At 44.6% G+C, this 55,561-nt stretch carries 65 protein-coding genes, 1 tRNA gene, 2 rRNA genes and 2 pseudogenes (2 of these 70 cut by a window edge); 66 read left to right on the top strand and 4 right to left on the bottom strand.

The features are described 5' to 3' along the window. The 14 genes and pseudogenes from adhE to FOC72_RS09790 form a co-directional block, all read left to right on the top strand. Positions 1-688: the final stretch of a bifunctional acetaldehyde-CoA/alcohol dehydrogenase gene (adhE, locus tag FOC72_RS09850; protein WP_002894424.1), read on the top strand. It extends 1,967 nt beyond the left edge of the window; the window shows 688 of its 2,655 coding nt (coding positions 1,968-2,655); the start codon falls outside the window, past its left edge; the stop codon is at positions 686-688. 81 nt (positions 689-769) lie between these two features. Further along, positions 770-874, top strand: a pseudogene (locus tag FOC72_RS11685) (shikimate dehydrogenase); the annotation flags it as partial. Between the two features lie 82 nt (positions 875-956). Further along, positions 957-1,615 (top strand): annotated as a pseudogene (locus FOC72_RS09845) (beta-carotene 15,15'-monooxygenase). Between the two features lie 115 nt (positions 1,616-1,730). Beyond that, on the top strand, positions 1,731-2,732 hold the full coding sequence (locus FOC72_RS09840; RefSeq protein WP_002894427.1) for an acetylxylan esterase: 1,002 nt from the start codon (positions 1,731-1,733) through the stop codon (positions 2,730-2,732). A gap of 377 nt (positions 2,733-3,109) precedes the next feature. Further along, positions 3,110-3,808, top strand: a complete 699-nt coding sequence (locus tag FOC72_RS09835; RefSeq protein WP_002894429.1) for an N-acetylmannosamine-6-phosphate 2-epimerase — start codon at positions 3,110-3,112, stop codon at positions 3,806-3,808. Positions 3,809-3,821: 13 nt separating this feature from the next. Next, positions 3,822-4,955 (top strand): ABC transporter ATP-binding protein, encoded by a 1,134-nt coding sequence (locus tag FOC72_RS09830; protein ID WP_002894430.1) that lies wholly within the window; start codon positions 3,822-3,824, stop codon positions 4,953-4,955. 23 nt (positions 4,956-4,978) lie between these two features. Then, positions 4,979-5,431, top strand: coding sequence for a YhcH/YjgK/YiaL family protein (locus tag FOC72_RS09825; protein WP_002894431.1), 453 nt, complete (start codon positions 4,979-4,981; stop codon positions 5,429-5,431). Positions 5,432-5,448: 17 nt separating this feature from the next. Next, on the top strand, positions 5,449-6,795 hold the full coding sequence (locus FOC72_RS09820) for an ABC transporter substrate-binding protein (protein WP_002894432.1): 1,347 nt from the start codon (positions 5,449-5,451) through the stop codon (positions 6,793-6,795). A gap of 67 nt (positions 6,796-6,862) precedes the next feature. Beyond that, on the top strand, positions 6,863-7,747 hold the full coding sequence (locus FOC72_RS09815) for a carbohydrate ABC transporter permease (RefSeq protein WP_002894433.1): 885 nt from the start codon (positions 6,863-6,865) through the stop codon (positions 7,745-7,747). Then, positions 7,747-8,580 (top strand): carbohydrate ABC transporter permease, encoded by an 834-nt coding sequence (locus tag FOC72_RS09810; RefSeq protein WP_002894434.1) that lies wholly within the window; start codon positions 7,747-7,749, stop codon positions 8,578-8,580. Before FOC72_RS09815 ends, FOC72_RS09810 begins: the two co-directional genes overlap by 1 nt. Positions 8,581-8,637: 57 nt before the next feature. Beyond that, the gene (locus FOC72_RS09805; RefSeq protein ID WP_002894435.1) at positions 8,638-9,741 is read left to right on the top strand and encodes a Gfo/Idh/MocA family protein; all 1,104 of its coding nucleotides are present in this window, start codon (positions 8,638-8,640) and stop codon (positions 9,739-9,741) included. A gap of 62 nt (positions 9,742-9,803) precedes the next feature. Continuing rightward, the gene (locus FOC72_RS09800; protein ID WP_002894436.1) at positions 9,804-10,721 is read left to right on the top strand and encodes an N-acetylneuraminate lyase; all 918 of its coding nucleotides are present in this window, start codon (positions 9,804-9,806) and stop codon (positions 10,719-10,721) included. A 33-nt stretch (positions 10,722-10,754) separates the two neighbouring features. Beyond that, a complete protein-coding gene (locus FOC72_RS09795) occupies positions 10,755-11,639 on the top strand; it encodes an ROK family protein (RefSeq protein ID WP_002894437.1) in 885 nt (294 codons plus the stop codon). A 45-nt stretch (positions 11,640-11,684) separates the two neighbouring features. After that, positions 11,685-12,014, top strand: coding sequence for a hypothetical protein (locus tag FOC72_RS09790; protein WP_002894438.1), 330 nt, complete (start codon positions 11,685-11,687; stop codon positions 12,012-12,014). 61 nt (positions 12,015-12,075) lie between these two features. Here FOC72_RS09790 and FOC72_RS09785 read toward each other — a convergent pair whose 3' ends face one another. Beyond that, positions 12,076-12,927, bottom strand: coding sequence for a MurR/RpiR family transcriptional regulator (locus FOC72_RS09785; protein ID WP_002894439.1), 852 nt, complete (start codon positions 12,925-12,927; stop codon positions 12,076-12,078). 413 nt (positions 12,928-13,340) lie between these two features. On the opposite strand from FOC72_RS09785, the gene FOC72_RS09780 reads away from it, so the two are divergent. The 14 genes from FOC72_RS09780 (at position 13,341) to FOC72_RS09715 (ending at position 27,959) form a co-directional block, all read left to right on the top strand. After that, positions 13,341-13,664 carry a hypothetical protein gene (locus FOC72_RS09780; RefSeq protein WP_002894440.1) on the top strand — a complete coding sequence of 108 codons (324 nt, stop codon included), beginning with the start codon at positions 13,341-13,343 and terminating at the stop codon, positions 13,662-13,664. Further along, positions 13,654-15,609: a V-type ATP synthase subunit I gene (locus FOC72_RS09775; protein WP_002894442.1), complete on the top strand. Its 1,956-nt coding sequence runs from the start codon at positions 13,654-13,656 to the stop codon at positions 15,607-15,609. Before FOC72_RS09780 ends, FOC72_RS09775 begins: the two co-directional genes overlap by 11 nt. 133 nt (positions 15,610-15,742) lie before the next feature. Next, a complete protein-coding gene (locus tag FOC72_RS09770) occupies positions 15,743-16,222 on the top strand; it encodes a V-type ATP synthase subunit K (RefSeq protein ID WP_002898768.1) in 480 nt (159 codons plus the stop codon). A gap of 10 nt (positions 16,223-16,232) precedes the next feature. Beyond that, positions 16,233-16,823: a hypothetical protein gene (locus FOC72_RS09765; RefSeq protein ID WP_002894445.1), complete on the top strand. Its 591-nt coding sequence runs from the start codon at positions 16,233-16,235 to the stop codon at positions 16,821-16,823. A gap of 10 nt (positions 16,824-16,833) precedes the next feature. After that, the gene (locus tag FOC72_RS09760; RefSeq protein WP_002894446.1) at positions 16,834-17,847 is read left to right on the top strand and encodes a V-type ATPase subunit; all 1,014 of its coding nucleotides are present in this window, start codon (positions 16,834-16,836) and stop codon (positions 17,845-17,847) included. After that, on the top strand, positions 17,834-18,154 hold the full coding sequence (locus FOC72_RS09755) for a V-type ATP synthase subunit F (protein WP_002894448.1): 321 nt from the start codon (positions 17,834-17,836) through the stop codon (positions 18,152-18,154). The genes FOC72_RS09760 and FOC72_RS09755 overlap by 14 nt, the downstream gene beginning before the upstream one ends. 7 nt (positions 18,155-18,161) lie before the next feature. Next, positions 18,162-18,857, top strand: a complete 696-nt coding sequence (locus FOC72_RS09750) for a GNAT family N-acetyltransferase (protein ID WP_002894450.1) — start codon at positions 18,162-18,164, stop codon at positions 18,855-18,857. A gap of 174 nt (positions 18,858-19,031) precedes the next feature. Beyond that, positions 19,032-20,822, top strand: a complete 1,791-nt coding sequence (locus FOC72_RS09745) for a V-type ATP synthase subunit A (RefSeq protein ID WP_002894452.1) — start codon at positions 19,032-19,034, stop codon at positions 20,820-20,822. Then, the gene (locus FOC72_RS09740; RefSeq protein WP_002894454.1) at positions 20,809-22,203 is read left to right on the top strand and encodes a V-type ATP synthase subunit B; all 1,395 of its coding nucleotides are present in this window, start codon (positions 20,809-20,811) and stop codon (positions 22,201-22,203) included. The genes FOC72_RS09745 and FOC72_RS09740 overlap by 14 nt, the downstream gene beginning before the upstream one ends. Continuing rightward, positions 22,200-22,823, top strand: a complete 624-nt coding sequence (locus tag FOC72_RS09735; protein WP_002894455.1) for a V-type ATP synthase subunit D — start codon at positions 22,200-22,202, stop codon at positions 22,821-22,823. The genes FOC72_RS09740 and FOC72_RS09735 overlap by 4 nt, the downstream gene beginning before the upstream one ends. A gap of 444 nt (positions 22,824-23,267) precedes the next feature. Further along, complete coding sequence (locus FOC72_RS09730; RefSeq protein WP_002894457.1) at positions 23,268-24,365, top strand: LysM peptidoglycan-binding domain-containing protein; 1,098 nt, start codon at positions 23,268-23,270, stop codon at positions 24,363-24,365. A 112-nt stretch (positions 24,366-24,477) separates the two neighbouring features. Beyond that, complete coding sequence (thrC, locus tag FOC72_RS09725; protein ID WP_002894458.1) at positions 24,478-25,962, top strand: threonine synthase; 1,485 nt, start codon at positions 24,478-24,480, stop codon at positions 25,960-25,962. A gap of 108 nt (positions 25,963-26,070) precedes the next feature. Further along, complete coding sequence (locus FOC72_RS09720; RefSeq protein ID WP_002894460.1) at positions 26,071-27,348, top strand: MATE family efflux transporter; 1,278 nt, start codon at positions 26,071-26,073, stop codon at positions 27,346-27,348. Then, the gene (locus tag FOC72_RS09715; protein ID WP_002894462.1) at positions 27,345-27,959 is read left to right on the top strand and encodes an HAD-IA family hydrolase; all 615 of its coding nucleotides are present in this window, start codon (positions 27,345-27,347) and stop codon (positions 27,957-27,959) included. Before FOC72_RS09720 ends, FOC72_RS09715 begins: the two co-directional genes overlap by 4 nt. 47 nt (positions 27,960-28,006) lie before the next feature. Here the strand turns inward: FOC72_RS09715 and FOC72_RS09710 are convergent, their stop codons facing one another. Continuing rightward, positions 28,007-28,483: a YcxB family protein gene (locus FOC72_RS09710; RefSeq protein ID WP_002894463.1), complete on the bottom strand. Its 477-nt coding sequence runs from the start codon at positions 28,481-28,483 to the stop codon at positions 28,007-28,009. A 99-nt stretch (positions 28,484-28,582) separates the two neighbouring features. Beyond that, entirely contained in the window at positions 28,583-29,125 is a 543-nt protein-coding gene (locus FOC72_RS09705) for a histidine phosphatase family protein (RefSeq protein ID WP_002894465.1), read from the bottom strand. A 98-nt stretch (positions 29,126-29,223) separates the two neighbouring features. On the opposite strand from FOC72_RS09705, the gene polA reads away from it, so the two are divergent. The 3 genes from polA to FOC72_RS09690 all read left to right on the top strand — a co-directional run bounded on the left by polA (position 29,224) and on the right by FOC72_RS09690 (position 32,973). Then, a complete protein-coding gene (gene polA / locus FOC72_RS09700) occupies positions 29,224-31,866 on the top strand; it encodes a DNA polymerase I (protein WP_002894466.1) in 2,643 nt (880 codons plus the stop codon). A gap of 164 nt (positions 31,867-32,030) precedes the next feature. After that, positions 32,031-32,468 (top strand): CoA-binding protein, encoded by a 438-nt coding sequence (locus tag FOC72_RS09695; protein WP_032914047.1) that lies wholly within the window; start codon positions 32,031-32,033, stop codon positions 32,466-32,468. Between the two features lies 1 nt (position 32,469). Then, on the top strand, positions 32,470-32,973 hold the full coding sequence (locus tag FOC72_RS09690) for a kinase (protein WP_002894470.1): 504 nt from the start codon (positions 32,470-32,472) through the stop codon (positions 32,971-32,973). 27 nt (positions 32,974-33,000) lie between these two features. Here the strand turns inward: FOC72_RS09690 and FOC72_RS09685 are convergent, their stop codons facing one another. Continuing rightward, on the bottom strand, positions 33,001-33,876 hold the full coding sequence (locus FOC72_RS09685) for a DUF975 family protein (RefSeq protein WP_002894473.1): 876 nt from the start codon (positions 33,874-33,876) through the stop codon (positions 33,001-33,003). Between the two features lie 152 nt (positions 33,877-34,028). On the opposite strand from FOC72_RS09685, the gene tgt reads away from it, so the two are divergent. The 35 genes from tgt to FOC72_RS09510 all read left to right on the top strand — a co-directional run. Beyond that, positions 34,029-35,171 (top strand): tRNA guanosine(34) transglycosylase Tgt, encoded by a 1,143-nt coding sequence (gene tgt / locus FOC72_RS09680; RefSeq protein ID WP_002894475.1) that lies wholly within the window; start codon positions 34,029-34,031, stop codon positions 35,169-35,171. A 25-nt stretch (positions 35,172-35,196) separates the two neighbouring features. Continuing rightward, positions 35,197-35,835: a uridine kinase family protein gene (locus FOC72_RS09675; RefSeq protein WP_032914049.1), complete on the top strand. Its 639-nt coding sequence runs from the start codon at positions 35,197-35,199 to the stop codon at positions 35,833-35,835. Positions 35,836-36,207: 372 nt separating this feature from the next. Next, a complete protein-coding gene (rpsJ, locus tag FOC72_RS09670; RefSeq protein ID WP_002894478.1) occupies positions 36,208-36,516 on the top strand; it encodes a 30S ribosomal protein S10 in 309 nt (102 codons plus the stop codon). A gap of 84 nt (positions 36,517-36,600) precedes the next feature. Beyond that, on the top strand, positions 36,601-37,227 hold the full coding sequence (rplC, locus tag FOC72_RS09665; protein ID WP_002894479.1) for a 50S ribosomal protein L3: 627 nt from the start codon (positions 36,601-36,603) through the stop codon (positions 37,225-37,227). A 24-nt stretch (positions 37,228-37,251) separates the two neighbouring features. Then, positions 37,252-37,875 (top strand): 50S ribosomal protein L4, encoded by a 624-nt coding sequence (gene rplD, locus FOC72_RS09660; protein WP_002894480.1) that lies wholly within the window; start codon positions 37,252-37,254, stop codon positions 37,873-37,875. Next, the gene (locus tag FOC72_RS09655) at positions 37,875-38,171 is read left to right on the top strand and encodes a 50S ribosomal protein L23 (RefSeq protein WP_002894481.1); all 297 of its coding nucleotides are present in this window, start codon (positions 37,875-37,877) and stop codon (positions 38,169-38,171) included. Before rplD ends, FOC72_RS09655 begins: the two co-directional genes overlap by 1 nt. Positions 38,172-38,188: 17 nt before the next feature. Next, entirely contained in the window at positions 38,189-39,022 is an 834-nt protein-coding gene (rplB, locus tag FOC72_RS09650; RefSeq protein ID WP_002894482.1) for a 50S ribosomal protein L2, read from the top strand. Between the two features lie 85 nt (positions 39,023-39,107). Further along, positions 39,108-39,389: a 30S ribosomal protein S19 gene (rpsS, locus tag FOC72_RS09645; protein ID WP_000533766.1), complete on the top strand. Its 282-nt coding sequence runs from the start codon at positions 39,108-39,110 to the stop codon at positions 39,387-39,389. Between the two features lie 11 nt (positions 39,390-39,400). After that, complete coding sequence (gene rplV / locus FOC72_RS09640) at positions 39,401-39,745, top strand: 50S ribosomal protein L22 (RefSeq protein WP_002894484.1); 345 nt, start codon at positions 39,401-39,403, stop codon at positions 39,743-39,745. Positions 39,746-39,757: 12 nt separating this feature from the next. Further along, positions 39,758-40,411 carry a 30S ribosomal protein S3 gene (gene rpsC / locus FOC72_RS09635; RefSeq protein WP_002894486.1) on the top strand — a complete coding sequence of 218 codons (654 nt, stop codon included), beginning with the start codon at positions 39,758-39,760 and terminating at the stop codon, positions 40,409-40,411. Positions 40,412-40,414: 3 nt separating this feature from the next. Further along, positions 40,415-40,828: a 50S ribosomal protein L16 gene (rplP, locus tag FOC72_RS09630; RefSeq protein ID WP_000960948.1), complete on the top strand. Its 414-nt coding sequence runs from the start codon at positions 40,415-40,417 to the stop codon at positions 40,826-40,828. 9 nt (positions 40,829-40,837) lie between these two features. Continuing rightward, on the top strand, positions 40,838-41,044 hold the full coding sequence (gene rpmC, locus FOC72_RS09625; RefSeq protein WP_002894488.1) for a 50S ribosomal protein L29: 207 nt from the start codon (positions 40,838-40,840) through the stop codon (positions 41,042-41,044). Between the two features lie 23 nt (positions 41,045-41,067). Next, complete coding sequence (rpsQ, locus tag FOC72_RS09620; RefSeq protein ID WP_000440801.1) at positions 41,068-41,328, top strand: 30S ribosomal protein S17; 261 nt, start codon at positions 41,068-41,070, stop codon at positions 41,326-41,328. 25 nt (positions 41,329-41,353) lie between these two features. Then, positions 41,354-41,722, top strand: coding sequence for a 50S ribosomal protein L14 (gene rplN, locus FOC72_RS09615; protein WP_002894494.1), 369 nt, complete (start codon positions 41,354-41,356; stop codon positions 41,720-41,722). 75 nt (positions 41,723-41,797) lie between these two features. Next, positions 41,798-42,103 (top strand): 50S ribosomal protein L24, encoded by a 306-nt coding sequence (gene rplX, locus FOC72_RS09610; RefSeq protein WP_002894497.1) that lies wholly within the window; start codon positions 41,798-41,800, stop codon positions 42,101-42,103. A gap of 23 nt (positions 42,104-42,126) precedes the next feature. Next, entirely contained in the window at positions 42,127-42,669 is a 543-nt protein-coding gene (rplE, locus tag FOC72_RS09605) for a 50S ribosomal protein L5 (RefSeq protein ID WP_002894499.1), read from the top strand. Between the two features lie 17 nt (positions 42,670-42,686). Then, the gene (locus tag FOC72_RS09600) at positions 42,687-42,872 is read left to right on the top strand and encodes a type Z 30S ribosomal protein S14 (protein WP_001085697.1); all 186 of its coding nucleotides are present in this window, start codon (positions 42,687-42,689) and stop codon (positions 42,870-42,872) included. Positions 42,873-43,085: 213 nt separating this feature from the next. Then, a complete protein-coding gene (rpsH, locus tag FOC72_RS09595) occupies positions 43,086-43,484 on the top strand; it encodes a 30S ribosomal protein S8 (RefSeq protein WP_002894501.1) in 399 nt (132 codons plus the stop codon). A gap of 190 nt (positions 43,485-43,674) precedes the next feature. After that, entirely contained in the window at positions 43,675-44,211 is a 537-nt protein-coding gene (gene rplF, locus FOC72_RS09590) for a 50S ribosomal protein L6 (RefSeq protein WP_002894503.1), read from the top strand. Between the two features lie 85 nt (positions 44,212-44,296). Beyond that, on the top strand, positions 44,297-44,653 hold the full coding sequence (gene rplR, locus FOC72_RS09585) for a 50S ribosomal protein L18 (protein WP_009659213.1): 357 nt from the start codon (positions 44,297-44,299) through the stop codon (positions 44,651-44,653). A 17-nt stretch (positions 44,654-44,670) separates the two neighbouring features. Further along, a complete protein-coding gene (rpsE, locus tag FOC72_RS09580) occupies positions 44,671-45,165 on the top strand; it encodes a 30S ribosomal protein S5 (protein WP_002894506.1) in 495 nt (164 codons plus the stop codon). Between the two features lie 13 nt (positions 45,166-45,178). Next, on the top strand, positions 45,179-45,361 hold the full coding sequence (gene rpmD / locus FOC72_RS09575) for a 50S ribosomal protein L30 (protein ID WP_002894509.1): 183 nt from the start codon (positions 45,179-45,181) through the stop codon (positions 45,359-45,361). A gap of 154 nt (positions 45,362-45,515) precedes the next feature. After that, positions 45,516-45,956, top strand: a complete 441-nt coding sequence (gene rplO, locus FOC72_RS09570) for a 50S ribosomal protein L15 (protein ID WP_002901833.1) — start codon at positions 45,516-45,518, stop codon at positions 45,954-45,956. A 12-nt stretch (positions 45,957-45,968) separates the two neighbouring features. Next, on the top strand, positions 45,969-47,276 hold the full coding sequence (gene secY, locus FOC72_RS09565; RefSeq protein ID WP_002894513.1) for a preprotein translocase subunit SecY: 1,308 nt from the start codon (positions 45,969-45,971) through the stop codon (positions 47,274-47,276). Between the two features lie 173 nt (positions 47,277-47,449). Next, positions 47,450-48,088: an adenylate kinase gene (locus FOC72_RS09560; RefSeq protein WP_002894515.1), complete on the top strand. Its 639-nt coding sequence runs from the start codon at positions 47,450-47,452 to the stop codon at positions 48,086-48,088. Positions 48,089-48,205: 117 nt separating this feature from the next. Beyond that, entirely contained in the window at positions 48,206-48,424 is a 219-nt protein-coding gene (gene infA / locus FOC72_RS09555; RefSeq protein WP_001029883.1) for a translation initiation factor IF-1, read from the top strand. Between the two features lie 22 nt (positions 48,425-48,446). Next, positions 48,447-48,563: a 50S ribosomal protein L36 gene (gene rpmJ, locus FOC72_RS09550; RefSeq protein ID WP_001808836.1), complete on the top strand. Its 117-nt coding sequence runs from the start codon at positions 48,447-48,449 to the stop codon at positions 48,561-48,563. A 17-nt stretch (positions 48,564-48,580) separates the two neighbouring features. Beyond that, positions 48,581-48,946 (top strand): 30S ribosomal protein S13, encoded by a 366-nt coding sequence (gene rpsM, locus FOC72_RS09545; protein WP_002894516.1) that lies wholly within the window; start codon positions 48,581-48,583, stop codon positions 48,944-48,946. Positions 48,947-48,965: 19 nt separating this feature from the next. After that, positions 48,966-49,349, top strand: a complete 384-nt coding sequence (rpsK, locus tag FOC72_RS09540) for a 30S ribosomal protein S11 (protein WP_001118385.1) — start codon at positions 48,966-48,968, stop codon at positions 49,347-49,349. 45 nt (positions 49,350-49,394) lie between these two features. Next, positions 49,395-50,333, top strand: a complete 939-nt coding sequence (locus FOC72_RS09535; RefSeq protein ID WP_002894519.1) for a DNA-directed RNA polymerase subunit alpha — start codon at positions 49,395-49,397, stop codon at positions 50,331-50,333. A gap of 11 nt (positions 50,334-50,344) precedes the next feature. After that, positions 50,345-50,731: a 50S ribosomal protein L17 gene (gene rplQ / locus FOC72_RS09530; RefSeq protein WP_002894521.1), complete on the top strand. Its 387-nt coding sequence runs from the start codon at positions 50,345-50,347 to the stop codon at positions 50,729-50,731. A gap of 247 nt (positions 50,732-50,978) precedes the next feature. Next, positions 50,979-52,238 (top strand): glutamate-cysteine ligase family protein, encoded by a 1,260-nt coding sequence (locus tag FOC72_RS09525; RefSeq protein WP_002894522.1) that lies wholly within the window; start codon positions 50,979-50,981, stop codon positions 52,236-52,238. A gap of 232 nt (positions 52,239-52,470) precedes the next feature. Then, a 16S ribosomal RNA gene (locus tag FOC72_RS09520) occupies positions 52,471-54,018 on the top strand. Positions 54,019-54,082: 64 nt separating this feature from the next. Continuing rightward, positions 54,083-54,155, top strand: a tRNA-Ala gene (locus FOC72_RS09515). A 126-nt stretch (positions 54,156-54,281) separates the two neighbouring features. Then, positions 54,282-55,561: ribosomal RNA gene (locus tag FOC72_RS09510) — 23S ribosomal RNA — on the top strand (it continues 1,620 nt past the right edge of the window). Together the 16S and 23S rRNA genes with 1 tRNA gene alongside form the textbook arrangement of a ribosomal RNA operon.

Genomic DNA, 55,561 nt, shown 5'->3' with positions numbered 1-55,561 from the left:
GACTGTTCCAGGATTTGTTGCAGCAGACACTGGTATGGACGTTCTGACTCACGCCACAGAAGCTTATGTATCTCAGATGGCCAGCGACTTTACAGATGGTTTGGCTCTCCAAGCGATCAAACTCGTCTTTGAAAATCTGGAAAGCTCTGTTAAGAATGCTGACTTCCACTCTCGCGAAAAGATGCACAATGCCTCTACTATCGCTGGTATGGCCTTTGCCAATGCCTTCCTGGGAATTTCCCACTCTATGGCCCATAAGATTGGTGCTCAGTTCCATACGATCCACGGTCGTACCAATGCGATCTTGCTGCCATACGTAATCCGCTATAACGGTACACGTCCAGCTAAGACAGCGACATGGCCTAAGTACAACTACTACCGTGCGGATGAGAAATACCAAGACATCGCACGCATGCTTGGACTTCCAGCTTCTACTCCAGAAGAAGGTGTGGAATCATTTGCGAAAGCTGTTTATGAACTGGGAGAACGTGTCGGTATCGAAATGAACTTCAAGGCTCAAGGTATTGACGAAAAAGAATGGAAAGAACATTCACGTGAATTGGCCTTCCTTGCCTACGAAGACCAATGTTCTCCAGCCAACCCACGCCTTCCAATGGTTGACCACATGCAGGAAATCATCGAAGACGCTTACTATGGCTACAAGGAACGCCCAGGACGCCGCAAATAAGCGAGTAGCTTCCTCAATAAAAAATAAGACAGTCTGTCGGTCATCCCCTACCCTTTGGTAGGGGATTTTTCTATGTGTCTTAGCGAGGCAAGACCATTGGTCGAAGCCAAGCTTAGAGACATGGATGCTGAGGAGCGGAGCGACATGAGTTTTAGGTCTCTTAACGAAAGGAGCTTGTTATGGTAAAAACTCGTAAACCTTCTGACTACTTGTGATTGAGTGAGCTTTTGTGCTAAGATAGGGGGACAATAGAAAAAAGGAGAGCAATGTGATTTTTTTATCTTTATGGGCTGGGCTGTTGAGTGGTCTTTGCTGGTTGGCTTTGAGGTAGACAAGGAAAGCTATGCTTCCTTTACGGAGCAGAGTCGGATTAGCAATAAGAATCTGGCTATGCTGATGCTGTCTGGCTCTGTCGGTCGGCTGCGTCTGGGCGCTCTGGTGGCTAACTTCTCAATCCCTCTTATGTTAGTCTCGCTTTATGCTCTCTTTGGTTTGACAAATAAGGGCTTGTGGGCTTATCTGTCAATAGCACTGTTAGGAATTGGATTTGCCCTGTCGCCAGTGGCACATGTGGCCTTTTACTACGTTGGAATCATCAGCAAAAAGGCTTATAAACGAAGCGGTGGACAGGTCTGCTCAGACGAAGACAGCGAGCTTATCAATGAAGCAGTGCTCTTTCTAGATATAACCTGGCGGACAGCTATCGCTCTGACCGGACTAGGCTGGCTCATTTACTCACTGCTAATAGTTACCGGTCAGACAATATTGCCTGCTTATCTGGGGCTGCTGACCCCTTTACCTCTCAGTCTGTTGACTATCTTACTGGTAGAAAAGCTGAGAATCGGACGCCCCTATCTTAACGGAGCTGGCCTAAACATAGGATTTAGTTTGTTCTATTTACTGCTCCTGCTTCATATAGGTTCTTAGGTAGTGGGCCCGACAAATTTCAGAAAAACAGAAAATCTATATATTAACCTATTGAAAACTTCCTCTTTATATGGTATGATGAAAGAGGTCTCAAGAATCGTTGGGAGGATAAGACATGAAAAACCCTACTTTACTTAAAGAAATGTTACATTATCGCGGAAGAGATGAAATGCCCGACGATTTTGATACCTTTTGGGATAAACAAGTGGCAGAGGTGGAAGTGCCTCAGGACTACCAGTTGCTGGAAAAAGATTTTCAAATTGCATATGCGACTTGCTATGAGCTAACCTTCAAGTCTGGAAACGGTGGGCAAATCTATGCTAAGCTAGTTGTGCCTAAGTTATCAGAAAAAGTTCCGGTATTGTTTCATTTCCATGGTTATATGGGGCAGGGCTGGGATTGGGCTGATATGCTGGCCTATACGGCAGCGAGCTGGGGTGTGGTGTCGATGGATGTGCGTGGTCAGTCAGGATATTCACTGGATGGTAATAGAGAAGTCCGTGGCAATACTGTTAAAGGACATATTATCCGCGGGGCTCTGGATGGACCGGATCAGCTCTTTTTCAAGGATGTCTATCTGGATGTTTACACCTTGGTCGAGCTAGTGGCTGGTTTGGACTTCGTGGATGAAAACCGTTTGTCTAGTTTTGGCGGTTCACAGGGCGGAGCCTTGGCCCTAGTGGCAGCTGCTTTAAACTCTCGGATCAAGCAGACTGTAGCCATCTATCCCTTCCTTGCGGACTTTAGACGGGTTTTGGAGATTGGCAATACCAGTGAAGCCTATGATGAGCTCTTTCGTTATTTCAAATTCCATGATCCTTTTCATGAGACAGAAGAGCAGTTGTTGCAGACACTTGCTTATATTGACGTGAAAAATCTGGCCCATCGTATTAGCTGTCCAGTGCAGATGATTATTGGCCTGGAGGATGATGTTTGCTATCCTATCACGCAGTTTGCCATTTATAACCGTTTGGCTGGAGAAAAGGAGTATCATCTCCTGCCTGAATATGGGCATGAGGCTATGAATGTACGTGTCAGCGATACTGTCTTTAACTGGCTCTGCGGAACCAAAATAAAAAGACTTTCTCTCGTTTCGGACTTTAAATCCGAGAGATAATATTCGTCCCCCCTTTGGGGCTAGGCAAAGGCCTAGCCCTTTTTACTTGCCTGAGGGAGCATAGAAATGAGAATCTTTTTAGAAGTTTGCTTGCTCTTTCATTGACTTTTCTACAAAACGGAATCCTGAAAGTACTTTCAGGAATTTCTGTTTTTCTGGAAAATTCGGAAACTAAAATCTAAATCTCAAACAATATTGAAAGCGCTTTAAAAATTATTTATAATAACATTATGAAATACTCGAGTTAAAAAATGGAGTCTAGGATAAGGAAGTAAAAATATTTGTTTGCGGCCTTCTTCTCTGCTCCACCTGAGGTCCTAGGTAGTTGTTAGACTATCTGATTAGACCGATGTCTTACGAAAGGAGATTGTATATTCATGTCACAGATTTTAAAAGATGACTTGATAGCCAAGATTAAAGACGGCATCATTGTTTCTTGTCAAGCCTTGCCGCAGGAGCCGCTTTATACGGAAGCTGGAGGAGTCATTCCTCTCTTGGTCAAGGCAGCTGAGCAGGGCGGTGCTGTAGGTATTCGAGCTAATAGCGTTCGCGATATTCGGGAGATCAAGGAAGTAACTTCTCTGCCTATCATCGGAATTATCAAACGCGACTATCCGCCACAAGAACCTTTTATCACGGCTACCATGCGGGAAGTGGATGAGTTGGCTGCTCTGGATATTGAAGTCATTGCTCTGGACTGTACCAAGCGAGAGCGCCATGATGGCTTGACAGTTGCGGATTTCATCAAGCAGGTCAAGGCCAAGTATCCTCATCAGCTATTGATGGCAGATATCAGTACCTATGAGGAAGCTGCTGCTGCTGTAGAAGCTGGTGTAGACTTTGTCGGCACCACCTTGTCGGGCTACACTTCCTACAGTCCCAAGGTTGACGGACCGGACATTGAGCTCATCCGCCGCTTGTGCCAAGCAGGCTTTGATGTCATCGCTGAAGGAAAGATTCATTATCCAAGTCAAGCCAAGCAGATACATGATTTGGGTGTAAGAGGCATCGTTGTCGGCGGAGCCATTACTCGCCCTAAAGAAATTACAGAGCGCTTTGTTGCAGGATTAAAATAAGTGAGGTAGATGAATGACAACCTTAACACTAAATAAACTATATAAAAAATATCCTAATAGTGATTTTTACTCTGTTGAAAATTTTGATTTGGATATTAAGGATAAGGAGTTTATCGTTTTTGTAGGCCCTTCTGGTTGCGGGAAATCAACAACCTTGCGGATGATTGCAGGACTTGAGGATATCACAGAAGGGGAGCTCTATATTGATCAAAATCTTGTCAATGACATTGCTCCTAAAGATCGGGATATCGCCATGGTTTTCCAAAATTACGCTCTTTATCCTCACATGACTGTTTATGACAATATGGCATTCGGACTCAAGCTTCGCAAGTACGACAAGGCTGATATTGACAAAAGAGTTCAGGAAGCGGCGGAAATCCTTGGGCTGAAAGAGCTGCTGGATCGTAAACCGGCCGACTTGTCTGGCGGTCAGCGTCAGCGGGTAGCTATGGGGCGGGCGATTGTCCGTGATGCCAAAGTCTTCCTCATGGATGAGCCTTTATCTAACTTGGATGCTAAACTGCGCGTGTCCATGCGGGCAGAAATCGCAAAAATTCACCGCCGTATCGGAGCGACGACTATCTATGTAACCCACGACCAGACCGAGGCCATGACCTTGGCTGACCGCATCGTTATCATGTCAGCTACTAAGAATGAAGCAGGAACAGGTACTATTGGTCGAATCGAGCAAATCGGTACGCCGCAGGAACTTTATAACGAACCAGCTAATAAATTTGTGGCAGGTTTTATCGGCAGTCCAGCCATGAATTTCTTTGAAGTGAACTTAGAGGGTAATCAGCTTACAGATGGACAAGGCTTTGCTGTTGGACTCCCAGACGGTCAGCGTAAAATCCTAGAAGAAAAAGGCTATCAAGGAAAGAAAGTGATACTGGGTATTCGACCAGAGGATATCTCAGCTGAGTTGATAGCTGCTGATGCTTTCCCAGATTCTGTTGTTGAAGCAGAGATTATAGTTTCTGAACTTTTAGGAAGCGATTCTATCCTTTATTGTAAAGTAGGAGTTCAGGAATTTTCTGCACGTGTTGCTGCTCATAATTACCATGAAGCAGGACAGAAAATAAACTTGGTATTCAATATTGCAAAAGCACACTTCTTTGAATTAGAGAACGGTTCACGTATTAAATAAAATTTTATAAGGAAATTTTAATTATGATTGTAACGGAAATTAATAATCTATCAACTTATGTAGGAGTAAATCCATATTTTGAAAGATTAATAAATTTTTTAAAAACAGTTGATTTGGGAAGTCTTCCAGAAGGGAAGATAGATATTGAAGGTGATAAATTATTTGGCAATTGTTTTAGTTATGTAGCAGATGGTCAACCAGGAGATTTCTTTGAAACTCATAGGAAATATCTTGATATCCATCTGGTGTTAGAAAATACAGAAGACATGGCAGTTTCTTCTGTTAAAAGCACAACAGTTAGTCAACCTTATAATAAGGAAAAGGATATTGAGTTATATGAAGGAAAAGTGGAGCAGCTTATTCACTTGAAATCTGGAGAATGTTTAATAACATTCCCTGAGGATTTGCATCAGCCCAAAGTTCGTGTAAATGATCTACCCTTAAAAAAAGTAGTATTTAAAGTAGCTATTTCTTAAATAGAAAGAGGTAAACTATGAAAAATCTAAAGAAATTTTTATTCGTTCTTCTAACAGGACTTGTTGCACTGATAATCAGTGGTTGTTCTCCAAGTGGGGAAAATAGTAAAGGAAATGATTCAGGTGAATTATCTGGGGAAATCGTTATGTGGCACTCATTTACACAGGGACCTCGTTTAGAAAGTATCCAGAAATCTGCAGATGAATTTATGAAGAAGCATCCAAAAGTTAAGATTAAAATTGAAACTTTTTCTTGGAATGACTTTTACACCAAATGGACAACAGGCCTTGCTAACGGAAACGTACCTGATGTCAGTACAGCTTTGCCGAACCAAGTAATGGAAATGATTAACTCAGATGCTATTGTTCCATTGAATGATACAATTGACAAAATTGGAAAAGATCGTTTCAATAAAACAGCTCTGAATGAAGCAAAAATTGGCAGTGATTACTATTCTGTTCCTCTTTATTCCCATGCGCAAGTGATGTGGGTACGAACAGATTTATTAAAACAACACAATATTGAAGTACCTAAAACTTGGGATGAACTTTATGAAGCATCCAAGAAATTAACAGCTGATGGAGTTTATGGTATGTCAGTGCCGCTTGGTACGAATGACTTTATGGCTACTCGTTTCCTGAATTTCTATGTTCGTAGTGCAGGAGGAAGCCTGTTAACAAAGGATAAGAAGGTTGATTTAACTAGCGATTTGGCTCAAGAAGGAATCAAATACTGGGTGAAAATGTACAAGGATGTTTCTCCTAAAGATTCACTCAATTATAATGTATTACAACAAGCTACCCTATTCTACCAAGGCAAGACAGCCTTTGACTTTAACTCAGGTTTCCACATTGGAGGGGTTGAAGCGAACAGTCCACAATTATTAGAATCAATTGATGCTTATCCTATTCCGAAGGTCAAAGCATCCGATAAAGATCAAGGGATTGAAACTTCAAATGTTCCAATGGTTGTATGGAAAAATTCTAAACATCCAGAAGTTGCAAAAGCATTTTTAGAATATCTGTATGAACAAGACAACTATGTTGGTTTCTTAGATTCTACTCCAGTTGGTATGTTGCCAACGATTAGCGGTATTTCTGATTTACCAGCTTATAAGGAAAATGAAACACGCCAAAAATTCCAACATGCTGAACAAGTAATCAACGAGGCTGTTCAAAAAGGTACTGCTATTGGTTATGAAAACGGCCCAAGTGTTGAGGCTGGTATGTTGACAAACCAACACATTATTGAACAAATGTTCCAAGATATTATCACAAATGGGAAAGACCCTATGGCTGCAGCAAAAGATGCTGAAAAGCAATTAAACGATTTATTTGAAACGGTTGCAGTTGATGTGAAATAATACCTAGATTATTAGGGCTATGGTGCAGTAGCGCTATAGCCTCTTATTTTAAAGAAAGGGGTAAGAGATGGTCAGAGATCGTAATTTGACGCGTTGGATATTTGTACTGCCAGCGGTGATTATCGTAGGATTACTCTTTGTTTATCCATTTTTTTCAAGCATCTTTTATAGCTTTACCAATAAGAATTTAATTATGCCCAACTATCGTTTTGTTGGTTTGGATAATTATAAAGCAGTATTGTCAGACCCTAACTTTTTTAGTGCATTTTTTAATTCAATAAAATGGACTGTCCTTTCCTTAGCTGGACAAGTTATCATCGGATTTATTCTGGCTCTTGCTTTGCATAGAGTGCGACGATTTAAAAAACTTTATCGGACGTTGTTAATCGTACCGTGGGCCTTTCCTACAATTGTTATTGCTTTTTCATGGCAATGGATTCTAAATGGTGTCTATGGGTATCTGCCAAATATCATTGTTAAGCTTGGTTTAATGGAGCATGCTCCAGCTTTTCTGACTGATAGCACGTGGGCCTTTATTTGCTTGGTGTTTATCAATATCTGGTTTGGAGCTCCAATGATTATGGTTAATGTTTTATCTGCACTTCAAACAGTTCCTCAGGAGCAGTTTGAGGCAGCTAAAATTGATGGTGCGACAAGTTGGCAAGTGTTCAGACATATTACTTTTCCGCATATTAAGGTCGTTGTAGGATTGCTAGTTGTACTGAGAACGGTTTGGATCTTTAACAATTTTGATATTATCTACCTCATTACTGGTGGTGGTCCGTCTAATGCGACTATGACCTTGCCGATTTTCGCTTACAACTTAGGTTGGGGAACGAAGTTATTAGGACGAGCTTCAGCAGTCACAGTATTGCTCTTTATCTTCCTATTGACAGTTTGCTTCATTTACTTCTCTGTAATTAGTAAATGGGAAAAGGAGGGTAGAAAATAATGAAGAAAAAATCAAATTTCTACTTAGATATCGGAGCTCATTTAGTTTTGATAATTGCAACAATTGTTGCAATCTTCCCGCTTGTATGGATTATTATATCTTCGATTAAAGGAAAAGGGGAGTTGACACAATTCCCAACTCGCTTCTGGCCTCAGACTTTTACGCTAGACTACTTTACACATGTTATTGATGATTTGCATTTCGTTGATAATATCCGAAATAGTTTAGTAATTTCTTTGTCCACAACAGTTATTGCAACGATTATTTCTTCCATGGCTGCTTATGGTATTGTTCGTTTCTTCCCTAAACTAGGAGCAATAATGTCACGGCTTTTGGTAACAACTTATATTTTCCCACCTATTTTGCTAGCAATACCTTATTCTATTGCAATTGCAAAAGCAGGTTTGGGAAATAGCATCATTGGCCTTATCATCATTTATTTGTCATTTAGTGTACCTTATGCGGTATGGCTGCTGGTTGGCTTCTTCCAAACGGTTCCAATTGGGATTGAAGAGGCAGCCCGTATTGATGGAGCAAATAAATTTGTTACTTTTTATAAAGTGGTATTACCAATCGTTGCTCCGGGAATTGTTGCAACAGCGATTTATACCTTTATTAATGCGTGGAATGAATTCTTATATGCATTGATACTGATTAACGATACAAGTAAAATGACCGTTGCAGTAGCACTTCGTTCATTGAATGGATCAGAGGTGCTAGACTGGGGAGATATGATGGCGGCATCTGTGATTGTTGTATTGCCTTCTATCATCTTCTTCTCAATCATTCAAAATAAGATTGCAAGTGGTCTTTCAGAAGGATCTGTAAAATAGACATTTCGAAACAATATTTAAAAATAGGATATTGTATTAAACAACAGGAGAATAAAAATGGTTAAATATGGCGTCGTAGGAACAGGATATTTTGGAGCTGAATTGGCTCGTTATATGCAAAAAAATGATGGTGCAGAGATTACGATTGTTTATGATCCAGAAAACGCGGAAGCAGTAGCTGAAGAGTTAGGAGCGAAAGTTGCAGCTTCGATAGATGAATTAGTGGCTAGCGATGAAGTTGACTGTGTTATTGTAGCTTCTCCAAATAATCTTCATAAAGAGCCGGTTATCAAAGCAGCTCAGCATGGAAAAAATGTTTTTTGTGAAAAACCAATTGCTCTTTCCTATGAGGATTGTCGCGAAATGGTAGATGCTTGTAAAGAAAATAATGTGACCTTTATGGCGGGGCATATCATGAACTTCTTTAATGGTGTTCATCATGCCAAAGAATTAATCAATCAAGGTGTGATTGGGGATGTTCTGTATTGTCATACAGCTCGTAATGGATGGGAGGAGCAACAACCATCAGTATCTTGGAAGAAAATCCGCGAAAAATCTGGTGGTCACTTATATCACCATATCCATGAATTAGACTGTGTTCAATTTCTTATGGGTGGGATGCCTGAAACTGTTACAATGACTGGTGGCAATGTAGCTCATGAGGGAGAAAACTTTGGTGATGAAGATGACATGATTTTTGTCAATATGGAATTTTCAAACAAGCGTTTTGCTTTGCTTGAATGGGGTTCTGCTTATCGCTGGGGTGAACACTATGTCTTGATTCAAGGGACAAAAGGTGCGATTCGCCTGGACTTGTTCAACTGTAAAGGAACTCTCAAATTAGATGGTCAAGAAAGTTACTTCCTAATCCATGAGTCACAGGAAGAAGATGATGATCGTACTCGTATTTACCATAGTACCGAAATGGATGGAGCGATTGCTTACGGAAAACCTGGTAAACGTACTCCATTGTGGTTATCATCTGTTATTGACAAGGAAATGCGTTACCTTCATGAAATCATGCAGGGAGCACCGGTAACAGAAGAATTCAAAAAATTATTGACAGGAGAAGCAGCTCTGGAGGCTATTGCAACAGCAGATGCATGTACTCAGTCTATGTTTGAAGATCGTAAAGTTAAATTATCGGAAATTGTAAAATAAAAGATGTGGGGATGAAACAATGATTTTCGTCCCTCTCATTTCTAAAACATTAGGAGAAAACTATGTCAGATTTAAAAAAATACCAAGGTGTCATTCCTGCTTTCTACGCCTGCTATGACGAGGAAGGTGAAATCAGCCCGGAGCGGACTCGTGCTTTAGTGGAATATTTCATCGCCAAGGGCGTGCAAGGTCTTTATGTCAACGGTTCTTCGGGCGAGTGTATCTATCTGAGTGTAGAAGACCGAAAACGGGTTCTAGAAGAAGTGATGAAAGTTGCTAAGGGGCGTCTGACTATCATTGCCCATGTGGCTTGCAACAATACTAAAGACAGCGTGGAGCTGGCTCGTCATGCGGAAAGTTTGGGTGTCGATGCTATTGCCGCTATTCCGCCGATTTATTTCCGTTTGCCAGAGTATTCGGTTGCCCAATATTGGAATGACATTAGTGCGGCGGCGCCTAATACTGATTTCGTGATTTATAATATCCCTCAGCTGGCTGGTGTAGCCTTGACTCCTAGCCTTTACAAGGAGATGCTTAAGAATGAGCGCGTGATTGGTGTGAAGAACTCTTCAATGCCAGTGCAGGATATTCAGACCTTTGTAGCTCTTGGGGGAGAAGATCATGTAGTCTTTAACGGTCCAGATGAGCAATTCTTAGGTGGCCGTCTTATGGGTGCTGCAGCCGGTATCGGTGGTACATACGGAGCTATGCCAGAGCTCTTCCTCAAACTCAATCAACTGATTGCTGACAAGGAATTGGAACGTGCTAAAGAGTTGCAATATGCGATTAATGCCATCATCGGAAAATTAACCAGCGCCCGCGGCAATATGTACGCTGTTATTAAGGGTGTTTTGGAAATTAACGAAGGCTTGACCATCGGATCTGTCCGTTCTCCTCTGACACCGCTACAGGAAAGTGATCGGCCAATTGTGGAAGAAGCTGCTCAGTTAATTAGACAAACCAAGGAGCAATTTTTATAAGCAACAGGATAAACACTAGAGAGAAGGTGTGCTATGAAACACTATGTTGCTATTGATATTGGCGGTACCAATATCAAGTATGGCTTAATCAACGAGGCGGAAACCTTGGTGGAAGCACATGAAATGCCGACGGAGGCCCACAAAGGCGGTCCGGGAATTTTGCAAAAGGTTGAAGGGATTGTTGCAGCCTATTTAGAAAAAGGAGCTCTGGTTGGGATTTGTATTTCTTCAGCTGGTATGGTGGATCCAGACAAGGGTGAAATTTTCTATGCCGGGCCGCAGATTCCGAATTACGCTGGGACTCAGTTCAAAAAAGTGCTGGAAGAAAAATTCTCCCTGCCTTGTGAGATTGAAAATGATGTCAACTGTGCTGGTCTGGCTGAGGCTATGTCAGGCAGTGGCAAGGGAGCCAAGATTGCTCTTTGTTTGACAATTGGTACAGGTATTGGAGGCTGTCTGGTCGTAGATGGTCAGGTCTTCCATGGCTTTAGTAACTCTGCTTGTGAGGTCGGTTACCTGCATCTACCAGACGGAGCCTTTCAGGATGTGGCATCTACAACTGCTTTAGTCAATTATGTGGCTGAGCTACACGGAGAAGACGCTGAGCATTGGAATGGCCGTCGGATTTTCAAAGAAGCAACTGAGGGCAATAAACTCTGTATCGAGGGCATTGATCGCATGGTTGGCTATCTGGGCCAAGGAATTGCCAATATCTGCTATGTCGTTAATCCGGAAGTTGTCATCCTAGGGGGCGGCATCATGGGACAAGAAGCTATTCTTAGACCGCGAATTCAGGCGGCTTTGCAGGATGCTTTGGTTCCAAGCATCGCTGACAAAACCAAACTGGCCTTTGCTCATCATCAAAATACTGCAGGTATGTTTGGAGCCTACTATCATTTCAAAAATAGACAAGTTTAACCTGAGATTTTTCTCAGGTTCCTTGTCTTTCAAGAGGAAAATCAAATGGCAGAAAGAAGTTTCATTCAGGAAGCTGCTCAGCTTCTAGGTTCCTTGATGGAAGATTTTCAAAAGAAGACAATTCAATCAAGTGATGAAATCCGCTTTTACGAGTGCTTAGCAGAAGTTTTGAGGAGTTTGGAGAAAACCAAAGCTCTGGATAACCGTCTCCTCATTGCTCTTGAAAGATTCCATAAACGTGCTAGTTTTTTAATTGGTCTTAGTAGCCTCAAAATGGATCAGTCTACTTATCAAAAGTGGCGTGCCTACGATGCTTTTCATATGGAAAAAATTCAGCCCCAATTAGAAATCTACGGGCCAATCCTTCCCTTGTGAAAGAAAGAGGAAAAAGTTAGAACCGAAAAAGAAAAACGAGTCAGAAAATCCTGATTCGTTTTTATCTTTTGTGGGTATTGCGGCGGTAGTAGCCATTTAGTTTCTGATTCTCCCAAAAGCTGTTAAAGATTCTTTCTTTCTTTTCGCGGTTAATCTCGAGGAAAAAAGCATAGATGAGGTCAATCATGAGAAGCATGGGGAATTGTGCGGAAATTCGCAGGATAAACTCAGGCTTGCTTTGAAGAGCAACAGGAACGACTTCAGTGAAGTCCTCTTGAATCTTTTCAGGCTGTCCTGTCACCAAGATGGTTTTTGCTCCCATATTTTTAGCGTCAATCAAGCTGTCAATGATAGACTGGGTCTGTCCGGATAGAGAAAATCCGATAACGAGGCAGTTCTTGTCCAGAATACTAGTTGTCCAAGCGAAGCCATCTTGGTCAGTTAGGGCTTCACAAACGACTCCTAGTCTCATGAAGCGTAGCTTCATATCACGTGCTACTAAGCCTGAGCTCCCTGTTCCAAAGAAATAAACACGGTCTGCCTCTTCTATGATTTGAGCCACTCGCTCCAGCTTTTCCTCATCTATCAGTTCTTTTGTCTGCTGGTGGATTTGATTGTAGTTGTACAAGACATGACGGGATAAGCTGCTTTGCATATTATCCGACTCGGTTTGCGCCTTTTGTAGGTCCTGTAAATATTGAAAGCTAAATTCCCGATAACCTTTAAAGCCGCATTTTTTGGCGAAACGGGTCAAGGCTGCTTGAGAAATGTGCAAGGTTTGAGCAACTTGCAAAGAGGATAAATCCTCTTGAATACTATTTGGATCCAAAAAATAGTGACCAATCCTCTGTTCCAAGTCGGTCATCTTGTCAAGATGGCTCTCAATGATGGCCAAGATATTCTGCTGACTCATAAAATCACTTTCTTCATGGGATAATGTTTATTAAAAGTTTAGGGCTGTTCTGGCTGGAAGGTACATTTGAAGCCACTTTTACTATTCTGCTATTCTATATTTGTCTTAGAATTTGTTTATATTATAACATAGTTATAGACAAATAAACCGTTTGCAAGACTGAAACTTATCAAGAGTGTACAGCTGAGACTGATTTGTAAGTATTGAAATGAATCAAATCTATATCGGCTTTTCCTATCAGTTTGAGATGCCTGTTTAGTAATCTCTGACTGTTTTTCTGAAAATATGATATAATTTATGCAAGTACGAAGCTGTATTCCAGAAGATGACTGTACCAGATGCGGGACAGTCAGCCAGGAATGCAGATTTTAAAATCCGTTTTCGAAGGTTTTTGAAAACGAGGGGGTGAATAGATGGCCAATGAAACACTTGAAAAAATGCAGGAAATTGAAACTGCTGCAGAAGAAGTTTTGATGGGCTACAGGACACAGGCTCAGGAGCTGCGACAGCAGGTAGATGAAAATCTCAGACAGCTAGGTCTGACTTATGACGATGAAACGCAGAAGCTGGCTGAGGAATTAACCGCGACTTCTCAGCAAAAGTTGGTGCACCTGCAGCAAGACTTGGAGCAGACAACCCAGCAAAATGAGGACAAGGTTGCGGCTGCGCTGACAGATAAAAAAGCAGACTTGGCGCGAGCCATTGTAGAGAAGGTGGTAGAAGCCTATGGCCATTAGTCAAATGCGGCAGCTGTCTCTGCTTTTGCCCAAGGAACTGCTAGATCAGCTTCTCTTTTACCTACAGGGTTTAGAGTCAGTTCAGATTCATGACTTGCGGCAGGAAGAGGACTGGCAGGCAGCCTTTGAGCAGGCTTTAGTCGGCCGGCCGGATCGGCAGCTATCTCAGCAGGATTTGCTCAGTCGTCAGGAAAAGCTCGAGAGGCTAATTGCAGAGCTGGAGCCTTTTATGCCGAAAAAGAAACTGCTGGAATCCTTAAAAGACGAGCCTTTGGAGCTGTCCTTTGCTGCTTTGGAGCAGGCAGGGAGGGCCCAAGATGAGGAGGCGCTGCTGGAAGGAATCAGCAAGCAGCTTAAGGTCTTGCAAGAAGCCAAAGCTCAGATAGAAGCTGACCGCTTGGAAGTGGCTGCGCTGGAGAAGTGGGAGCCGCTGGAGCTAACACCGCAAGCAGCTGCGACTTTCAGTCATCTGGGAGCTTTGATTGGGACGATTCCCAATACCGACGACGATGCTCTGCGCCTGGCTCTGGGAGCACATCCTGACCTGAAGTTTCAGGAAGTCTTTACCGATGATACGGAGCATGGGGTTCTTGTCTTTTATAAGACAGGCTCTCTGGAAGAAGTTCGCAAAATCTTGAAAGAGTATGGCTTTAAGCCTTTTGATTATGACCATGAGGAGCTGCCTGCTGAGCGGGTAGCCCAGATCAAGGCCAACATTCGACAGCAGGAGGCTGTGGCAGATGCTATGACTAAGAGTCTGGCAGCTTCCAAGAATGAACTGGATCAGCTCAAGGTTCAGCTTGATTATCTCTGCAATCTCTCCTCCCGTCAAGAAAGTAAGAACCAGTTAGCCAGTACGCAAAATTTGGCAGCCTTGGAAGGCTGGATCGAAAGCAATCAGGTCCAAGCTCTTGAGGCTTGCTTGACAGAGCAGTTTGGCCAGAGCATTCTCATCCAGACCAGAGAAATTCGACAGGACGAGGAAGATAAGGTTCCAACCAAGCTAAAAAACAATGCCTTGGTGGAGCCTTTCGAGCTAGTGACGGAGATGTATTCCTTGCCTAAATATGGTGACAAGGATCCAACCCCTGTCGTTTCCCTCTTCTATTTTGTATTCTTTGGCATGATGGTTGCCGACATTGGTTACGGCCTCTTGCTCTTTTTGGGCACCAGCCTGGCGCTGCACTTCTTGCATGTCAAGTCGGGACTGGCTAAGAATCTGCGATTCTTCCGCCTGCTGGGTGTGGCAGTCATCATCTGGGGACTGGTTTATGGCTCTTTCTTTGGCTTTGAACTGCCCTTCGCTCTGATTAGCACCAGCTCCGACGCCATGACGATTCTGGTTATTTCTGTCGTCTTTGGCTTTGTTACAGTGCTGGCGGGCCTCTTCCTCAGCGGTCTGAAAAATATCCGCCTAAAGGATTATGCAGAAGCTTATAATGAGGGCTTTGCTTGGGTGCTGATTTTGCTGGGGTTGCTACTCTTGGCCTTGGGAAATTTCTTCCCATCCTTGGCCTTTGCAGCAACGATTGGTCAGTGGTTGGCCATCATCAATGCTCTGGGCATACTGGCAGTGTCTATTGTCAGTGCTAAAAGCTTGGCAGGATTGGGGTCAGGTCTCTTTAATCTCTACAATGTCAGCGGTTACGTGGGAGATCTTGTCAGCTTTACGCGGCTGATGGCTCTGGGACTTTCGGGAGCCAGCATCGGCTCGGCCTTTAACCTGATTGTCAGCCTCTTTCCACCTGTCGCTCGCTTTAGCATCGGCATTCTGCTCTTTATTGCCCTGCATTTGGTCAATATGTTTCTATCTTTTCTGTCCGGCTATGTGCACGGAGCGCGTTTGATTTTCGTGGAATTCTTTGGAAAATTCTACGACGGCGGTGGCAAGCCTTTCACTCCGCTCAAGCCTAGTGAGAAATACGTTCAGCAAAGCAAGAAATAAAGATTAGGAACTATGGTAAGAGATGAGAAGCTCATCTTTAGAAAAACACTTTCTAAAACATCAAAAACAAGCAACATTCATTAAACTAGCTGTTGGTTTTACAAGAATTACAGCAATTTCATAGGAGTAAATCATGGAACATTTAGCATCATATTTTGGAACTTACGGCGGAGCCTTTTTTGCAGGTCTGGGAGTGGCTTTGGCGGTCTTTCTCAGCGGAATGGGCTCAGCGCTAGGTGTTGGAAGCACCGGTCAGGCAGCGGCAGCTCTCTTGAAAGAACAGCCGGAAAAATTCGCTCAAGCTCTGATTTTACAACTTTTGCCAGGTACCCAAGGTCTCTACGGCTTTGTTATCGGGATTACCGTCTTCTTTAATATCAAGCCAGAATTGGCTCTGCAATCAGGCGTAGCTTATTTCCTAGCAGCTCTGCCAGTTGCGATTGTTGGTTACTTTTCAGCCAAGCATCAAGGACGAGTAGCGACCGCTGGTATTCAGATTTTGGCCAAGCGACCAGAAGAGGTCATGAAAGGGGTTATCCTAGCGGCCATGGTTGAAACCTATGCCATCTTGGCCTTCGTTGTATCCTTCATCATGGTTCTGAATGTGAAGTAAGGAGGCTTTTATGTCTGACATATCAGATCTCAAAGCTTCTGTCTTGGAGCAGGCTCACGAGAAGGGGCATTTGCTTTTGGCCGAGGCTACTGAGAAAATAGAACAGGAAGCCAAGGAACGTGAGGCCCAGCTGGTTCGGCAAAAGCTTGGACAGCGAGAGCAGCAGCTGAAAGAAATCAGCCGGCGCAGTCAGCGCGATATTCAGCAGCTGGAAAATCAAAAGCGCCAGTCTACTCTGGTCATCAAGCAGCGGGTTCTCAGAGAGCTTTTTGAGGAAGCCTATGCTCAGATGGCAGCTTGGTCACCAGCTGAAGAAGAGCATTTTCTGAAGAGTGTCTTGGCTAAATACCCAGAGAAAGAGTTGGCACTGACTTTCGGTGCTCTATCAGCTGAGAAATTCAGCTCCAGCCAGTTAGAAGACTTGAAAAGATCCTTTCCGCAAGTACACTTTTCAGACCAGTCCATAGCCGGTCAGGCAGGCTTTGTGCTGAGCCAAGGACGAGTGGATGATAGTTATCTCTATCGTGACTTGCTGGACTCTGTCTGGCAGGAGGAAAGCTACCGTCTAGCTCAGGATATTTTCAAAGACCAGGCAGAATAGGAGGCGGACCATGAGTGAAACAAGCTTCTCTCAAGTCAATACAGCCATTAGTGTGCAGGAGGCTTCCTTTTTGACGCCCCAGCAATATGATCAGTTGCTGCAGACTGACGATGCTGCCAGCCGTTCGGCTCTTCTGCAGGGAACGGTCTATGCCATGGATGCTGAAGCTATCAAGGATCTCAATGCCATTGAGCAAGTACTGATGAAGCATTTGTATTCCGTCTATAATTGGGTGCTTGAGATTAGTCCTAGTAAGGAGCTGGTGGAGATTTTCACGCTCCGCTATACCTACCACAATCTCAAAGTTTTTCTCAAGGGTCGGGCGACAGGTCAGTCCCTGGAGCATTTGCTGATGCCAGTGGGGACCTATTCGCTGGAGGTTTTGGAGCACTTAGTCATGGCCTTTTCGGCTGAGTATTGTCCAGATTTCATGCTGGACGAGGTGCTTGCGACCTGGCAGGAATACCAGGATTATAAGGATGTGCGCGTCTTGGAGATTGGCATGGATATGGCTTATTTCCAGCATCTCAAGCGCCTGACACAGGAGTTGGAAGATGAGAGCCTGCTGCAGTTGGTGAATCTGACTATTGATTTTTATAATGCCATCACCGTTAAGCGGGCTGTTGACTTGGGAAAACCGCGCAGCTTTATGAGGCAGCTCCTGTCTGATGAAGGGAGCCTCTCTGCTGCCAACTGGATTGCCATGGCAGAGCAGGGGGATTTCTTGACTTGGTTTAGCCAGGTCAATCCCTGCGGTTACGATCTGGATTTGCGCTCCTATGAGGAAAAAATGCGGAACCAGACCTTGACGACAGTAGAGTTAGAATATCTAGCGGACCTCTTGCAGGCTAAGTTGCTTGCGGCTGGTCAGTTTGAGACAGATGGCTCGCTCCCTCTGGCCCGCTATCTGCTGGGCAAGGAGCTGGAAGTCAAGAATCTGCGGCTGATTTTGACAGGTATGGACAATCAGCTGCCGGTAGAGCTTATCAGAGAAAGGATGCGACCGATTTATGGACAAGACTAGCTACAAGATTGCTGTCGTGGGGAATCGCGATACTATTCTCCCGTTTAAGCTGATTGGTTTTCAGACCTTTCCGGTGAAGGAAGCTCAGGAGACGGTCAATACCCTTCGTCGGCTCGCCCGTGAAGATTTCGGCATTATCTATCTGACGGAGGATATGGCAGCGGATATTCCAGAAACCCTGGCCTACTATGACCAGCTGGAAATTCCTGCTCTTGTGCTCATTCCTACCCATAAGGGGAGCACGGGACTGGCTCTTTCGCGGATTCATGAAAATGTCGAAAAGGCTGTCGGACAGGATATATTGTGAGGTTTTTATGCGAATCAATCAACTAGGCCAGCCCATTGGGGATGCTCTGCCGGATTTTCAGCCGGGGGACTTGCCTAACCTGGAGCGAATCGAAGGCCAGTATGTTATTATCGAGCGTTTGTCTAAGGACAAGCATGGAGCGGATTTATATGAAGTGTATGGCCCGGATTCTCCTGCGGATATGTGGACCTATCTCTTTCAAAATCCTGCCCAAAGTCAGGCAGAATGGTCTCAGCTGTTAGATCAGATGCTGGCAGCACAGGATCGTTTTCACTATGCGATTGTGGACAAGGAGAGCGGCAAGGCTCTAGGAACTTTTGCCTTGATGAGGATTGACCGAAATAACCGCGTTATCGAAGTGGGAGCTGTGACCTATTCGCCCAAACTGAAGCGCACCAGACTGGCTACTGAAGCTCAGTACTTGCTGGCACGCTATGTCTTTGAAGAGCTGGAGTATCGCCGCTACGAATGGAAATGCGATGCCCTCAATCAGCCTTCAAGACGGGCAGCAGAGAGACTTGGTTTCACCTATGAAGGCAGGTTTCGTCAGGCTCTTGTCTATAAGGGGCGCAACCGAGACACGGACTGGCTGTCTATGATTGACACGGATTGGCCGGCCGTCAAGAGTCGTCTAGAAAAATGGCTAAGCCCAGACAATTTCGACGAAAAGGGCCAGCAAATAAAAGCCTTATCTGATTTTTAAAATAAAAAGAAACAATCCTTGCCCTAGAGTTAGCTAAGAAGAATTTCAAACTCGCGGCAAGAATCAAAAAACACTCTTTGGAAATAAAATTCAAACTAGGTCCGTATCTAACTTAGTTTGAGCTTTGATTTTCATTGAAAAGTAACAAAAATCTCCCAAGAATGGAGGAAGATTGTGAGTCAAGGAAAGATTATCAAAGTTTCTGGTCCTCTGGTGCTGGCATCAGGGATGCAGGAAGCGAATATTCAGGATATCTGCCGGGTTGGCGATTTGGGGCTGATCGGTGAAATTATTGAAATGCGGCGGGACCAAGCCTCTATCCAGGTTTATGAAGAAACTTCTGGCTTGGGTCCGGGAGAGCCGGTCATCACGACTGGAAGCCCTTTGTCTGTTGAACTAGGACCAGGTCTGATTTCTCAGATGTTTGACGGGATTCAGCGGCCTTTGGAGCGTTTCCAAACCATCACGGAGAGCGACTTCCTCGTCCGCGGTGTCCAACTGCCAAATCTAGACCGAGAGACTAAGTGGGATTTTGTTCCAAGTCTGTCTGTCGGAGATACGGTTGAGGCTGGCGATATTCTGGGAACGGTGCAGGAGACCAATCTGGTGGAGCACCGCATCATGGTGCCGGTCGGCGTCAGTGGACGCTTGGCCAATATCTCGGCTGGCAGTTTCACTGTTGAAGAAACTGTTTACGAGATTGAGCAAGCGGATGGGTCTATTTTTAAAGGGGCTCTCATGCAAAAATGGCCAGTCCGTCGTGGGCGTCCTTTTGCTCAGAAGCTGATTCCGGTTGAGCCTTTGGTGACTGGCCAGCGGGTCATCGATACCTTCTTCCCAGTGACCAAGGGCGGAGCAGCAGCCGTACCAGGACCTTTCGGGGCTGGTAAGACTGTCGTTCAGCACCAGGTGGCCAAGTTTGCCAATGTTGACATCGTTATCTATGTCGGCTGCGGCGAGCGTGGCAATGAGATGACCGACGTACTCAATGAATTTCCAGAACTGATTGACCCATCAACTGGCCAGTCCATCATGCAGCGGACGGTGCTGATTGCCAACACATCCAATATGCCGGTAGCGGCTCGGGAAGCGTCGATTTACACAGGGATTACTATTGCAGAATACTTCCGTGACATGGGCTATTCCGTGGCCATCATGGCGGACTCCACCTCTCGCTGGGCGGAAGCCCTGCGGGAAATGTCCGGCCGTCTGGAAGAAATGCCAGGTGACGAAGGCTATCCAGCCTATCTTGGCAGCCGGATTGCTGAGTATTACGAGCGGGCAGGCCGGGTCAAAACACTCGGTTCGACTGCGCGAGAAGGATCTATTACTGCTATTGGGGCCGTATCACCTCCAGGTGGAGATATTTCTGAGCCGGTAACGCAAAATACCCTGCGGATTGTCAAGGTTTTCTGGGGCTTAGATGCCCAGCTGGCTCAACGCCGGCATTTCCCAGCTATCAACTGGCTGAGCTCTTACTCGCTCTATCTAGACGAAGTGGGAGCCTATATCGACCAGCATGAGAAGATTGCTTGGGCTGAGAAAGTCACCAAGGCCATGAATATCCTGCAAAAGGAAAGCGAACTGCAGGAAATCGTGCGTTTGGTTGGCTTGGATTCCTTGTCTGAAAAGGACCGGCTGACCATGAATGCAGCCAAGATGATTCGCGAGGACTACCTGCAGCAGAATGCCTTTGATGATGTGGACACCTATACTTCTTTCAAAAAACAGGTGGCTTTATTGAGCAATATCCTGACCTTCGATGCGGAGGCCAATCGTGCCTTGGAGCTGGGAGCTTATTTCCGGGAAATCATGGAAGGAACGGTGGAGCTGCGTGACCGAATTGCCCGCAGTAAGTTTATTCACGAAGACCAGTTGGAAAAAATCCAGGCCCTCAGTCAGACTATCGAGGAAACCCTGCACCAGATTCTTGCCCAAGGAGGACTAGACAATGAGCGTCATTAAAGAATACCGCACCGTCAGTGAAGTTGTCGGCCCTCTGATGATTGTCGACCAAGTCGCTGGCGTGCATTTCAATGAATTGGTAGAAATCCAGCTGCATGACGGCAGCAAGCGTCAGGGCCAGGTTCTGGAAGTCCAAGAAGACAAGGCTATGGTCCAGCTTTTTGAGGGATCTAGCGGTATCAATCTGGAAAAAGCCAAGGTTCGCTTTACCGGCCGTCCGCTAGAGTTGCCAGTGTCAGAAGACATGGTAGGTCGGATTTTCAATGGAATGGGCAAGCCAATTGATGGCGGCCCAGCTATCTTGCCAGAAAAATATCTGGATATTGACGGTCAAGCCATCAATCCAGTAGCTCGCGACTATCCGGATGAGTTTATCCAGACCGGTATCTCGGCCATCGACCATCTCAATACCTTGGTTCGGGGGCAAAAACTGCCAGTATTTTCTGGCTCTGGTCTGCCCCACAAGGAATTAGCTGCTCAAATCGCCCGTCAGGCAACTGTGCTCAACTCTGATGAAAACTTCGCCGTGGTCTTTGCGGCCATGGGTATTACCTTTGAAGAAGCCGAGTTCTTCATGAATGACCTCCGGGAGACGGGAGCTATTGACCGCTCGGTGCTCTTTATCAATCTGGCTAATGATCCGGCTATCGAGCGGATTGCAACGCCACGGATTGCCCTGACAGCAGCTGAGTACCTAGCTTATGAAAAAGACATGCACGTTCTGGTCATCATGACTGACATGACCAACTATTGCGAAGCCCTGCGGGAAGTTTCTGCAGCTCGTCGTGAAGTGCCGGGCCGCCGTGGGTATCCGGGTTACCTCTATACTAACCTGTCCACCCTCTATGAGCGGGCTGGTCGTCTGGTTGGTAAGAAAGGCTCAGTGACGCAGATTCCGATCCTGTCCATGCCAGAGGATGACATTACCCATCCGATTCCAGACTTGACGGGTTATATTACAGAAGGTCAGATTATCCTTTCACGCGACCTTTACAACAGCGGCTATCGTCCGCCAATCAATGTCCTGCCATCTCTGTCTCGTCTCAAGGACAAGGGCTCAGGTGAGGGTAAGACTAGGGGTGACCATGCCGCAACTATGAACCAATTATTTGCTGCCTATGCGCAAGGCAAGCAGGCCAAGGAGTTGGCTGTCGTTCTGGGGGAATCCGCCCTGTCCGAAACGGACAAGCTCTATGTCCGCTTTACCGACCGCTTCGAGCAGGACTACATCAATCAAGGTTTCCAGACCAACCGAACCATCGAGGAAAGCTTGGATCTGGGCTGGGAACTCCTGTCCATCTTACCTAGAACGGAGCTTAAGCGGATCAAAGACGATATGATTGACCAATACCTGCCGCAGACCAAGGAGGAAGAAAGATGACGCGACTCAATGTCAAGCCGACTCGGATGGAGCTGAATAACTTAAAAGCCCGTCTCAAAACGGCTGTCCGTGGGCATAAACTGCTCAAGGACAAGCGGGATGAGCTGATGCGGCGCTTCATTGAGTCTGTCCGTGAGAACAATCAGCTCCGCCAAAAGGTCGAATCCGCTCTGGTCGGTCACCTGCAGGACTTTGTCATGGCCAAGGCGTTGGAGAGCGACCTCATGGTCGAGGAGATTTTTGCCGTCCCCACGCGGGAGGTCAATCTGCATGTGGAGACTGAGAATATCATGAGTGTGCGCGTGCCCAAGATGCACGCTCATATTGACAATCCGCATAGTGATGACGAGGGAGACGTGGTTTATAGCTATGTGGCGTCTAACAGCCAGATGGATGAAACCATTGAAAGCATGAGCGATCTGCTTCCTGACTTGCTGCGACTGGCTGAGATTGAGAAAAGCTGCCAGCTCATGGCGGATGAAATCGAGAAAACCCGCCGTCGGGTCAACGGGCTAGAGTATGCTACCATCCCTGACCTCAAAGAAACCATCTACTACATCGAAATGAAGCTGGAAGAAGCCGAACGGGCCAGCCTCGTCCGAATGATGAAGGTGAAGTAAGATGTGGAGGCGTTAAAAAAACGAATGAAAAATAGGAACTGGGCGATGGATTCTATGAATCCAAGTCCAGTTCTCTTTTTTCCGAGTTTTTAGCCGAAGCTCGATTTAGCTGAGCTAACCTAGACTGAATAGATCTATTCACAGCAAAAATAGGAAAATAGACGAAGAAGTGACAGCTTCTAGGAGATTTTATCTTTTTTTCCCAGAGCTTAGGTCGGGTTCAGTTCACCAGAGTAGAAAAAATTCAAATAAGCCCAAAAGAAACAGAACCTCTCTAAATCGAGGTTCTTTTGCTTATTGCTAATTTTAATATGTTACAAACAAATCTCCATATTACAGGGGACGGACAGTTCTGTTAAATAGGTCGAAAAAGGCTTTTTTCTTAGAAGATTTATGGTAAGATGGTTTTTGTATCATGAATGATTAGGAAGGTGCATTTTGCATATGAAAATGAATAAGAAATTACTTTTAGCTTCAACTGTTGCTTTGTCAGCATTGCCTTTGTTAACAACGCGAGCTGAGGAGCAGCCACAAAACTGGACTGCCAGAACAGTTGAGCAAATTAAAGCGGATATTACGAGCAATGAAAACCAACAAACGTACACTGTTCAATATGGAGACACTTTAGGAAATATCGCTCAAGCGATGAACATTGATCTTGTTGACTTGGCTAAAATCAACCAAATTGCCAATGCTGACTTGATTTTCCCAGGTACTGTTTTGACTATTACAACAAATGGACAAAACGAAATCACCTCTGTAGAAATCCAAAGCTACCAAGCAGGCAATAATGCAGGTTTGGTAACGGAAGATTATACAGCAAGTGAGATTTTTGGTACTGAACAAGCCGCTCCAGCGGCACCGGCTCAAACAGCAGAAACTCCAGCTCCGGCTGTTGAGGAAGCTGTTGCAGCTCCAGCAGACCAAGCACCAGCGCCTGCTGAAGAAGCTCCTACCCCAGTAGCAGAAGTTGCAAGTGAAGCAGCCCCAGCTGCGGAAGCAAATGCAGCCGCTCCTGTAGAGGCAGCACCGCAGCCAGCAGTTGCTGCAAGTCCAGCAGCTCCAGCAGAGGCAGCTTCAGAAGTGACTGAATTAGGCCAAGACCAAGTCAGTCAAGCAACTGCCGCTGTTGAGCCAACAACTTACAATGCTCCAGCTGTAACAGATGCTGCTAGCGTGACGACTAACAATCCTGCTAATGAAGGTCTTCAGCCACAGACTGCTGCTCTGAAAGAAGAGATAGCAGCTAAATATGGAATTACAGAATTTAGTCTCTACCGCCCAGGTGATAGCGGAGATCATGGTAAGGGCTTGGCAGCTGACTTTATCGTTGGTGAGAATACTGAATTAGGAAACCAGGTCGCAGCCGATGTTACTTCTAACATGACTGAAAGAGGAATCTCTTACGTTATCTGGCAGCAACAGTTCTATGCACCATTTGAAAGCATTTATGGACCAGCTAACACTTGGAACCAAATGCCAGACCGTGGCAGCGTAACCGAAAACCACTACGACCACGTTCACGTATCTATGAATGAATAAGATGAAAACAAGCCCAGAAATGGGCTTTTTCTTATATTCTCTGTGAAAAAGCGAGAATTTTCTGATAAATTTTGGTATAATAAAGCGAACTACAGATAAAGGATGAGAGAGAATGACCTTAGTTTATCAATCAACACGCGACGAAAAGAATAGAGTAACAGCTAGCCAGGCGATTCTGCAAGGTTTGGCAACAGACGGCGGGCTCTTTACGCCCATTACCTATCCGCAGGTCGATTTGGACTTTGCCAAGCTCAAAGACGCTTCCTATCAGGAAGTAGCCAAGCTGGTTTTGTCTGCTTTTTTGGATGATTTTTCTGAAGCAGAGCTGGACTACTGTATCAACCATGCCTACGACAGCAAGTTTGATGATGCGGCGATTGCTCCCTTGGTCAAGCTGGATGGTCAGTATAATCTAGAGCTTTTCCACGGAGCGACCATTGCCTTCAAGGACATGGCTTTGTCTATCCTGCCTCACCTGATGACAACCGCAGCCAAAAAGCACGGCTTGGAAAACAAAATTGTCATTTTGACAGCGACTTCTGGTGACACAGGCAAGGCGGCTATGGCAGGCTTTGCGGATGTTCCTGGGACTGAGATTATCGTCTTTTATCCGAAAGATGGTGTCAGCAAGGTCCAAGAGCTGCAAATGACGACGCAGACAGGTGCCAATACGCATGTGGTGGCTATTGATGGCAACTTTGACGATGCCCAGACCAATGTCAAACACATGTTTAACGACACAGACCTACGAGCTCGTCTCTTGGAGTACAAACTCCAGTTCTCATCAGCTAACTCCATGAATATCGGCCGTTTGGTGCCGCAGATTGTCTACTATGTCTATGCTTATGCTCAGCTAGTGAAGACAGGAGAAATCACAGCAGGAGACAAGGTCAACTTTACCGTTCCGACAGGGAACTTTGGTAATATCCTGGCGGCCTACTATGCCAAGCAAATCGGTCTGCCGGTTGGCAAGCTGATTTGCGCATCAAATGAGAACAATGTCCTGACAGACTTCTTCAAGACTCAGGTTTATGACAAGAAGCGGAGCTTCAAGGTGACGTCTAGTCCGTCCATGGATATTTTAGTTTCCTCTAACTTAGAGCGTTTGATTTTCCATCTATCTGGTAACAGCGCTGAGAAAACAGCAGCCTTGATGGCGGCTCTGAATGAGCATGGACAGTATGAACTGACGGACTTTGACGCTGATATTTTAGAGCTCTTTGCGGCTGATTATGCGACAGAGCAAGAAACAGCTGCTGAAATCAAGCGGGTCTATCAAGCATCTGACTACATCGAAGACCCTCATACGGCTGTCGCGTCTGCTGTCTATCAAAAATATCTGGCAGAAACAGCTGATCAGCGCAAGACTGTTATCGCGTCTACCGCTAGTCCTTATAAATTCCCAGTCGTGGCTGTTGAGGCTGTGACTGGCCAAACAGGACTCAGTGACTTTGAGGCTTTGGATCAACTGCACGAACTTTCTGGCGTAGCCTTGCCACCAGCTGTGGATGGCTTAGAAACAGCCCCAGTGCGCCACAAAACGACGGTCGCTGCAGACCAAATGCAGGCAGCAGTCGAGGATTATTTGGGATTGTAAAGTTTACTTAGAAGGCCTAAAATCAGCTGGATATCTGGCTGATTTTTTCTTAGGATGTCCAATGAAAGAAAGTGAAGTAGCTGATGCTTAAAAGGAAGAATTTTCTCTATGACGACCTATAAAAAAATCATGAATATCGCCTTGCCGGCTATGGCGGAGAACTTTTTGCAGATGCTCATGGGAATGGTCGACAGCTATCTGGTGGCCAGTCTTGGGTTGATTGCGATCTCTGGTGTCTCGGTGGCCGGCAACATCATTACGATTTATCAGGCAATCTTTATCGCGCTGGTGGCTGCTATTTCCAGTCTCATCTCCAAGACTCTGGCTCAAGGAGACAAGGAGCGTTTGGCCTATCATACAGCTGAGGCTATCAAGCTGACGCTGCTTCTGAGCCTTCTGTTGGGGCTGATTTCTCTACTCTTTGGCAGGCAGATGCTGGATCTTCTAGGGACAGAAAAGGCAGTGGCTGAAGCTGGGGGGCTTTATCTGGCTCTGGTCGGCGGGACTATTGTTCTGCTTGGCTTGATGACTTCCTTTGGGGCTCTAGTGCGGGTCACGCGCAATCCTAGATTTCCCATGTATGTCAGTCTTCTGACTAATGTCCTCAATGCCCTCTTTTCCGGTCTGGGGATTTACGTCTTTCGGCTTGGTATTGTCGGTGTAGCGCTGGGAACGGTGCTGGCTCGTTTGGTGGGTGTGTTGATTCTTTGGCGGGAGCTGGATTTGTCCACAATCCGCTGGAGCTGGGGCTTAGATGGCGAGCTTTTGCGCCTGTCTCTGCCGGCTGCTGGAGAGCGGCTCATGATGCGGGCGGGTGATGTAGTTATTATTGCCATTGTGGTCGTCTTTGGGACAGACGCAGTAGCGGGAAATGCCATCGGTGAAGTTCTGACTCAGTTTAATTATATGCCTGCCTTTGGGGTTGCGACAGCAACTGTCATGTTGGTAGGCCATGCGGTAGGTGAGGGAGATATGAAAGAGGTCGGTCTGATTCGTCAGCGGACCTTCTGGCTGTCTTTTGCTTGCATGTGGCCTGTGGCTTTAGGGATTTTCGCCCTTGGTCGGCCGCTGACCTTGCTCTATACGGATAATAGCGGAGCTATCACAGCCAGTCTTTTAGTTATCCTATTCTCACTGCTGGGAACTCCCATGGCAGTGGGAACCGTGATTTACACAGCTGTCTGGCAGGGGCTGGGCAATGCTAGACTGCCCTTTTATGCCACGACTATTGGTATGTGGCTGATTCGCATCGTTACAGGTTATTTGCTGGGTGTGACATTTGGCTTGGGTCTGCCGGGGGTCTGGGCTGGGACGCTCTTGGACAATGGCTTCCGCTGGTTATTTTTAAAGGTTTTATTTGACAGAAAAATGAGGGAAATCACATGAAAAAAGCGTTTATTTGGGATTTAGACGGCACCTTGCTGGACTCCTACGATGCTATTTTGGCGGGGATTGAGGAAACCTACGCTCACTATGGTCTGGACTTCGACAGGGCGAGTATTCACAGCTATATCCTAAAGCACTCTGTCCAGAAGCTCTTGGAGGAAGTGGCATCTGAGAAGGGGCTGGACGCTGCTGAGATGAATGCCTTCCGTGGAGCAAGTCTAAAGGAAAAGAATGCTCAGGTCCATCTGATGGAAGGAGCTTCAGAGATATTGGCCTGGGCTGAGGAGCAGGGCATTGCTCAGTTTGTCTATACCCACAAGGGACTCAATGCCCATCAAATCCTGAAAGACTTGGGAATTCATGATTATTTTATAGAAATCATCACAACAGCCAACGGCTTTGAGCGCAAGCCCCACCCAGAAGGTGTCGACTATATGCTCGATAAATATGGCCTGGATAAGCAGGAAACCTACTATATCGGCGATCGGACGCTGGACGTGGATGTCGCAGTCAACAGTGGCATCCAGAGCATTAACTTCTGTGACTACCGACCAGAAATCAATCACAAAATAGAGAAGTTGATGGATATCAAGCAATTATTTACAAAATAAAAAGCAGACCAGAACTGCTCTATTGTCAGTCTAGCCTGCTTTTTCTTTTACATATGCTCAATGTGAAGTTCTAGCAAGAACTCAAGAGCCTCGGGAGAACAGTTTTCTTTTTCAATTGCGAAACCAGTGTTCTCTCCTATCAAGATATAAAAATCTTGCTTTGTCATAATGACTTTGACAATATCATCATAGGTATAGTGAAATTCTCCGCGTATATATCTTGCGATAAAAGCCTCTCTGTCAAATATCAGAGTGACCTCCATGTTCTGAAATAAAGGATTTTTTTGATAAGCTCTCTTTATCTGATAATTCATGCCAAAATAGTACATAGAGGCGAAAATAGGGAGAGCCAATATGATGGATATTATCTTTTCCTCTAATGGGCCGAGCATTACGTAGGTGAACAGCCCGATTATCAGTATGATTATGTATAATACAAATCCTTTTCGTCGTATGAGAATAGCCCATGAAAATCTTTTATAAACTTCTTCAGTCACAAGAGTTGTAATACGAATTGGAAACATCTTTCACCTCCAGTTTTTATTATTATAACACAGAGGAATGGTAAGATGTAGGGAATGTTGCGATTGAACTAGGTGAAGCAAGGGCCGTCGAATTTTCTTTTAGGGAAGACGAGTGATTCTTTCGGTTTTATCTAAAACTAGCACATCTGGCATGGAAAGATTATGCCAGAAGTTATAATCAATGCTGGAGTCGAATGCGCTTAGTAAAATGCAGATAAGGTTACCATGGGAGCTAATGATAATCTCTTTGTTTTGATGTTTGCTTTCCAGTTCTTGAAGAAGAGCTAAGGCTCGCTGTTGAGCTTGTTGATTAGACTCGCCACCAACAAATGAAAAAGTCGGCTGTGACCAAAGTTGCATGAGGGCTTCTTCAAAGTCTTGGTCGGCAATCGCTTGACTACTTAGCTTTCGCTCTATTAGACGTCTGTCGGTTTGAATGGAGAGTTTAAGGCTTTGAGCCAAAGGCTCGACCGTTTGAATGGCTCTGCAGTAGGGGCTAGAATAAATGGCGGTAATGAATTTGTCTGCTAAAAATTCAAGCTGTGCCAAGGATTCTTGCCCTTTGTCTGATAATGGTCGGTTGATTTCATCAGGTGTATAGTTAGAATGCGCATGACGGATAAAATAGTAAGTGTTTTTCATAGGATGATTATAGCAAAATTTAAATCTCCATTCATTTTCTACCTATTTTCCACGCCGCCTTTTCTGTCTTTGTCCGCCTTTCGTGTTATAATAAACCTATGGAAAAAAAGAACAAATTATTATTAATCGATGGTTCGTCCGTTGCTTTTCGCGCTTTTTTTGCGCTTTATAATCAAATTGACCGTTTCAAGAGTCCATCGGGCCTGCATACCAATGCCATTTATGGCTTCCACCTCATGCTCAATCATCTCTTGGAGCGCGTGCAGCCGACTCATGTCCTGGTAGCTTTTGATGCTGGCAAGACGACCTTCCGGACCGAGATGTACGCCGACTATAAGGCTGGTCGGGCCAAGACACCGGATGAATTTCGTGAACAGCTGCCCTTTATCCGAGAGATGCTGCAGCACCTAGGCATTCACTACTACGACTTGGCTCGGTACGAGGCGGATGACATCATCGGAACCTTGGACAAGATGGCTGAAAAGACAGCTGCGCCTTACGATGTGACCATTGTCAGCGGCGATAAAGACTTGATTCAGCTGACGGATGATAATACCGTGGTGGAGATTTCCAAGAAAGGCGTGGCTGAGTTTGAGGAATTTACCCCAGCCTACCTCATGGAAAAGATGGGCATCACGCCAGAGCAGTTCATCGACCTCAAGGCGCTGATGGGCGATCAGTCGGACAATATCCCCGGAGTGACCAAGATCGGTGAGAAGACTGGTCTCAAGCTCCTCTTGGAGTATGGCTCTTTGGAAAATCTCTATGAAAATATTGACCAGCTCAAGGCTTCCAAGATGAAGGAAAATTTGATCAATGACAAGGACAAGGCTTTCTTATCCAAAACTCTAGCTACCATTAATACTCAGGCTCCGATTGAAATCGGGCTGGATGATTTGGTTTATAAGGGTCCTCAGGTAGAGGCTCTGAGCAAGTTCTACGACGAGATGGGCTTCAAGCAGCTCAAGGCTCAGCTAGGAACTGGTCAAGATCCGGTAGAAGTTAAACCAATTGAATTTACCAAAGTGACTGAGGTCACAGCAGATATGCTGGCACCAGAGCAATTTTTCTATTTTGAAATCTTGGGTGACAACTACCACAAGGAAGAGATTGTCGGCCTTGCTTGGGGAGATAGTCGTCAGATTTATGTCGGCACCAGCGATTTACTGCAGCAGCCTCTCTTTCAGGATTTTTTGACAAAAATAGCTCTGAAAACCTACGACCTCAAGCGGACCAAGGTACTGCTCAGTCATTATGGCATCGAGCTACCAGTAGCATCCTTTGATGCGCGTCTAGCCAAGTATCTGCTTTCGACGGTCGAGGACAATGAGCTGGCGACCATTGCTCGCCTCTACGGCCAAACAATTCTGCCGACGGATGACGAGGTTTATGGCAAGGGAGCCAAGCGCGCTTTGCCGGAGAAAGAGCAGCTCTTTGAGCATCTGGCTCGTAAGGTTCAAATACTGCTGGAAACAGAAGAGCCAATGCAAGAACAACTCCGCGCCCACAATCAGCTGGATTTGTTGCTTGAAATGGAGCAACCGCTGGCCTTTGTCCTAGCTAAGATGGAGATTGCGGGGATTAAGGTTGAGCGGGAAACCCTGCAGGGCATGCAGGCGGAAAATGAAAAGACGCTGGAAAGTCTGACTCAGGAGATTTATGATCTGGCTGGTCAGGAGTTTAATATTAACTCACCGAAACAGCTGGGAACCATTCTCTTTGAGGATATGGGGTTGCCGCTGGAGTACACCAAAAAGACCAAGACGGGCTACTCGACAGCGGTGGATGTGCTGGAGCGTTTAGCACCGATTGCACCGATTGTGTCTAAGATTCTGGAATACCGTCAAATCAGCAAGCTCCAGTCTACTTATATCATCGGACTGCAGGAGGCGATAGCGGCTGACGGTAAGATTCACACTCGCTATGTTCAGGATTTGACCCAGACTGGCCGTCTGTCCTCGGTTGACCCGAACTTGCAGAATATCCCCGTTCGTTTGGAGCAGGGGCGCCTCATTCGCAAGGCCTTTGTGCCAGAGTGGGCAGATAGCGTACTACTCAGCTCGGATTATTCCCAGATTGAGCTGCGGGTGCTGGCTCACATTTCGCAGGACGAGCATCTGATTGCTGCCTTTCAGCATGGAGAAGACATTCACACGGCTACCGCCATGCGGGTCTTTGGTATTGAAAAGGCAGAGGATGTGACACCAAATGACCGTCGCAATGCCAAGGCTGTCAACTTCGGAGTAGTCTATGGCATCTCCGACTTCGGGCTGGCCAATAATTTGGGAATTTCCCGCAAGGCTGCCAAGGACTACATTGAGACCTATTTTGAGCGTTTCCCTGGTATCAAGAATTATATGGAAACCATCGTTCGCGAAGCGCGTGATAAAGGCTATGTAGAGACCATTTATCATCGCCGCCGCTCCTTGCCGGACATCAATTCCCGCAACTTTAACATCCGAAATTTTGCGGAGCGCACAGCTATTAACAGCCCGATTCAAGGATCGGCCGCAGACATTCTCAAAGTTGCTATGATTAATCTGGATCGAGCTCTGACAGAGAAAAATTTCAAGTCTCGCATGCTCTTGCAGGTTCACGATGAAATCGTGCTAGAAGTGCCAGCTGACGAGCTAACAGCCGTCCGCCAGCTAGTCAAAGAAACCATGGAGGCTGCGATTAAGCTGGCCGTTCCACTAGTGGCTGATGAAAATGCCGGCCAAACTTGGTACGAGGCAAAGTAAGATAAGATACAAAGAGCGTCAAAACCGACTGAAAATTAGGCAGCCGGACGAAGGAGCGATGCTCCTAGAACGGATTATCTATTTTCCAAGGTTTTAGCTCAGACTCAGTTAAGACGCAAACAATGCAAAATTATCCAGCTTTATTATGAATGAGGAGGAAATCTATGACTTATCATTTTCAAAATCCCAGCGATGCCATCGTCAAGCATTATCTGAAAAACAGCAAGGTAATTGCTGTTGTTGGCTTGTCTGACCGCGAAGAAACGACCAGTAATCGTGTGTCCAAAGAGATGCAAGATCGGGGCTATCGCATTATCCCTGTCAATCCGCGGGCAGCGGGCAGTCAGATTTTTGGTGAGACTGTTTATGCCAGTCTCAAAGATATTCCTTTTCCGGTTGATATTGTCGATGTATACCGTCGCAGTGAGTTTTTGCCGGATGTGGCACTGGATTTTCTGCAGTCGGATGCCAAGATTTTCTGGGCTCAGTTGGGCTTGGAGAGTGAGGAGGCTGAGCAAATTTTGCGGGCAGCCGGTCGGGACGACATTGTCATGGACCGCTGCATTAAACGCGAGCATACCCGCTTGATTCTGGGCGAATAAGATGGCCAAGTTAGTCATCATTCGTGGCAATTCCGGCTCTGGCAAGTCTAGCCTAGCCAGGAAACTGCAGACTCACTATGGCCGAGGGACTCTCCTGATAGCGCAGGATACGGTTAGACGGGATATGCTCAAGGAAAAAGTTGAGCCGGGAAATTTGTCTATTGACCTGACGGAAACGTTGGCCAGCTTCGGCTACGAACATGATTTGCTGGTTCTGGTAGAAGGATTTTATGAGACAGACATTTACGGACAGATGCTAGAGCGGTTGAAAAAACTCTTCGCTCCGCAGGTCTTTGCCTACTACTATGACCTATCCTTTGAAGAAACAGTCCGCCGCCATCAGACTAGAGCTAAACAAGAAGAATTTTCCCCTGCCGACATGAAGCGCTGGTGGAAAGACCGAGACTTCTTAGGCTGGGAAGAGGAAGCTTTTTTTACAGATAAGGATTCACTAGAGACAGCCTTTGATAAAATCTGCTCTACCCTTGACAAGACAGAAATATAATAGTAAATAAAAAAACAACTCACAAGCTTAGGACAAGGAGTTCCGTGCTTGCGGGTTGTTTTCGTTTAGAATAGCTTTTTCTTTTTTCAACTCTTCGTAGAAAAGAATGTAAGCAGTCGCTGTATAAGGAAGAACCATAATATTCAGTACACCGTAAGTCATTTTGGCCAATAAATTCCAGCCGATGAAGCTCAGGTCTAGCATAAACAGCTTTCTTTTATAGCCCTTCATGAGCTTCCGACTTTGACGGATAGCAGAGAAAGCTCCCAGGTAGGTGTCAGTCTCAAGCTGGTCATATAGGATCAGCTCTGCTTGAGAATATGCGTAGTACTGAGGGATGGTGATGCCTAGACCAACCAATATCAAGAGGCTTCCCAGTAACATACCAGGGGTGTATTGAAGAATCTGCTGACCTGCCTCGCTTTGAGCAGTCAGCACAGTATGGGCAGGAAGTTTTTCCGAAATATTGAGAATCTTATAAGCATTGAAGACGGACAAAAGACTCCCGCAAAATATAGGAAGATTCCAAAGGAAAAGCAAGAGCTGCTTGAGCAAAACGGTTTTAAAAACAGGTGTGAAGTTCTTGCTCATAAAAAGATGCCCAATATCTGAAAAGCCAACGTCATCCTTTGTTTTACGAAGGACCTTCATCATAGTATAGCTGGCAGAAAGCAGTAGCAAGGTCAAGATAAACTGGATGGTTGTCGGGAAAAGATTTTTACTAATGAGAAGATAGATGGACTGGCTAAAAGTTAGGCTGGGAATGGAATCTCTTAGATTGTCATTAAGGGAAAGTAAGATGCTGAGGATGCTGACAAGGGTTGGGGTCGCAAACAAAAGAAAAATCCCCCTCGTTTGGCTGCGGACGTTACGAGCCTGAGCTCTGATGTTACTTAGTTTCATAATTCCTCCATTTGGATTTGTCTGTTACATTATATCATACCCCGTGACAGATAGAAGTTTTTTTGGTAAAATCATACGGTATCTTGTGAGCCCTTGCTGCTCATTATATAGAAGAAAAATCGCTGGGACTGTTTTTCCCAGCAGGAGGAAACATGTCAACATCACCGATTCAATATCGTTTGATCAAAAAAGAAAAGCACACAGGTGCTCGTTTGGGAGAGATTATCACGCCTCACGGGACTTTCCCGACGCCTATGTTTATGCCGGTTGGGACCCAGGCGACGGTCAAGACCCAGTCACCAGAAGAGCTCAAGCAAATGGGTTCTGGTATCATCTTGTCCAATACTTACCACCTCTGGCTGCGGCCAGGCGATGAGCTGATTGCCCGTGCAGGTGGTCTGCACAAGTTCATGAACTGGGATCAGCCTATTCTGACGGATAGTGGCGGTTTCCAGGTTTATTCTCTAGCTGACAGCCGCAATATCACAGAAGAAGGAGTAACTTTCAAGAACCACCTCAATGGTTCCAAAATGTTCCTGTCACCAGAAAAGGCCATCTCCATCCAGAACAATCTGGGCAGTGACATTATGATGTCCTTTGATGAATGCCCGCAGTTCTACCAGCCGTATGACTATGTCAAGAAGTCCATTGAGCGGACTAGCCGTTGGGCAGAGCGTGGACTCAAGGCCCACAGCCGTCCACACGACCAAGGTCTCTTTGGGATTGTTCAGGGTGCTGGCTTTGAAGATTTGCGCCGCCAATCTGCTCAAGACTTGGTCAGCATGGATTTTCCGGGCTACTCTATTGGAGGACTGGCTGTTGGTGAGTCTCACGAAGAGATGAATGCTGTGCTGGACTTCACAACGCCTATGCTGCCTGAAAACAAGCCTCGCTATCTCATGGGAGTTGGAGCGCCAGATAGCTTGATTGACGGGGTTATCCGTGGTGTGGATATGTTTGACTGCGTCCTGCCGACTCGGATTGCCCGAAACGGTACCTGTATGACTAGCGAAGGGCGTCTGGTTGTTAAAAACGCTCAGTTTGAGGAAGATTTCACGCCGCTGGACCATGACTGTGACTGCTACACTTGCAGCAACTATACGAGGGCCTATATTCGCCACTTGCTTAAAGCGGATGAAACCTTTGGCATCCGTCTGACCAGCTATCACAACCTCTACTTCTTGGTGAACCTTATGAAGAAGGTCCACCAAGCCATCATGGATGACAACTTGCTGGAATTCCGTGAGGACTTTATTGAGCGCTACGGCTACAATAAATCCAGCCGAAATTTTTAAGAAGCTCCATTTGAAAGGGGAAGCTATGTCTGATGAAGAGAAATTGCTGAAAAGATTGACAGCTTATCTGTCAGACGACCAAAAACATACCCTGCGTATTTATGGTCATGGTGCTTCGGGGAAGTCGACTTTTGCTCTAAAACTCCAGCTAGCCTTGGGTGAGGACCGAGCCAATCTGCTGGAAACAGATCCTTATGTAATTACTGGGGAGTATCGAGATTTGCTCAGTTCCAAAGATTTTCCTCATCAAAAAGTCACAGCCTGTCTCCCAGCTGTTCATGAACTCGGGAGTCTGGAGCGAGATATTTGCGCCTTGCAGTCTGGTCTGGATATTCTGACCATTGGCACAGCTTGGTCGTCTAGCTTGCGTTTATCAGCCCGAGAGCCTATTTTAATAGTAGAAGGTATGTCGGCTGCCTTTTTGCCTGAAAGTTTGTTTGATTTGTCGCTTTGCTTTTACACGGACGATCAGACTGAGTTAGAACGACGCTTGGCACGGGATGTGGCTGTGCGAGAGCGCAGGCCAGAGTGGATAGAGCAGACGCATCTGGCTCGACGAGAGCAATATAGGCACTTTTATCAGCCCTATCTAGCGGCTGCCGACCTTGTCATCTGCCAGTCAGGCAACAGCTTTCGCATCGAAAAGGACAGCCCCTTACTATAAAATAAAGTAGCCAAGAGTAAATTTTCATTTATAATCTCACTGATGTGCGTCAGTGAGATTTTGTATTTTCTGAATACAAACTCGAATAAATAGGTTAAAAGTCTAAATTTTCTTCTCTATAATGATTTACAAGACTTATAAATTGTTTAGAAAACACTTTCATAAAAAATTATCCTAAAAATCTTTAAAAAATTACTCAAATCCCTTGCAATGACTGGTTCTTTGTGTTAAGATACTATGGTGCTGTAAAAATACAGTGTGTAGCTTTGATGCAAGAGGTTGCGACACGCTCGGTTGCATTGCCACGCAATCGCCTGTCGGTTTTCTTGTGGAGCTAGCCTATTATCTTAAATAGACGAAAAGGAGAAAAAGATGGCAAACAAAAAAATCCGCATCCGTTTGAAAGCTTACGAACATCGTACACTTGATACAGCGGCTGCAAAAATCGTAGAAACTGCTACTCGTACTGGTGCTGAAGTTGCGGGTCCAATCCCACTTCCAACTGAGCGCAGCCTCTACACAATCATTCGTGCGACTCACAAATACAAAGACTCTCGCGAACAATTTGAAATGCGTACTCACAAACGCTTGATTGATATCATCAACCCAACTCAAAAAACAGTTGACGCTTTGATGAAATTGGATCTTCCAAGTGGTGTGAACGTAGAGATTAAACTTTAATCTAAAGTTTGATCTAAACCAGAGCATGAAAAACGCTCGTTAAAAACTTTTTGAAAAAAATTATAGAAAAGGAAACATTTTCTCATGACAAAAGGAATCTTAGGGAAAAAAGTGGGAATGACTCAAATCTTCACTGAAGCTGGCGAATTAATCCCTGTAACTGTTGTTGAAGCAGCTCCAAACGTTGTTCTTCAAGTTAAAACAGTTGAAACAGATGGTTACAACGCAGTTCAAGTTGGTTTTGATGACCTTCGTGACGTATTGAGCAACAAACCTGCCAAAGGCCATGTAGCGAAAGCTAACACAGCTCCTAAGCGCTTCATTCGTGAATTCAAAAACATTGAAGGCTTGGAAGTAGGAGCAGAAATCACTGTCGATACATTCGAAGCTGGTGATGTTGTTGATGTAACAGGAACTTCAAAAGGTAAAGGTTTCCAAGGTGTTATCAAACGCCACGGCCAATCTCGTGGTCCAATGGCTCACGGTTCACGTTACCACCGTCGTCCTGGTTCAATGGGACCAGTTGCGCCAAACCGCGTGTTCAAAAACAAACGCTTGGCTGGACGTATGGGCGGTAACCGTGTAACGATTCAAAACCTTGAAATCGTACAGGTTGTTCCAGAGAAGAACGTTATCCTGATTAAAGGTAACGTACCAGGTGCTAAGAAATCTCTTATCACTATCAAGTCAGCAGTTAAAGCTGGTAAATAATAAAGAAAGGGGAAATCAGTCACAATGGCAAACGTAAAATTATTTGACCAAACTGGTAAAGAAGCTGGTGAAGTAGTTCTGAACGATGCGGTCTTTGGTATTGAGCCAAATGAATCAGTTGTCTTTGATGTTATCATCAGCCAACGCGCTAGCCTTCGTCAAGGAACTCACGCTGTTAAAAACCGTTCTGCAGTATCAGGCGGCGGACGCAAACCATGGCGTCAAAAAGGAACTGGACGTGCTCGTCAAGGTTCTATCCGCTCTCCACAATGGCGTGGTGGTGGTATCGTATTCGGTCCAACTCCTCGTTCATATGCTTACAAACTTCCACGTAAAGTTCGTAGATTGGCATTGAAATCAGTTTACTCTGAAAAAGTTGCTGAAAACAAATTCGTAGCTGTAGACAGCCTTTCATTTACAGCTCCAAAAACTGCTGAGTTTGCAAAAGTGCTTGCTGCACTGAGCATCGATACTAAAGTTCTTGTTATCCTTGAAGAAGGAAATGAATTCGCTGCACTTTCAGCTCGCAACCTTCCAAACGTGAAAGTTGCAACTGCAACAACTGCAAGCGTTCTGGACATCGTAAACAGCGATAAACTTCTGGTTACTCAGGCAGCTATCTCTAAAATTGAGGAGGTTCTTGCATAATGAATTTGTACGACGTAATCAAAAAACCTGTTATCACTGAAGGTTCAATGGCTCAGTACGAAGCAGGCAAATACGTATTTGAAGTGGACACTCGCGCTCACAAGCTCTTAATCAAGCAAGCTGTTGAAGCTGCTTTTGAGGGAGTTAAGGTTGCTAACGTTAACACTATCAATGTAAAACCAAAAGCAAAACGCGTTGGACGCTACACTGGTTTTACAAACAAAACTAAAAAAGCTATCGTAACACTGACAGCTGATTCTAAAGCAATCGAGTTGTTCGGTGCAGAAGAAGAATAATCTAAGGAGGAAATATCGTGGGAATTCGTGTTTATAAACCAACAACAAACGGTCGCCGTAATATGACTTCTTTGGATTTCGCTGAGATCACTACCAGCACTCCAGAAAAATCTTTGCTTGTTTCTTTGAAGAGCAAGGCTGGTCGTAATAACAACGGTCGCATCACTGTTCGTCACCAAGGTGGCGGCCACAAACGTCACTACCGTTTGATTGACTTCAAGCGTAACAAAGACGCTGTTGAAGCAGTTGTAAAAACAATCGAGTATGATCCAAATCGTTCAGCAAACATCGCTTTGGTTCACTACACTGACGGTGTGAAGGCTTATATCATCGCTCCTAAAGGTCTTGAAGTTGGTCAACGTATCGTTTCAGGTCCTGAAGCAGATATCAAAGTCGGAAACGCTCTTCCGCTTGCTAACATCCCAGTTGGTACTTTGGTTCACAACATTGAGTTGAAACCAGGCCGTGGTGGAGAATTGGTTCGTGCTGCTGGAGCTTCTGCTCAAGTATTGGGTCAAGAAGGTAAGTACACTCTTGTTCGTCTTCAATCAGGCGAAGTTCGTATGATTCTTGGTACTTGCCGCGCTACAGTTGGTGTTGTCGGAAACGAACAACATGGACTTGTAAATCTTGGTAAAGCAGGACGTAGCCGTTGGAAAGGTATCCGCCCAACAGTTCGCGGTTCTGTAATGAACCCTAACGATCACCCACACGGTGGTGGTGAAGGTAAAGCACCAGTTGGTCGTAAAGCGCCATCTACTCCATGGGGCAAACCTGCTCTTGGACTTAAAACTCGTAACAAAAAAGCGAAATCTGACAAACTTATCGTTCGTCGTCGCAACGAGAAATAATTTAAAACAATCTATCCGCCAGCTCGGTAGCGCTGCTTAGTCAGCGCAGGCCGCTGTGGTACTTATTTAAAGGAGAAAATATAAAATGGGACGCAGTCTTAAAAAAGGACCTTTCGTCGATGAGCATCTGATGAAGAAAGTTGAAGCTCAAGCTAACGACGAAAAGAAAAAAGTCATCAAAACTTGGTCACGTCGTTCAACGATCTTCCCAAGTTTCATTGGTTACACAATCGCAGTTTATGACGGACGTAAACACGTGCCTGTTTACATCCAGGAAGACATGGTAGGTCACAAGCTTGGTGAATTTGCGCCAACTCGTACTTACAAGGGTCACGCTGCAGACGACAAGAAAACACGTAGAAAATAAGGAGAACATAAATGGCAGAAATTACTTCAGCTAAAGCAATGGCTCGTACAGTGCGTGTTTCACCTCGTAAATCTCGTCTGGTTCTTGACAATATTCGTGGTAAAAACGTCGCTGACGCAATCGCAATCTTGAAATTCACTCCAAACAAAGCTGCTGGCATTATCGAAAAAGTTTTGAACTCTGCAATCGCTAATGCTGAAAACAACTTTGGTTTGGAAAAAGCAAACTTGGTAGTATCTGAAGCTTTCGCAAACGAAGGACCAACTATGAAACGTTTCCGTCCGCGCGCTAAAGGTTCAGCTTCACCAATCAACAAACGCACAAGCCACATTACTGTGGTTGTTGCAGAAAAATAAGGAGGTAACATCGTGGGTCAAAAAGTACATCCAATTGGTATGCGTGTCGGCATCATCCGTGATTGGGATGCCAAATGGTATGCTGAAAAAGAATACGCGGATTACCTTCATGAAGATCTTGCAATCCGTAAATTCGTTCAAAAAGAATTGGCTGACGCAGCGATTTCAACTATTGAAATTGAACGCGCAGTAAACAAAGTAAACGTTTCTCTTCACACTGCTAAGCCAGGCATGGTTATCGGTAAAGGTGGAGCAAACGTTGATGCACTCCGTGCAAAACTCAACAAATTGACTGGAAAACAAGTCCACATCAACATCATCGAAATCAAGCGTCCTGACTTGGATGCGCATCTGGTTGGTGAAGGAATTGCTCGCCAGCTTGAGCAGCGTGTTGCTTTCCGTCGTGCTCAAAAACAAGCTATCCAACGTACAATGCGTGCAGGAGCTAAAGGAATCAAAACTCAAGTATCAGGTCGTTTGAACGGTGCAGATATTGCCCGCAGCGAAGGTTACTCTGAGGGAACTGTTCCGCTTCACACTCTTCGTGCGGATATCGATTACGCTTGGGAAGAAGCTGATACTACTTACGGTAAACTGGGTGTTAAAGTCTGGATCTACCGTGGAGAAGTCCTTCCAGCTCGTAAAAACACTAAAGGAGGTAAATAACCAATGTTAGTACCTAAACGTGTTAAACACCGTCGCGAATTCCGTGGAAAAATGCGCGGTGAAGCTAAAGGCGGAAAAGAAGTAGCATTTGGAGAATACGGTCTTCAAGCAACTACTAGCCACTGGATCACTAACCGCCAAATCGAAGCTGCCCGTATCGCTATGACTCGTTACATGAAGCGTGGTGGTAAAGTTTGGATTAAAATCTTCCCACACAAATCATACACTGCAAAAGCTATCGGTGTACGGATGGGATCTGGTAAAGGTGCTCCAGAAGGTTGGGTTGCACCGGTTAAGCGTGGCAAAGTAATGTTTGAAGTTGCTGGCGTTTCAGAAGAAATCGCTCGCGAAGCGCTTCGCCTTGCAAGCCACAAACTTCCAGTTAAATGTAAATTCGTAAAACGTGAAGCAGAATAAGGAGAAGGCATGAAACTTAATGAAGTAAAAGAATTTGTTAAAGAACTTCGTGGTCTTTCTCAAGAAGAACTCGCGAAGCGTGAAAATGAATTGAAGAAAGAATTGTTTGATCTTCGTTTCCAAGCAGCTGCTGGCCAATTGGAGCAGACAGCTCGCCTGAAAGAAGTGAAAAAACAAATCGCTCGTATCAAAACTGTTCAATCAGAAGTTAAATAATAGACTAGGGAAGGAGAATTTCAATGGAACGCAATAATCGTAAAGTTCTTGTCGGACGCGTTGTTTCTGACAAAATGGACAAAACAATCACAGTTGTAGTTGAAACTAAACGTAACCACCCAGTCTATGGTAAACGTATTAACTACTCTAAGAAGTACAAAGCACATGACGAAAACAATGTTGCCAAAGAAGGCGATATCGTTCGTATCATGGAAACTCGTCCGCTTTCAGCTACAAAACGCTTCCGTCTTGTAGAAGTCGTTGAAGAAGCGGTTATCATCTAATCAAACCAGAAAGGAGAAAACTTAAATGATTCAAACAGAAACTCGTTTGAAAGTTGCCGACAACAGCGGCGCTCGCGAAATCTTGACAATCAAAGTTCTTGGTGGCTCAGGACGTAAGTTCGCTAACATCGGTGATGTAATCGTTGCGTCTGTAAAACAAGCTACTCCTGGTGGTGCGGTTAAGAAAGGTGACGTTGTAAAAGCTGTTATCGTTCGTACTAAATCAGGTGCTCGTCGTAAAGATGGTTCATACATCAAATTTGACGAAAACGCTGCAGTCATCATCCGTGAAGACAAAACTCCTCGCGGAACTCGTATCTTCGGCCCAGTTGCTCGTGAATTGCGTGACGGCGGCTTCATGAAGATCGTATCATTGGCTCCAGAAGTACTTTAATCAAAATTAACAAACACAGTCCCCTGGCAAAAGTCAGGGTGCCCCTATGGGCGTAAGAATTAAGAGGAGAAATAAATGTTTGTAAAAAAAGGCGACAAAGTTCGCGTAATTGCTGGTAAAGACAAGGGTGTTGAAGCACTTGTTGTTACAGCTCTTCCAAAAGTAAACAAAGTTGTTGTTGAAGGTGTAAACATCGTTAAGAAACACCAAAAGCCAAATAACGAAAACCCTCAAGGTGCTATCGTGGAAAAAGAAGCACCAATCCATGTGTCAAACGTTCAAGTTCTTGACAAAAATGGTGTTGCAGGACGTGTTGGCTACAAGTTTGTAGACGGCAAAAAAGTTCGTTACAATAAAAAATCAGGCGAAGTGCTTGACTAATCACGAAGGAAAGGAGAAGTATAATGGCAAATCGTTTAAAAGAAAAATATCTTAAAGAAGTAGTTCCAGCTTTGACTGAAAAGTTCAACTACTCATCTGTTATGGCTGTGCCAAAAGTGGATAAAATCGTTTTGAACATGGGTGTCGGTGACGCTGTATCAAACGCTAAAAACCTTGAAAAAGCTGCTGAAGAATTGGCTCTTATCTCAGGTCAAAAACCACTTATCACTAAAGCTAAAAAATCAATCGCCGGCTTCCGTCTTCGTGAAGGTGTAGCGATCGGTGCTAAAGTAACCCTTCGTGGCGAACGTATGTATGAATTCTTGGATAAATTGGTTTCAGTTTCTCTTCCACGTGTTCGTGACTTCCACGGTGTTCCAACAAAATCTTTTGATGGACGCGGAAACTACACACTTGGTGTGAAAGAACAATTGATCTTCCCAGAAATCAACTTTGATGACGTTGATAAGACTCGCGGTCTTGACATCGTTATCGTAACAACTGCTAACACTGACGAAGAGTCACGCGAATTGCTTACAGGCCTTGGAATGCCTTTTGCAAAATAATATAGGAGGTAAAACAAATGGCTAAAAAATCAATGATTGCTAAGAACAAACGCCCAGCTAAGTTCTCTACGCAAGCTTATACTCGTTGTGAAAAATGTGGCCGTCCACATTCCGTTTACCGCAAGTTTAAACTTTGCCGTGTTTGCTTCCGTGAATTAGCATACAAAGGACAAATCCCAGGCGTTACCAAAGCATCTTGGTAATATCATGATACAAAGAGCGTAACAACCACAGCAAAAATAGGAAATTTGGTGAAGGAGCGATGCTCCAAAACAAATTTATCTTTTTTGCCCAGGTTGTAGCTCGTGTTCAAATAAGAGTTATCTTATTCGAATGTGTCAATACAATCTGAGCCCAGCTCAATCATTAACTAGCAAGTGCAGCTTGCAAACTACTAGTAAGAGGAGAAATATAAAATGGTTATGACTGACCCAATTGCAGACTTCCTGACACGTATCCGTAATGCTAACCAAGCAAACCACGAAGTGCTTGAAGTGCCTGCATCAAACATCAAAAAAGGGATTGCTGAAATCCTGAAGCGTGAAGGTTTTGTAAAAAACGTTGAAATCATCGAAGATGACAAACAAGGCATCATCCGTGTATTCCTTAAATACGGACAAAATGGTGAAAAAGTTATCACTGGTTTGAAACGTATTTCAAAACCAGGTCTGCGTGTTTACAAGAAACGCGAAGATCTTCCAAAAGTTCTGAATGGACTTGGAATTGCTATCCTTTCAACATCTGAAGGTTTGCTGACTGATAAAGAAGCACGCCAAAAGAATGTTGGTGGAGAAGTTATCGCTTACGTTTGGTAATATTTAGTTCCCAATTTCCTTGTGACTCTTCGTTATCTTCTCTTGCCTAACCCAAAGTTATGCCTGCGAGACGATGCCTAGATTCACTTTGAAATTGAAAACTAAATGTTCCTTTAAATCGAGAAATCGATTTAAGGCCCCGTGAAAACTGGTCGCTTGCGGCCTGACAATCTAACAGGAGAATATATACATGTCACGTATTGGTAATAAAGTTATCGTGTTGCCTGCTGGTGTTGAGATCAGCAACAAAGACAACGTTGTAACTGTAAAAGGACCTAAAGGAGAACTGACTCGTGAGTTCTCAAAAGATATTGAAATCCGTGTGGAAGGAACTGAAGTAACTCTTCACCGTCCAAACGATTCAAAAGAAATGAAAACAATCCACGGAACAACTCGTGCCCTTTTGAACAACATGGTTGTTGGTGTATCAGAAGGATTCAAGAAAGAACTTGAAATGCGCGGGGTTGGTTACCGTGCACAACTTCAAGGCAAAAAGCTTGTACTTTCAGTTGGTAAATCTCATCCAGACGAAGTAGAAGCACCAGAAGGCATCACTTTTGAACTTCCAAACCCAACAACTATCGTTGTCAGCGGAATTTCAAAAGAAGTAGTCGGACAAACTGCAGCTTACGTACGTAGTCTGCGTGCTCCAGAGCCATACAAAGGTAAAGGTATCCGCTACGTTGGTGAATTCGTTCGCCGCAAAGAAGGTAAAACTGGTAAATAATCTTGTCTGGCTGATTTTTTCAGCCAAACAAGCTGTTTCCCAAGGTTGTGCATAAGCACAAGATTAAAATTAAGAGGTGAAAATTGTGATTACGAAACCAGATAAAAATAAAATCCGCCAAAAACGCCACCGTCGCGTTCGCGGAAAACTCTCTGGAACTGCTGATCGCCCACGTTTGAACGTATTCCGTTCTAATACAGGCATCTACGCTCAAGTGATTGATGACGTAGCGGGTGTAACGCTCGCAAGCGCTTCAACTCTTGACAAAGAAGTTTCAAAAGGAACTAAAACAGAACAAGCCGTTGTTGTTGGTAAGCTCGTTGCTGAACGTGCAGTTGCTAAAGGTATTTCTGAAGTCGTCTTCGACCGCGGTGGATATCTCTATCACGGACGTGTAAAAGCTTTGGCTGATGCAGCTCGTGAAAACGGATTGAAATTCTAAGAGGAGGACACTAGAAAATGGCATTTAAAGACAACGCAGTTGAACTTGAAGAACGTTTAGTTGCCATCAACCGTGTTACAAAAGTTGTTAAAGGTGGACGTCGTCTTCGCTTTGCAGCTCTTGTAGTTGTTGGTGATCGCAATGGTCGTGTTGGCTTCGGTACTGGTAAAGCTCAAGAAGTACCAGAAGCAATCCGCAAAGCAGTTGAAGATGCGAAGAAGAATTTGATTGAAGTACCAATGGTTGGCACAACAATTCCTCACGAAGTTCTTTCAGAATTTGGCGGAGCTAAAGTATTGCTTAAGCCAGCTGTTGAGGGTTCTGGAGTTGCTGCTGGTGGTGCGGTTCGTGCAGTCATCGAGTTGGCAGGTGTAGCAGATGTTACATCTAAATCTCTTGGCTCTAACACTCCAATCAACATCGTTCGCGCAACTGTTGAAGGTTTGAAACAATTAAAACGCGCTGAAGAAGTTGCTGCCCTTCGTGGTATTTCAGTTTCTGACTTGGCATAAGAAAGGGGATAACATGGCTCAAATTAAAATTACTTTGACTAAGTCTCCAATCGGACGCATCCCGTCACAACGTAAAACTGTTGTAGCACTTGGACTTGGCAAATTGAACAGCTCAGTTATCAAAGAAGATAATCCAGCAGTACGCGGTATGATTACTGCAGTATCACACTTGGTAACTGTTGAAGAAGTTAAATAAGCTTTGCTGATTTAACAACTTTAAATTAAAATACGTTAGGGGATGGGATTTTCTCAGCCCCTAAAACTAAATATATGTATAGGCGAGTTTATATAGGAGACACCTTTTCTCCTATATGAGCGCTAGCATTTTACAAAAGAGGAGAAATAATATAATGAAACTTCATGAATTACAACCTGCTGCAGGTTCTCGTAAAGTCCGCAACCGTGTTGGTCGTGGTACATCATCTGGTAACGGTAAAACATCTGGCCGTGGTCAAAAAGGTCAAAAAGCTCGTAGCGGTGGCGGCGTTCGCCTTGGTTTTGAAGGTGGACAAACTCCATTGTTCCGTCGTCTTCCAAAACGTGGTTTCTTGAACATCAACCGCAAAGAATATGCGATTGTTAACCTTGACCAACTGAACGCCTTTGAAGATGGCGCTGAAGTAACACCAGTTGTTCTCATCGAAGCAGGTATTGTAAAAGCTGAAAAATCAGGTATCAAGATTCTTGGTAACGGAGAATTGACAAAGAAATTGACTGTTAAGGCAGCTAAATTCTCTAAATCAGCTGAAGAAGCTATCACTGCTAAAGGTGGTTCAGTGGAAGTCATCTAAGCGAGGTGACCTATGTTTTTCAAACTATTAAAAGACGCATTTAAAATCAAACAGGTACGATCTAAGATTCTGTTCACGATTTTTATTATCTTAGTTTTCCGTATCGGTACAACCATAACGGTTCCGGGGATTAATGCCAAAGCCTTAAGCAATTTGAATGATTTGCCATTCCTGAATATGCTAAGCCTGGTCTCTGGTAACGCCATGCGCAACTTCTCTGTCTTTGCACTTGGAGTCAGTCCTTACATCACAGCTTCGATCGTTGTTCAGCTGCTGCAAATGGACTTGCTTCCGAAGTTTGTAGAGTGGGGCAAGCAAGGGGAAGTGGGACGGAGGAAGCTGAATCAAGCGACCCGTTATATCGCCCTAGTTTTGGCCTTTGTGCAGGCAATTGGGATTACCGCTGGTTTTGATACTCTCTCAAGAGCTAATCTGGTTGCCAATCCTAATGTGCAGACCTACGCTTTGATTTGCGTTCTTCTAGCAACTGGTTCAATGATTGTAACTTGGCTGGGTGAGCAGATTACAGACAAGGGTTACGGAAATGGCGTTTCCATGATCATCTTTGCTGGTATCGTTTCAGCTATCCCTGATATGATTAAAGGTATCTATGAAGATTACTTTGTAAATATTCCTAGTGAACGCTTGACTTCATCTTTCATTTTTGTAGGGATTCTGATTGTGGCAGTCCTGCTTATCATTTACTTTACAACCTTTGTACAGCAGGCTGAATATAAAATTCCAATTCAGTATACGAAAGTAGCTAAGGGTGCACCTTCTAGCTCCTATCTGCCACTGAAAGTCAATCCGGCTGGGGTTATTCCAGTAATCTTTGCCAGCTCGATTACAGCTGCACCGGCAGCGATTTTCCAAGTTGTCAGTGCCTTGGGCTATGACGCAGATTGGGTTAAGACAGCTCAGTCACTTTTGGCAACAACGACCATTAGTGGCATGTTCATGTACGCCTTCCTGATTGTCCTCTTTACATTCTTCTATACTTTTGTACAGATTAATCCAGAGAAGACAGCAGAAAATCTGCAAAAGAGCGGAGCCTACATTCCAGGTGTTCGTCCAGGTAAAGGAACAGAAGACTATATGTCTAAGCTGCTTCGTCGTTTGGCAACAGTGGGATCTCTCTTCCTAGGTTTCATTTCTATCCTGCCTATTTTGGCTAAAGATGTATTTGGATTGACAGATGCCGTTGCTCTTGGAGGAACCAGTCTCTTGATCATCATCTCAACCGGTATTGAGGGAATGAAACAGCTAGAAGGCTACCTGCTGAAGAGAAAGTATGTCGGCTTTATGGATACTTCAGAGTAAGGGACTTTTTGAATAGCTTTTCTAATGAGAAGCCCGTTCAGATAACCTTTCTTGAACCGAAAATAAACAAAATAAAAGGGGACAGAGTAGACTCACCCCCTTCTATTTTGTTTTTAAACGAGTTTATTAATCGGTTTAATAGATTGCTTTAAAAACAAAAAAGGAGACCAATCATGAATCTTTTGATTATGGGCTTACCAGGTGCTGGTAAAGGAACTCAAGCTGCTAAAATCGTTGAGCATTTCAATGTTGCGCATATTTCGACTGGAGATATGTTCCGTGCAGCGATTGCTAACCAAACAGAGATGGGCGTTTTAGCCAAGTCATATATTGACAAGGGCGAGTTGGTTCCAGACCAAGTGACAAACGGCATTGTCAAAGAGCGCTTGAGCCAGGATGATATTAAGCAAACAGGCTTCCTCTTGGATGGCTATCCGCGCACGATTGAGCAAGCAAATGCCTTGGATCAAACACTAGCAGAGCTTGATTTGGCTTTGGACGGAGTTATCAATATCGAAGTGGATCCTAACAGCTTACTGGAGCGTTTGAGCGGTCGGATTATCCATCGTGAAACAGGTGAAACCTTCCACAAGGTCTTCAATCCGCCAGCAGACTACAAGGAAGAGGATTATTACCAGCGTGAAGATGACAAGCCTGAGACAGTTAAACGTCGTTTGGATGTCAATATCGCTCAGGGTCAGCCGATTATTGATCACTATCGCAGCAAAGGTCTGGTCCATGATATTCAAGGAAATCAAGATATTAATGATGTCTTCTCAGCTATCGAAAAAGTCTTGACAAATTTGAAATAAAAGCGTTTTTCCTGCTTGCAATATTTGACAAGTAGTGATACAATGAATTAGTCTGACTTATAATTGTTACCTCTGTGCTCAGAGGGATCAAATCGAAATTTATGGAGGTACTTTTGCGTGGCAAAAGACGATGTGATTGAGGTTGAAGGCAAGGTAGTTGATACAATGCCTAATGCAATGTTTACGGTTGAACTTGAAAATGGACATCAGATTTTAGCAACAGTTTCTGGTAAAATTCGTAAAAACTATATTCGTATTTTAGCGGGAGACCGTGTGACTGTAGAAATGAGTCCTTATGATTTGACACGTGGACGGATCACATACCGCTTTAAATAATCGAAAAACTTGGAGGGAAAAAATGAAAGTAAGACCATCGGTCAAACCAATTTGCGAATACTGCAAAGTTATTCGTCGTAATGGTCGTGTTATGGTAATTTGCCCAGCAAATCCAAAACACAAACAACGTCAAGGATAAGATAGAAAGGAGAAAAAATGGCTCGTATTGCTGGAGTTGACATTCCAAATGACAAACGTGTAGTCGTTTCACTGACTTATGTGTACGGTATCGGACTTCCAACTTCTAAGAAAATCTTGGCAGCTGCTGGAGTTTCAGAAGATATTCGTGTAAAAGATCTTACAATCGAACAAGAAGACGCTATCCGTCGTGAAGTAGATGCGATTAAAGTTGAAGGTGACCTTCGTCGTGAAGTAAACTTGAACATCAAACGTTTGATGGAAATCGGTTCATACCGTGGAATCCGTCACCGTCGTGGACTTCCTGTCCGTGGACAAAACACTAAAAATAACGCCCGCACTCGTAAAGGTAAAGCTGTTGCGATTGCAGGTAAGAAAAAATAATATAAGGAGGTAAAAAGTCTTGGCTAAACCAACACGTAAACGTCGTGTGAAGAAAAATATCGAATCCGGTATTGCTCATATTCACGCTACATTTAATAACACTATTGTTATGATTACTGATGTGCATGGTAACGCGATTGCTTGGTCATCTGCTGGAGCTCTTGGATTTAAAGGTTCTCGTAAATCTACACCATTTGCTGCCCAAATGGCATCTGAAGCAGCTGCTAAATCTGCACAGGAACACGGTCTGAAATCAGTTGAAGTTACTGTAAAAGGTCCAGGTTCTGGTCGTGAGTCTGCTATTCGTGCTCTTGCTGCCGCTGGTCTTGAAGTAACAGCTATTCGTGATGTGACTCCTGTACCACACAATGGTGCTCGTCCTCCAAAACGTCGCCGTGTATAATCACCAACCGTTACACTGCTTTTCGTTTAAGAGGGAGTATAGCAAATGATTGAGTTTGAAAAACCAAATATAACAAAAATTGATGAAAATAAAGATTATGGCAAGTTTGTAGTAGAGCCGCTTGAGCGTGGCTATGGTACAACACTGGGAAATTCTCTTCGCCGTGTGCTTTTGGCTTCACTTCCAGGAGCTGCTGTTACTTCAATTAATATTGAAGGTGTTTTGCACGAGTTTGATACAATTTCCGGTGTCCGCGAAGACGTGATGCAAATTATTCTGAACGTCAAAGGGATTGCTGTAAAATCTTACGTCCAAGACGAAAAGATTATTGAACTGGATGTTGAAGGCCCAGCAGAAGTAACTGCCGGAGACATTTTGACAGACAGTGATATTGAAATTATAAACCCTGATCATTATCTCTTTACAATCGGAGAAGGCGCAAGCTTTAAGGCAACGATGACTGTCAACAGCGGTCGTGGTTATGTGCCTGCAGATGAAAATAAGAAAGATGATGCACCAGTGGGAACACTTGCGGTGGATTCTATCTATACGCCAGTGACAAAAGTTAATTACCAGGTTGAGCCAGCTCGTGTTGGTAGCAACGATGGTTTTGACAAACTAACCCTTGAAATTTTAACGAATGGAACAATTATTCCAGAAGATGCTTTGGGACTTTCAGCCCGCATCCTTACGGAACATTTGAATCTCTTCACTAATCTGACAGAAGTAGCTATCGCTGCAGACGTTATGAAGGAAGCAGAAAAGACTTCTGATGACCGCATTTTGGAACGGACCATCGAAGAATTAGATTTGTCAGTTCGCTCATACAACTGTTTGAAACGTGCAGGTATCAATACTGTATTTGATTTGACAGAAAAATCTGAGCCTGAAATGATGAAAGTTCGTAACTTGGGACGCAAGAGTCTGGAAGAAGTAAAAGTTAAACTTGCTGATCTCGGTCTGGGGTTAAAAAACGATAAATAAAGGAGGAATACATGGCTTACCGTAAACTAGGACGCACTAGCTCGCAACGTAAAGCGATGCTTCGCGATTTGACTACTGATTTGCTGATCAACGAATCAATCGTGACAACTGAAGCTCGTGCTAAAGAAATCCGTAAAACAGTAGAAAAAATGATTACATTGGGCAAACGTGGAGACTTGCACGCTCGCCGTCAAGCTGCAGCTTTTGTACGTAATGAAATCGCATCAGAAAACTATGATGAAGCAACAGAAAAGTATACTACAACTACTGCTCTTCAAAAATTGTTCTCTGAGATTGCACCACGCTATGCAGAGCGCAACGGTGGATATACTCGTATCCTGAAAACTGAACCGCGCCGTGGAGATGCTGCGCCAATGGCAATCATCGAATTAGTTTAAGATCATCAATCTTTGTTGAGTGTTATGATGATGGAATAGAATCTCTATTCTTAGTCTAGCTCTGGTCTACCGCTAGGATTCTTTCCTAGCGGGAACACTCATCATATAGTTGATAATAGGTAGACGCTTGTTTACGAAATTGCTTTTAAGGCAAAAACAATTTCGTAAGCAGGCGTTTTTGCATGAGGCTAGGAAAATACCTGAAATTTTGTTATAATACTTTAACACTATCAAAAATTTATAGGAAATGGAAATGATGGATTCAATCCAAATTTTAAAAGAACGCTATTTAAAGAATATCAAAGAAAATCCAACGGTATACATTGGCATTGAGTTAGAATTTCCTATTGTCAATAGCCAGGGCGGAGCGACTGATACAAATGTTGCAAAAAATCTCTTAAAACATCTGTTGGAAGAGTATGATTTTGAGGCAGAACGATTTGACAGAGACGGGAATCCCATTCAACTGAAATCTACTAAAAATGAAGACAGAATTCTTTTTGAGGTCTCTTACAATACTTTGGAATTTGCTTTTGCCAAGGCTAGCAGAATTCAAGAAGTTGAAGAGCGTTTTAAGAACTATCTGAGCATTATTCAGGCAATTCTACGCAAAGAAAACCATGAAATTCAAGGTAAAGGAATTCATCCTTTCTGGGCAGAAAATGATAATAGTCCAGTTAAGTATCCAAGATATGAAATGTTGATGCAGTATTTAGCTATGGGAAAGAACATGGATGGTCTGCACAATTATCCAGAATATGGTGCTTTTATTTGTGGGAGTCAAGTTCAGCTGGATGTCTCAAGAGAAAATTATTTAACTGTTATCAATGTCTTCAATCAAATTGAAGCTGCTAAGGCATACCTCTTTGCTAATTCAGAGTTTTCGGATTCTTCTTGGGATACAAAAATAGCTCGGGATATTTTCTGGGAGCAATCGATGCATGGCATTTTACAGGAAAATGCGGGTGTGAATTCGAAAGATTTTCAAACTGAAGATGATTTTTTTGCATATCTCAATAGATCAGCACTTTTTACTGCCGAACGTGAAGGTAAATCCTACTATTTCTATCCGATAGCTGCTAATGAATACTTGAGCCAGAAAACTATTGAAGCTTATAGCCTTTCAGGTGAAAAAGTAAACTTGACTCCAAGGGAAGCAGACTTCAAGAATCACAGAAGTTACCAGTATCAAGATTTGACGACACGGGGGACAGTAGAGTTTCGGAGTGTCTGTACTCAGCCTTTTGATAGAACCTTTTCTTCTGCTGCTTTTCATCTTGGTATTTTAGAAAATTTGGAAAGTGTAAAAGCCTATTTACAAAACGCTCCCTTCTTTCAGGAGGAAAGTCGGGATTACAAAGCTTTAAGAAGAAAGTTTTCTAAAAAAGAGTTAACCGCAAGTGAAACAGATCATATTTATGAATTCACAAAGACTTTGCTTCAGCTGGCGAGAGCTGGTTTATTAGCTCGTCAACTAGGTGAGGAAGCTTATCTTCCCACTCTTTAATAGAGGCTAGCCTCTGATGAATAAAAAATTCTAGAAAACTTTTAATTTTTTTCAAAAAAGGTATTGACAGTTGGTGGGTATAGGTGATATACTAATATAGTTGTCGCGAAAGACAAAGCCCTTTGAAAACTGAACAAGACGAACCAAGTGCAGGGTGACATAGAGATATGTAACCTGTCAAAAAACGAAAATAAATCTGTCAGTGGACAGTAATGAGTGCGAACTCAAACTTTTTAATGAGAGTTTGATCCTGGCTCAGGACGAACGCTGGCGGCGTGCCTAATACATGCAAGTAGAACGCTGAAGAGAGGAGCTTGCTCTTCTTGGATGAGTTGCGAACGGGTGAGTAACGCGTAGGTAACCTGCCTGGTAGCGGGGGATAACTATTGGAAACGATAGCTAATACCGCATGAAATTGCTTATCGCATGATAATTAATTGAAAGATGCAATTGCATCACTACCAGATGGACCTGCGTTGTATTAGCTAGTTGGTGAGGTAACGGCTCACCAAGGCGACGATACATAGCCGACCTGAGAGGGTGATCGGCCACACTGGGACTGAGACACGGCCCAGACTCCTACGGGAGGCAGCAGTAGGGAATCTTCGGCAATGGGGGGAACCCTGACCGAGCAACGCCGCGTGAGTGAAGAAGGTTTTCGGATCGTAAAGCTCTGTTGTAAGAGAAGAACGGGTGTGAGAGTGGAAAGTTCACACTGTGACGGTATCTTACCAGAAAGGGACGGCTAACTACGTGCCAGCAGCCGCGGTAATACGTAGGTCCCGAGCGTTGTCCGGATTTATTGGGCGTAAAGCGAGCGCAGGCGGTTAGATAAGTCTGAAGTTAAAGGCTGTGGCTTAACCATAGTATGCTTTGGAAACTGTTTAACTTGAGTGCAGAAGGGGAGAGTGGAATTCCATGTGTAGCGGTGAAATGCGTAGATATATGGAGGAACACCGGTGGCGAAAGCGGCTCTCTGGTCTGTAACTGACGCTGAGGCTCGAAAGCGTGGGGAGCAAACAGGATTAGATACCCTGGTAGTCCACGCCGTAAACGATGAGTGCTAGGTGTTAGGCCCTTTCCGGGGCTTAGTGCCGCAGCTAACGCATTAAGCACTCCGCCTGGGGAGTACGACCGCAAGGTTGAAACTCAAAGGAATTGACGGGGGCCCGCACAAGCGGTGGAGCATGTGGTTTAATTCGAAGCAACGCGAAGAACCTTACCAGGTCTTGACATCCCTCTGACCGCTCTAGAGATAGAGTTTTCCTTCGGGACAGAGGTGACAGGTGGTGCATGGTTGTCGTCAGCTCGTGTCGTGAGATGTTGGGTTAAGTCCCGCAACGAGCGCAACCCCTATTGTTAGTTGCCATCATTCAGTTGGGCACTCTAGCGAGACTGCCGGTAATAAACCGGAGGAAGGTGGGGATGACGTCAAATCATCATGCCCCTTATGACCTGGGCTACACACGTGCTACAATGGCTGGTACAACGAGTCGCAAGCCGGTGACGGCAAGCTAATCTCTGAAAGCCAGTCTCAGTTCGGATTGTAGGCTGCAACTCGCCTACATGAAGTCGGAATCGCTAGTAATCGCGGATCAGCACGCCGCGGTGAATACGTTCCCGGGCCTTGTACACACCGCCCGTCACACCACGAGAGTTTGTAACACCCGAAGTCGGTGAGGTAACCGTAAGGAGCCAGCCGCCTAAGGTGGGATAGATGATTGGGGTGAAGTCGTAACAAGGTAGCCGTATCGGAAGGTGCGGCTGGATCACCTCCTTTCTAAGGAGTCCGTAAGGACACACGGAATGCACTTGCGTCTTGTTTAGTTTTGAGAGGGCTATGTGGGGCCTTAGCTCAGCTGGGAGAGCGCCTGCTTTGCACGCAGGAGGTCAGCGGTTCGATCCCGCTAGGCTCCATTATCTAGTTTGACTAGATAAAGAACTTGTCCATTGAAAATTGAATACCGATATCAAATAGTAACAAGAAAATAAACCGAAAACGCTGTGAATATTAATGAGTTTAAGACTGAAAGGTCAAAATAAGGTTAAGTTAGTAAGGGCGCACGGTGGATGCCTTGGCACTAGGAGCCGATGAAGGACGTGACAAACGACGAAATGCCTCGGGGAGCTGTAAGTAAGCTTCGATCCGGAGATGTCCGAATGGGGGAACCCAACAGGTTGATGCCTGTTACCCATTTCTGTTAAGGGAATGAGGAGGAAGACGCAGTGAACTGAAACATCTAAGTAGCTGCAGGAAGAGAAAGCAAAAGCGATTGCCTTAGTAGCGGCGAGCGAAGAGGCAGAAGGGCAAACCGAAGAGTTTACTCTTCGGGGTTGTAGGACTGCGCTGTGGACTCAGAATTTATAGAAGAATGACTTGGGAAAGTCAGCCAAAGAGAGTAAGAGCCTCGTATTTTAAATAGATTCTGTACCTAGCAGTATCCTGAGTACGGCGGGACACGTGAAATCCCGTCGGAATCTGGGAGGACCATCTCCCAACCCTAAATACTCCCTAGTGACCGATAGTGAACCAGTACCGTGAGGGAAAGGTGAAAAGCACCCCGGGAGGGGAGTGAAATAGAACCTGAAACCGTGTGCCTACAACAAGTTCGAGCCCGTTCATGGGTGAGAGCGTGCCTTTTGTAGAATGAACCGGCGAGTTACGTTATGATGCGAGGTTAAGTTGAAGAGACGGAGCCGTAGGGAAACCGAGTCTGAATAGGGCGCTTTAGTATCATGATGTAGACCCGAAACCATGTGACCTACCCATGAGCAGGTTGAAGGTGCGGTAAAACGCACTGGAGGACCGAACCAGGGCACGTTGAAAAGTGCTTGGATGACTTGTGGGTAGCGGAGAAATTCCAAACGAACTTGGAGATAGCTGGTTCTCTCCGAAATAGCTTTAGGGCTAGCGTCGACATGAAGATTCTTGGAGGTAGAGCACTGTTTGGGTGAGGGGTCCATCCCGGATTACCAATCTCAGATAAACTCCGAATGCCAATGAATTATGGTCGGCAGTCAGACTGCGAGTGCTAAGATCCGTAGTCGAAAGGGAAACAGCCCAGACCACCAGCTAAGGTCCCAAAATAATTGTTAAGTGGAAAAGGATGTGGGGTTGCACAGACAACTAGGATGTTAGCTTAGAAGCAGCTATTCATTCAAAGAGTGCGTAATAGCTCACTAGTCGAGTGACCCTGCGCCGAAAATGTACCGGGGCTAAAACAATTTACCGAAGCTGTGGATACCTTTTATAGGTATGGTAGGAGAGCGTTCTATGTGTGGAGAAGGTGTACCGTGAGGAGCGCTGGAACGCATAGAAGTGA

The sequence above is a fragment of the Streptococcus sanguinis genome (assembly GCF_013343115.1).
GTDB lineage: Bacteria > Bacillota > Bacilli > Lactobacillales > Streptococcaceae > Streptococcus > Streptococcus sanguinis_H.
The sequence above is the reverse complement of the archived record's forward strand: the minus strand, read 5'-3'. Positions and strand labels throughout refer to the sequence as shown.

Coding starts and splice junctions, on each gene's coding strand:
- tgt (WP_002894475.1), top strand. CDS start 34,029: ATGTCAACATCACCGATTCAATATCGTTTGATCAAAAAAGAAAAGCAC.
- FOC72_RS09775 (WP_002894442.1), top strand. CDS start 13,654: ATGGCCATTAGTCAAATGCGGCAGCTGTCTCTGCTTTTGCCCAAGGAA.
- rplN (WP_002894494.1), top strand. CDS start 41,354: ATGATTCAAACAGAAACTCGTTTGAAAGTTGCCGACAACAGCGGCGCT.
- rpsJ (WP_002894478.1), top strand. CDS start 36,208: ATGGCAAACAAAAAAATCCGCATCCGTTTGAAAGCTTACGAACATCGT.
- FOC72_RS09760 (WP_002894446.1), top strand. CDS start 16,834: ATGAGTGAAACAAGCTTCTCTCAAGTCAATACAGCCATTAGTGTGCAG.
- rplO (WP_002901833.1), top strand. CDS start 45,516: ATGAAACTTCATGAATTACAACCTGCTGCAGGTTCTCGTAAAGTCCGC.
- FOC72_RS09820 (WP_002894432.1), top strand. CDS start 5,449: ATGAAAAATCTAAAGAAATTTTTATTCGTTCTTCTAACAGGACTTGTT.
- rpsH (WP_002894501.1), top strand. CDS start 43,086: ATGGTTATGACTGACCCAATTGCAGACTTCCTGACACGTATCCGTAAT.
- FOC72_RS09805 (WP_002894435.1), top strand. CDS start 8,638: ATGGTTAAATATGGCGTCGTAGGAACAGGATATTTTGGAGCTGAATTG.
- FOC72_RS09840 (WP_002894427.1), top strand. CDS start 1,731: ATGAAAAACCCTACTTTACTTAAAGAAATGTTACATTATCGCGGAAGA.
- rpmJ (WP_001808836.1), top strand. CDS start 48,447: ATGAAAGTAAGACCATCGGTCAAACCAATTTGCGAATACTGCAAAGTT.
- FOC72_RS09825 (WP_002894431.1), top strand. CDS start 4,979: ATGATTGTAACGGAAATTAATAATCTATCAACTTATGTAGGAGTAAAT.
- polA (WP_002894466.1), top strand. CDS start 29,224: ATGGAAAAAAAGAACAAATTATTATTAATCGATGGTTCGTCCGTTGCT.
- rplQ (WP_002894521.1), top strand. CDS start 50,345: ATGGCTTACCGTAAACTAGGACGCACTAGCTCGCAACGTAAAGCGATG.
- FOC72_RS09780 (WP_002894440.1), top strand. CDS start 13,341: ATGGCCAATGAAACACTTGAAAAAATGCAGGAAATTGAAACTGCTGCA.
- FOC72_RS09795 (WP_002894437.1), top strand. CDS start 10,755: ATGAAACACTATGTTGCTATTGATATTGGCGGTACCAATATCAAGTAT.
- FOC72_RS09755 (WP_002894448.1), top strand. CDS start 17,834: ATGGACAAGACTAGCTACAAGATTGCTGTCGTGGGGAATCGCGATACT.
- FOC72_RS09815 (WP_002894433.1), top strand. CDS start 6,863: ATGGTCAGAGATCGTAATTTGACGCGTTGGATATTTGTACTGCCAGCG.
- thrC (WP_002894458.1), top strand. CDS start 24,478: ATGACCTTAGTTTATCAATCAACACGCGACGAAAAGAATAGAGTAACA.
- FOC72_RS09710 (WP_002894463.1), bottom strand. CDS start 28,483: ATGTTTCCAATTCGTATTACAACTCTTGTGACTGAAGAAGTTTATAAA.
- FOC72_RS09560 (WP_002894515.1), top strand. CDS start 47,450: ATGAATCTTTTGATTATGGGCTTACCAGGTGCTGGTAAAGGAACTCAA.
- FOC72_RS09695 (WP_032914047.1), top strand. CDS start 32,031: ATGACTTATCATTTTCAAAATCCCAGCGATGCCATCGTCAAGCATTAT.
- FOC72_RS09730 (WP_002894457.1), top strand. CDS start 23,268: ATGAAAATGAATAAGAAATTACTTTTAGCTTCAACTGTTGCTTTGTCA.
- FOC72_RS09790 (WP_002894438.1), top strand. CDS start 11,685: ATGGCAGAAAGAAGTTTCATTCAGGAAGCTGCTCAGCTTCTAGGTTCC.
- FOC72_RS09800 (WP_002894436.1), top strand. CDS start 9,804: ATGTCAGATTTAAAAAAATACCAAGGTGTCATTCCTGCTTTCTACGCC.
- FOC72_RS09810 (WP_002894434.1), top strand. CDS start 7,747: ATGAAGAAAAAATCAAATTTCTACTTAGATATCGGAGCTCATTTAGTT.
- FOC72_RS09835 (WP_002894429.1), top strand. CDS start 3,110: ATGTCACAGATTTTAAAAGATGACTTGATAGCCAAGATTAAAGACGGC.
- rpsS (WP_000533766.1), top strand. CDS start 39,108: ATGGGACGCAGTCTTAAAAAAGGACCTTTCGTCGATGAGCATCTGATG.
- rplD (WP_002894480.1), top strand. CDS start 37,252: ATGGCAAACGTAAAATTATTTGACCAAACTGGTAAAGAAGCTGGTGAA.
- rpsM (WP_002894516.1), top strand. CDS start 48,581: ATGGCTCGTATTGCTGGAGTTGACATTCCAAATGACAAACGTGTAGTC.
- rpmD (WP_002894509.1), top strand. CDS start 45,179: ATGGCTCAAATTAAAATTACTTTGACTAAGTCTCCAATCGGACGCATC.
- rpsQ (WP_000440801.1), top strand. CDS start 41,068: ATGGAACGCAATAATCGTAAAGTTCTTGTCGGACGCGTTGTTTCTGAC.
- FOC72_RS09830 (WP_002894430.1), top strand. CDS start 3,822: ATGACAACCTTAACACTAAATAAACTATATAAAAAATATCCTAATAGT.
- FOC72_RS09715 (WP_002894462.1), top strand. CDS start 27,345: ATGAAAAAAGCGTTTATTTGGGATTTAGACGGCACCTTGCTGGACTCC.
- FOC72_RS09720 (WP_002894460.1), top strand. CDS start 26,071: ATGACGACCTATAAAAAAATCATGAATATCGCCTTGCCGGCTATGGCG.
- rpsE (WP_002894506.1), top strand. CDS start 44,671: ATGGCATTTAAAGACAACGCAGTTGAACTTGAAGAACGTTTAGTTGCC.
- rplX (WP_002894497.1), top strand. CDS start 41,798: ATGTTTGTAAAAAAAGGCGACAAAGTTCGCGTAATTGCTGGTAAAGAC.
- FOC72_RS09675 (WP_032914049.1), top strand. CDS start 35,197: ATGTCTGATGAAGAGAAATTGCTGAAAAGATTGACAGCTTATCTGTCA.
- FOC72_RS09655 (WP_002894481.1), top strand. CDS start 37,875: ATGAATTTGTACGACGTAATCAAAAAACCTGTTATCACTGAAGGTTCA.
- FOC72_RS09770 (WP_002898768.1), top strand. CDS start 15,743: ATGGAACATTTAGCATCATATTTTGGAACTTACGGCGGAGCCTTTTTT.
- rplE (WP_002894499.1), top strand. CDS start 42,127: ATGGCAAATCGTTTAAAAGAAAAATATCTTAAAGAAGTAGTTCCAGCT.
- FOC72_RS09705 (WP_002894465.1), bottom strand. CDS start 29,125: ATGAAAAACACTTACTATTTTATCCGTCATGCGCATTCTAACTATACA.
- FOC72_RS09785 (WP_002894439.1), bottom strand. CDS start 12,927: ATGAGTCAGCAGAATATCTTGGCCATCATTGAGAGCCATCTTGACAAG.
- rpmC (WP_002894488.1), top strand. CDS start 40,838: ATGAAACTTAATGAAGTAAAAGAATTTGTTAAAGAACTTCGTGGTCTT.
- rplV (WP_002894484.1), top strand. CDS start 39,401: ATGGCAGAAATTACTTCAGCTAAAGCAATGGCTCGTACAGTGCGTGTT.
- FOC72_RS09600 (WP_001085697.1), top strand. CDS start 42,687: ATGGCTAAAAAATCAATGATTGCTAAGAACAAACGCCCAGCTAAGTTC.
- rplP (WP_000960948.1), top strand. CDS start 40,415: ATGTTAGTACCTAAACGTGTTAAACACCGTCGCGAATTCCGTGGAAAA.
- secY (WP_002894513.1), top strand. CDS start 45,969: ATGTTTTTCAAACTATTAAAAGACGCATTTAAAATCAAACAGGTACGA.
- FOC72_RS09535 (WP_002894519.1), top strand. CDS start 49,395: ATGATTGAGTTTGAAAAACCAAATATAACAAAAATTGATGAAAATAAA.
- FOC72_RS09685 (WP_002894473.1), bottom strand. CDS start 33,876: ATGAAACTAAGTAACATCAGAGCTCAGGCTCGTAACGTCCGCAGCCAA.
- rplC (WP_002894479.1), top strand. CDS start 36,601: ATGACAAAAGGAATCTTAGGGAAAAAAGTGGGAATGACTCAAATCTTC.
- FOC72_RS09765 (WP_002894445.1), top strand. CDS start 16,233: ATGTCTGACATATCAGATCTCAAAGCTTCTGTCTTGGAGCAGGCTCAC.
- rplF (WP_002894503.1), top strand. CDS start 43,675: ATGTCACGTATTGGTAATAAAGTTATCGTGTTGCCTGCTGGTGTTGAG.
- FOC72_RS09525 (WP_002894522.1), top strand. CDS start 50,979: ATGGAAATGATGGATTCAATCCAAATTTTAAAAGAACGCTATTTAAAG.
- FOC72_RS09735 (WP_002894455.1), top strand. CDS start 22,200: ATGACGCGACTCAATGTCAAGCCGACTCGGATGGAGCTGAATAACTTA.
- FOC72_RS09740 (WP_002894454.1), top strand. CDS start 20,809: ATGAGCGTCATTAAAGAATACCGCACCGTCAGTGAAGTTGTCGGCCCT.
- FOC72_RS09690 (WP_002894470.1), top strand. CDS start 32,470: ATGGCCAAGTTAGTCATCATTCGTGGCAATTCCGGCTCTGGCAAGTCT.
- FOC72_RS09750 (WP_002894450.1), top strand. CDS start 18,162: ATGCGAATCAATCAACTAGGCCAGCCCATTGGGGATGCTCTGCCGGAT.